The organism is Trueperella abortisuis, assembly GCF_030811095.1.
GTDB lineage: Bacteria > Actinomycetota > Actinomycetes > Actinomycetales > Actinomycetaceae > Trueperella > Trueperella abortisuis.
On sequence record NZ_JAUSQL010000001.1, the window covers coordinates 1,031,570 to 1,087,535 of the forward strand.

Below are 55,966 nucleotides of genomic sequence, written 5' to 3' on the forward strand. Positions count from 1 at the left end.
CCTCCTTCAACGTCCGCCCGCACGTGGGGCGCTGGCACTGCTTCGGCTGCGGCGAGGGAGGGGACGCGATCTCCTTCATCGAGAAGATCGAACATATCTCCTTCGTGGAGGCGGTCGAATACCTCGCGGAGAAGTTCGGCGTGAGCCTGCAATACGAGGAGGGCGCGCCAGCTCCGCGCGGTCCGCGTGACGTCACCCGTTCCCGGCTCATTGACGCACATCGGGTGGCCGAAGACTTCTACGTCAAGCAGCTCCATACGCCCGAGGGGGCCCAGGCTCGAGCCCTCCTCGAGGGGCGCGGCTTCGACGCCGAGGCCATCGCCTACTTCCGCGTCGGGTACTCGCCGAACTCCTGGGACGCCATACTCTCCGAGCTGCGACGCAAGGGCTTTACGGAGAAGGAGATCGCGGCGTCGGGGTTGGTCACAGCCGGAAGCCGCGGCCATTACGATCGTTTCCGCAACCGGGTGATGTGGCCGATCCACTCCATTACGGGTGAACCAATCGGGTTCGGTGCCCGCAAGCTCGGTGACGAGGAGGGGCCAAAGTACCTCAACACCCCCGAGACGATGATCTACAAGAAGTCCCAGGTGCTCTACGGCTTGGACCTGGCGAAGAAGGATATCGCCAAGGACCGGCGCATCGTGGTGGTCGAGGGCTACACCGACGTCATGGCGGCTCACCTCGCCGGGGTGCCCAACGCCGTCGCCACCTGCGGAACCGCCTTTGGCGAGGAACACGTCAAAATCGTGCGTCGGCTATTGGGGGACTCGGCCAACCCCGCCGCGGGCGTCATCCTTGCTTCGGGGCGGGCATTCGGCGGCGAGGTCATCTTCACCTTCGACGGTGACGAGGCGGGCCAAAAGGCGGCCCTGCGCGCCTTCCGCGAGGACCAGAGCTTCGGCGCGCAGACATTCGTGGCCGTCTCCCCGAACGGGCTCGACCCGTGCGACTACCGCCTCGCCTACGGGGACGAGGCGCTGAGAGCCATGATCGACGGGCGTGAGCCGCTGTTCGCGTTCGTATTGCGCTCCCTGCTTGCCGGCCTGCCGCTGAACACCGCCGAGGGCCGCACTGCCGGCCTGCGCGCAACGGCACCCGTGGTCGCCTCGATCCGGGACAGGGTGTTGCGCGGGGAGTACGTGCGCGAGCTGGCCGGCTACCTCGGGATGGACGAGCGGCAAGTCGCACACGGGGTGCGATATGCGGCGCGAGCACCGATCCCGGATCACGCGCAGGAGCCGGTCGCGCCGATGCCGAGTGCGCTACCCCCACGCAACCAGATCCGCGACCCGCTCGAGAGGATCGAGCGTCAGGCTCTCGAGGTGATGCTTCAGCTGCCCGGGCTGGCGCGGGTGGCCAACGCCCAGGACCTGCCGGCTCGCACCTTCACCGTTCCCACCCACCAGGCGGTTCACGACGCGATCAGGGCGGCGGGCGGCGTCGACATCTATCACAAGCACCTCGACCAGCTGCAGGCACAGGGCGACCCAATGCCCGAGGAGCGGGCCACGGCGTGGTACGTGGACCAGGTGATGGAGCACGCCGACGGAGTCGTAGCGCAAGCCGTCACCCAGTTGTCCGTGGAGCCGCTGCCCGAGATCGGCGATCAGTGGCCGTATGTGCGCGGCATCATGATGTCGCTCATCCGCCAGGGGATCACGCGGCAGATCGCGGAGATTCGCGGCCAGATGCGCAGAACCGCCCCTGACTCTCCCGACCAGGACGTGCTATTTGGCCGTTTGCTTGAGCTGGAGAATCAAAGGCGGGCCTTCGACGAAACCGACACCTAGTACCGTGGACGTAGGCGGGTGCCCTGTGCGCGCTGGCGTTAGCCCTTGTACCTGCCGGCGAGGGCCTCGACCTTGGCGACGAGCTCGCTCACGTCCTCGCCCTGGCCCGCGCGCATGCCGAGCAGGAACAGCGTCATGGGCGCGCCGGGGCGGGAGGGCCCATGCGCGATCGTGCTCACCAGGTCGAGCAGTTCGTCGCGGTGGGCGGTGACAGGCGCGGAGTCGGCGTCGATCTCTTCGGCGACGGCGTCGAGCCACTTCGCCATGATCGCCATCTTGGTTGCTTCGTCAGTCATGATTGGTCCTTTCTTTCTTTTGCCGTTTGTCGCGGTGCTTGTCATGGATGAGGGAAATAAGCACGGCGAGGAGGTAGAGCCCGATGAGGACAAACGCCTGGATCGTCATCGGCCAGGGCGATGGGAGCGGGTTGGCGATGGCGGCGAAGACGAAACAGAGCACGACTGCCCAGCGCCAGTGACGCAACATCGGCTTCCACCCCAGGATCCCGAGGAAGTTGAGCGCCACCAGCACCTCCGGCGCGAGAAACGACAGCCCGAAGGCCATGACCAGGCGCATGTAGAACGCCACGTAGGTGGTGGCACGCAAGAGGCTTGCCGAGTTTTCTGGGTTGAAACTGGTGAGGATGTCCACCGCCATGGGGGCCATCCGCATCCCGGAGAGCACGCCGGCGGCGAAGAGAACGACCCCCACAAACCCGAAGATGAGGACGTGGATCTTCTCTCGGCGCTTGAGGCCGGGGGCGATGAAGGCGAAGATCTGGTAAACCCACCACGGGCTCGTGACGATGGTTCCGATCCAGATCGACACCCTCAGCTTCAGATCGAATGCCGCGCCGATCGTGTCGAAGTTGAGCAACGCCTCCTGCTTGGTGATCGCGTTCAGAGGCGCGGTGATGTAGTCCATGACCGGCGCGTAGAGGTACCAGCCGGCGATGGACCCAAGCCCAATCCCGAGTAGTGACCATATGAGCCGCCGGCGTAGCTCCCGCAGGTGCTCACGAACCGGCATGATCCGTTCGGGATTGTTGCGCTTTCGGGCACTCACTGATGCTGCTGGTTATCCGCCTGGCCGTCACCGTTGGGGTTGGGCGGGGTCTGGGGGTAAGGCTGCTGGGGGTAAGGCTGCTGGGGGTAAGGCTGCTGGGGTAGTGCCTGGCCCGGAATCTGCTCACCCGGGACGTATCCACCCTGCTGAGGCGCCTGGCCGGGCTGCGCGTAGGGTGCCTGGCTGGGCTGCGGATAGGGTTGACCCTGGGGCGGGATCTGCTTGGGGTCGTCTTGCAGCTCGCGTAGCTCCTTCTTCATCACCTTCGCCGACTGGCCGAGCGAACGGGCGATGTCGGGCAACTTGGCGGTTCCGAAGATGATGAGCAGGACGATAACAAGGATGATGATGTGCGACGGCTTCATAAAGCTTCCTTTCCGGGAGTCGCCAGGGACACTAGTGTAACGAATTGGGCTCAGTTCTTTTTGTGATTCAGTGCGTTGGTCTGCTTCATCCAGGCTTCCATTTCCTCGTGGACGGCTTCGCGGATCATTTGGCGGGGGTCGAGGTCGCGCATGTCGAGTGCGGATAGGTCGAGGTCGGCAAGGCCCGCTCCTTGCAGGTCCGCCGTCGTCTCCTCGCGCACCCTGGCCGAAAAGCCCTTGGCCGCGTCGACGGCCTTGCGCAGTCCGCGCAGGGCACTGATGATCGCCTCGGGGCCGAGCACGATCACGGCCACGATCAGGATGATGAAGAACTCCCCTCCAGAAATCCCGAAAAACTCCATGGCTCGATCCTATCGCCTCACACCGTCTTTTCCGAGACCGCGAGCTCGAGCACGGCACTCGGTGTCCATGTAGAGTGAGCCCGTGAGCAAAGGGGAGGCAGGATGACGACGTCGTGGCAGGACTCGCTGCCAGAGCGCAAGGTTCGCTCGGTGCAGCTCGCAACAGCTCTGTATTCGCTTTCCCGTTTTTACGCGGAGGCCCCCAACCGCGAGGTGCTCGCGCGATTTGCGGATCCCGCGATGGCGCAGACCTGGCCGTTACGGGATCCGGTCTCGCTCGCCGCGATTGCCGAGATCGCGGACGGGCATGAGAGCGTCTACGCGCTCAACGCCGAGTTCGCCGCCCTCATCGGGCCGTCCGGCTCGCTACGCCTGACCGAGTCGGAGTTCACCGGCGAGGATCCGTTGCAGCTCGTGGAGGTGTTGGCCCAGCAGTACCGGGAGGCGGGTTACGCCTCCCAGAAAACGCAGAGCTACCCGCGCGACCACGTCGCCGTCGAGCTTGGTTTTCTCGCTCACCTCATTGTCGCGTCGGGCGAGGACGAACGTGTCCGCCGCTTCCTGCGCGAACACCTTGACCGGTACGTGGTGGAGCTTCTCGATGAGCTCGAAGCTCACGCAAGGACGGCAACGTACCGCGGCGTCGTCCACCTCACCCGCGCGGCGCTCACCAGGGTGAAGGAGCTGACGGGCGATTATGAGTGACGACGTCGGCGCGCTACTACGCTGGCTGCACGCCCATGATCTGCCCAAAGAGGTCGTGCTCGCGTGTGAGCATTCCCCGGCGGACAGGCCGGGGCGGGGACGCCAGCTCGTGGTGTGGAAGGGATGCCTGAGCGGAGCCCCGATCGGTGTGCCGGCCCAGCTGCTGGCGCTCGGGGTGGAACGCGTGAGCGTATTGCCCTGCCCGCTCAACTCCGAGGGCGTGCTGGCACAGATCCGCAGGTGGCAGTCGCTGACACCAGACCTCGTCGCCGTGGCGGAGACGAAACGGGCGATCTGGCGCGGGCCCGAACCCCTGCATCTGGGGCGGATTCCCCTGCCGCGACGCGCGCTTCTCGGCCTGGGGTTGCGCGATGCACAACCAATCCCCATCAAGGCTGACGACACCACGCGTACCCTCGCCGCCATCGAGCGTCTTTCCGAGCGCGGGCAGATCGGCAGGGGAGAGGGCCTTCACGCGCGGCTCGGGGGCGTTCGACTCGGCGCGACAGGATGTACGGCGTGCGGCGTGTGCGTGCAGGCATGCCCGACGGGCGCCCTCGACCTACGACCCGCCGCTGGTGCTTCGGAGCTCTGGCAACGCTCCGAGTTGTGTCGGGGCGAACAGCAGTGCGTGCACCTGTGCCCTGTCGGTGCCATGTGGGTCCAGGGCGATATGCGCCTTGGCGACCTGCTCGAGGAGCCCGAGCGTCGACTCGCCACGGTGGCGAGTGCGCGTTGCGCGAGGTGCGGTGGCGTTCATCCGGCAGAGGAAGGCGAGCTGTGCCAGGTGTGTGCCTATCGCGCCGCGAACCCGTTCGGTTCGATGATGCCGCCGGGGCAGGCGGTCTCACCTGGGCAGGCGGCGTCATCTCTGGCTGCGGATCAGAGCCGGCAGCCGGGACAGCCGCAGTAGCCCGGGCATGGACCCCGAGCACCGGACGAAGTGTCATTGAGGGGCCGGCCGCTGGTACACTATCGGGGCAAGCCCCCATAGCTCAGATGGTTAGAGCAGGGAACTCATAATTCTTTGGTCCCGGGTTCAAGTCCTGGTGGGGGCACGTGATGGGCGCCGGAAGGCGGACCCTGCCCCGGCGAAACGACCTCGGCCGTGTGGGCCGCGGATGCGACACATGCTGCCATGTATTCCCGGTAGCGGTGTCTGGCTGTGGATAATGCGTGCGTGGGCGTTGCGTGTGTGATTATGTTGGCTCTATGACTCAGCGAAATACCGCGCTTAGCGCGATTGTCGGAATTGTGGTGTGCGGGTTGGTGGGATGCGCCGCCGAGGGCGCGCCCGCCCAGCCGTCCACACAAGTCACCGAATCCGTCGCGGCCGAGCCCTCCAGCACGTACACGATCCCGCCACGCCCGGCGATGGAGCCACCGGCGGAGCCGGAGCTGACCGGTGTTGACATAGACAACGCCTACGTTCTTGCCAAGTATTACTTCGATCTATATAAGTACGTAGTAACCACGGGAGAAACAGCGAGCTGGGAGAAGTATGCCCATCCAGAGTGCGAATACTGCGCAAAAGTTCAGGCCAACGCCGAGAAAGATAGAGAAACGGGATCTTGGTCTGATGTCAAATTTGGAATTCTAAACTCTGAACGTTTCTACTCGACTGGCGACATCGATTTTAGGATCGATTTTCTGATCGAACGAGGTGAGATCACGTACTACACGCCTGACGAAGCGCATAAGGTGGATCCAGGACAAAACACTTTAGTTATTGGTCTTAAGGCTGAGGGAGATGAGCTGTTAGTACGCTCTTTTGACATTATAGGATCCTCATTCTTTGGCCAGGAGCAGTTGCCATGAAAGTGACCATCTTGGCCCTCGCGCTGATCCTGCCCTCCGTCGTCGTTGCTCCCGATGGCACCATTGTTGACTGGAATGTCGATGCAAGTGGCGGCGCAATTAACATCGATGCATCGAATAGTCGGTGGGAGGGCTATCCAGGTCCTCCAGGTAACCAGTCTGGTGACGCTCCGGCGTCGGGGGTGGGGTATTCTCCTGGGGGTAATGCGCGTCAGTTGGAGTCGTTGTCGTTGGACCAGCTGTGTGAGATGAATTATGGGTCGAATACGGGTGTGTCGTATTTTGAGTCGGGGCTGATGTCGGGGCCGCTTGCGGAGTACTGCTTGTACCGTAAGGATCAGGAGCCGACGGAGGGCGAGGCTCCCGCTGAGAAGCCCGCGGCGCGAATGACGGTGGCTGATCTTGGGTATTATGTTCAGGCTAATGCGCAAAGCATCATTGATGGTGGCGTGCTGTCTTTGCAACCGGCTTCCGGTGAAGTGGTGATTAACAAGGCGGTCTATTTCGCGTCGTCGGCAAGGCGATATACGGCGTCGGTGGCGGTGTTGGGTACGCCGGTGGAACTTGCCTTCACTCCTAAATCTTTCGAGTGGTTGCCGGGTGATGGCTCGAGCTTTGTGACGGGTGATCCGGGCGGGCCATATCCTGATGGTGGTGTGACGTATTCCTATGCTCGGCCGGGTTCATATGTGCCTGGGGTGCGCGTCGGCTGGGAGGTGTTGATCCGGGTCGCAGGTTCTGGTTGGTATCCGGTGCCGGGTGAGGCTTTCACGACCGTGCAGGCTCAACCGGTTACAGCCGTCGAAGCCGAGGCCGTACTGACAACGAATCGCTAGCCGCGGCGTCGTTCCAGTAGGCTGGGGATAGGCTCAAGCGGAAAGGAAGCCGGATGTCGAAGGACGAGCGAGCTGACGATGAAGAGGCGCCAACGAACAAATACGGGTTCAGCGAGGAGGACATGGCCACGCTCATGCGCGCCCGCAAACGCAACCTGGCCCTCGCGATCGTGGCAGGACTCGTCCTCGCGGTCCTTGGCTTCTTTGCCGCACAAAACATTAGCGGCGGCGATGCTGCGGCATGGGAGGCTATGAATGTTTGGTCGCTCTAAGCTACCCCGCTATCTCGCGGATGAAACAGGCATGCCGGCAGCGGCTAGTCCCATCGAACCGACAGGGGAGGGCACGTGGATCGGCGGCTGGGACGGCTACCTTGCGGTGATCCCCGCAGAGGGGGAGCGCAGCACCTACATGTGGTCGGACTTCGAGACCGGCACGTGGGACGATGACGCGAACACGCTCACCCTGACCTTCGTCGACCCTCGTACACCTTCCCTTAGCTTTGTCATTCCCCGTGAGGCCGACGGTCTCGCCATCATGATGATCCGTGAGAGGATTGAGCGATCGATCGTCTACACCCAGGTCTCGGAGCTCCCGAGCGGTGCGATAGCGCGCGGGCAGGTGCGCCGCAACCCGGACGATTCCCTCTTCACCCAAATCATCGTCGACTCCGACATCACCGAGGGGGACCGCTTCGCCCTCGACGCCCTTGATCACGAGCTACGTGAGGCGGTCGGCATCGATTAGGGCTCCCGCCAGCCAAGCGATTGGTCTTTCGGGGCGTGCCGACGCCTCCGGGCCCGGCCGGTTTTCGACGTGGCTGTGTAGAAACACACAATGCCCGAAATCGGCCCTCGTGGATTTCACTTTCGCAGGTGGTTGTGGTTAAAGTATTCACGTCGCTTTCCCGCGTAGCTCAATGGCAGAGCATTCGACTGTTAATCGAAGGGTTGTTGGTTCGAGTCCAACCGCGGGAGCCACCCAAAACCCCGGAATCTCAACGAAAAGCGAGAGACCGGGGTTCCCTTTTGCCCCGCCGGGGAATAAGCGGAGAATAAGAAACCCAACGGCTTATAGGTCAGGTGGGGGTCCGGACAGTTTCTTGGAGATTCTTAGGAGACTGTGATGAAGGTTGTTTACACTGATGAGCAGCGTCGCGAGGCGGTGGCGAAGTTTCGTAGGTGTCATTCGTATACCAAGACGTGTCGGGAGCTTGGCTATCCAAGTCTTCACGCGTTGCAGGTGTGGGTGGCTCTTCCCAAACCGGCGGGCGGGGCGATGGCGTCGAGCTATCCCATCCTGTCATGACCCACCAGAGGCCAGCGACGGCCGTATCCCTCAGACTCCCTTTTAGACCGTGAGCTCCCAGAGTTCCCGTCGCCAGGCGCTCGCATGTCGGAGGGAAAGTGAGACAATATCAGCATGACGTATCGAGATATCCGTGTAGTTGGTGACCCCGTCCTTCGAACCGTCTGCGACCCGATCCGGGACATCACCCCCGGCATTAAGCAGCTGGTGGAGGACCTCCTAGAGAACGTGGATGAGGAGGGCCGTGCGGGGCTCGCCGCTAACCAGATTGGCGTGTCCTACCGCGCTTTCTCGTGGAACATTGAAGGCGAGCTGGGCTACATCCTCAATCCCATCATCGTCGAACTATCCGAGGAGACGCAGGACGGCGACGAGGGGTGCCTTTCCGTGCCCGACCTGTGGTTTCCCGCAACGCGGGCCATGTACGCCCGGGCGGAGGGAACCGACCTCGACGGGAAGAAGGTCGTGGTGGAGGGCCGCGAGATATGGGGCCGTCTCATTCAGCACGAGGTGGATCACCTTGATGGCCACCTCTTCCTCGACCGGCTCGACCGGCACTTGCGTCGCGAGGCCTTCCACCAATTGCGGGAGAACCAAGTGCGGGAAAGGAAATGAGCAGGGTCATCGTTCTCGCGGGAGCGTCCGGATTCATCGGCTCTCGCCTGATCGAGGCTACCCTCAGTAGCGGTTATGAGGTGCGCCAGCTGGTGCGCTCGCCGAGGCACTCAGCTACAGCGGGCGTCACATACTACGCGTGGGACCCGGCGGCGGGCACGATCGACGAGTCCGCACTCGCCGGCGCCTACGGCGTCGTCTGCCTCAATGGTGCGGGCCTACTCTCGCGGCCGTGGACCGCGGCCTACAAACGGACCTTGTGGGACTCGCGGCTATCCTCGGTGGCGACGCTCGTGGGCGCGATGCGCTCGCATCGACCCGAGGTCTTCCTCTCCGGTTCTGCGGTTGGCTACTACGGCCCGGACCGAGGCGACGAGATTCTCACGGAGGGCTCCACGTCTGGGTCGGGTTTCCTTGCGCGATTGTGCGAGGCGTGGGAGGAAGGGGCGCTGACGGCCGAGCGCCTGGGTGTGCGAACGCTCCGGCTTCGCACGGGCCTGGTGATGGGCGGCGAGGGTGGCATGCTCGGCATCCTCCAGCATCCGTACCGGATGGGATTGGGTGCGAAGCTCGGCGACGGCTCGGCGTGGATGTCGACCATCGCCCGTGACGACTACGTCCGCGCGCTTCTCTTCCTGCTGGCACACGACGAGGTTTCCGGGCCGGTCAATATGGTCGGTCCAAACCCCGTCCGCAACGCCTTCTGGCATCGCGCCCTCGCACGCCACTTTCGGCGTCCGGCTTTCTTGACAGTCCCGACGCCGGTGGCGCGGCTTGCGGGGGAGATGGCGAGTGAGGCGGTGCTCGCATCCCAACGCGCCTATCCGCGGGCTCTTCTTGATCATGGCTTTACCTTCCTCGCCCCGGACGTTGAGGAAATTTTCGCCCATGAACTGCCGCTGGGGTGACTTTCGGTCGAGCGTGTGGCATCCTTGAAGTATCGAGCCTCGCTTGAGTGTTAAGGGGAATTTCACCCAAGCAGGAGGTTACGGTGAACAACAAAGCCACACGTGGCGTCATATTCATTCATTCTGTGACACCGGCCGTTCAACCTCATGTTGAGTGGGCGGTGGCAAGCGTACTTGGATACCCCGTTCATTTCGAATGGACTAAGCAGCCCGCGCTACCCAACATGAACCGTGGTGAGGTGTCGTGGACGGGGGAGTCGGGCACAGGCGCGCAGCTCGCCTCCGCCCTCGGCGGCTGGGAGCACCTACGTTTTGAGGTCACCGAAGAGCCGACGTCCGTCAGCGACGGCGGCCGGTGGTCGTGCACGCCCGGCCTCGGAATCTTCTACGCGCAGACCGACCTCCTCGGCAACGTCGTCGTGCCTGAGAACCGGATTCGGGCGGCGATCGAGGACTCCCACGGTGATCCCGACGAGCTGCGCCGGCTGCTCGACGTCGCTCTCGGGCAAGCTTGGGACGACGAGCTCGAGGTGTTCCGCTACGCGGGCGCGGGGGCGCCCGTACGCTGGCTTCACCGGGTCGGCTAGCCGCGGTCGTGCTCCGCGCTACCGGGCGGAGTGACCCGCATGTGCGGCGGACCTACTTGAAGAGATTGGCAAGATCTTCCATGGCAGCCGCCAGATCCTCGGCGTCGTCCTCGCCGCTCGCATCCTCCTGCGCGGGCTCGACGACGTCGTCCGCGCCAGTCTCGCAACCGGCATCGGGTTGCGCCGCCTCGCCTTCACTTTCGAGCTCGCCGACCTGCCCGGTGTAATCGGCCGGCACATCCGTCAGCGCGTGGGAGAGCAGGTCGCCGAGCGTCGTCGCGGCGCAGATGTCGGCGTCGTCGATTGGCACCTTTGCCAGCTTCTCCAGCCCGGTGGCTAGCGCCCAGGTGGAGACGAGGTCAAGCTCGAGGTCCTCACGGAGGCGAGCATCGGCGACGATCTCGGTTTGGGGAATCTCGGGGGCGATGTCGGCCAGCACGACGCGGGCGCGTGCGAGGGCGAGATCTTCGCGGGAAACCATGTTCACTCCTTGAACGAAGGCGGCATCCGATCCATGGCGGAATCGGCTAGGCTAAGAGTATGGCATTTCTAGATCTCATGCGTAAGTTCTTCCACGCCTCCCATCAGGACGAAGAACTTGGCATCGTTGCCGAGGCGCTCGAACTACGCGAGAAGCTGGCGAAGGATCCCAACGATGTTGCGGCTTTCGACGAGCTCGCCTCGCTTATCAAGGGCTTTGCGGTCTCGCGGGAGCCGGCCGACCCGCTGACGGGCGAGTCAGGCGAGGCCGACCCGAAGCTAGTGCTGTGGGCATTAAGCGAGGAGATCGGCTCGGACTCGCGGGCCTGGTACCCGCTCATCCAGCTCGCCTGGCTCTCCGGCCCCGAGGATTCGGAGGCCGCGCAGCGCTACCTCGAGACCGCGGCGGACCGGGAGGAGACCGGCATCGCGCTCGCCGAGGGTATCAAGCTTCTGCGTGAGACCGGGCAGAACGAGGCCGCCATCCAGCTTGGCCTTGGACGCTGGAGGCCCGCCGAGCAGATCGTGGGCGTGGCCGAGGAGCTTGTCACGGCGGCGCTGGCAGCGAACAAGGTCGACGAGGCCGCCAAATACCTGAAGATTCTCAAAGAATCGGGTGAGTCCGGCGAGCTCGTGGACGATCTGGAAATCGCGATAGCTACGAGGAAGGCAAATAATGGCTACGTACGTTGAACTTCATCCACAAGATCCGCAGCCGCGGATGGTCTCCAAGGTGGTCGATCGGCTCAAGCGCGGCGAGGTGATCGCCCTGCCCACCGATTCGGGCTACGCCATTGCCTGCACGCTGGCGAACAAGGAGGGACTGGACCGGATCCGCACGATCCGCCAAGTCGGCGCGAAGCACCACTTTACGCTTCTGTGTGCGAACTTTGCCCAGCTAGGACACTTCGTCATCGTCGATAACTCATTCTTCCGGCTCATCAAATCGCTCACGCCCGGTCCCTACACCTTCATCCTCAAGGGCACGAAGGACGTGCCACGCATGACGCTCAACCCCAAGAAGAACACGGTCGGCGTGCGCATCCCGGACCACCGGATCGTTCAGGCGATCCTGTCTGAGCTGGGGGAGCCGCTGCTGTCCTCCACTCTCATCATGCCGGGTGAGGAGGAGCCGCTCGAGGAAGGCTGGATTGTCGACGATCGCCTCGGCAACGCCCTCGACGTCGTCGTTGACGGCCCGGTGGGCAGCGGCCCGACCAGCGTCGTCGACCTCTCCAGCGGCGAGGCCGTCATCGTGCGCGAAGGAGCCGGGGACCTGACGATGTTTGACATCTCATGATCAAGGCCGTCCTTTTCGACCTCGACGGTACGCTCACCGACTCAGCGCCCGTCGTCACCGCTACCCTCGCCGCCACCATGAAGTCGCTCGCCGGCGTGGAATTGCCCTTGGCGGCCTTCCGCAAGTACCTCGGCCCGCCGCTCAAGGCCAGCTTCGCTGACCTGGGCGTCCCCGCCGACGAGGTGCAGGCTTACGTGGCGGAGTACCGTCGCCGTTACTCCGCCGTTGCCAACGACGTCGAGCTCTTCGCCGGCACGCGCCAGCTCCTTCAGGATCTGCACGACGACGGTTTCGCGCTCGGCCTCGCCACCTCCAAGTTCCAGCGCAGCGCGCGTGGCGTGTGCGAGCACCTGGGAATCGCCCACCTCTTCGACGCACTCTGCGGCGACACCACAGAGAAGAACCTCTTCGGCAAAGCCGAGGTTGTTCAAGCGGCGCTCAATGAGCTTCATGAGAAAGGCATCCTTGACGCCGGGGCCAACCGGCCCGCCAATTCGGGCACGACGGCGAGCCTAGCACTCGACCCCGCGCAATCCCGAGCCGCAGTGAACTGGCGCGACGACGTCGTTATGGTAGGTGACCGCATCTACGACGTCGAGGGCGCGGGCGTGCACGGCGTGCGCACAGTCCTCGTCGAATGGGCCGACTGCTGGCCCGACGAGCGCGATCGCGCATGGGCCACGGTGTCCTCCCCGCGCGAGCTACATCAGCTGGTGGGGGAGGTCCGCACGCGCGGCTTTTAGGCGTGCTCTGGTGGCTGGTGGGCGCAACTTGTGCCTGGCGTTGCGCCCGCCTAAACCTCCGGCCCGCTGAACTGCGACTGGTAGAGGTCGTAGTAGGCGCCGTGGTGTGCCAGTAGTTGTTCGTGCGTGCCCTGCTCGACGACGTCGCCGTCGGCCATGACGATGATGAGGTCGGCGTCGCGGATCGTGGACAGGCGGTGGGCGATGACGAACGACGTTCGGCCCTCGCGTAGCTCACCCATGGCACGCTGAACGAGCATTTCGGTGCGGGTGTCGACCGAGGACGTCGCCTCATCGAGAATGAGGACCGCCGGGTCGGCCAGGTAGGCGCGAGCAATCGTGATGAGCTGCTTTTCGCCGGCGGAGATGTTGCCGCCCTCATCGTCGATGACCGTGTCGTAGCCTTCGGGCAGTTGACGGACCAGCCGATCCACGCCGGTGGCCTTCGCCGCAGCGACGACCTCCTCGTGGGTGGCCCCCTCCTTGCCGAAGGCGATGTTGTCCTCGATCGTGCCCTCGAATAGCCACGTGTCCTGGAGCACCATCCCGATCTGGGAGCGCAATGAATCCTTCGAAAAATCTCGGGTGGAGAGGCCGTCAAGCGCGATCTTTCCTCCATCGATTTCGTAGAAGCGCATGAGCAGGTTGACCAGGGTGGTCTTGCCGGCGCCGGTCGGTCCCACGATCGCGACCTGGTCGCCGCGGTGGACATCGAGCGACAAGCCATTGATGACGGGGATTCCCTCTTCATAGGAAAACTCGACGTTCTCAAAGGTGATGTGGCCCTGGTACTGGTCAGCAGGGATGAGATCACGGAACCCGACCTCGACGTCGGGATCCATCTCCTCGCTGTCGAGAAAGTCGAAGATGCGCTCGCCGGAGGCGGCGCCCGACTGGAGCATCGCCGTCACGGAGGCAAGCGTGGCGACCGGCTGGTTGAGCTGGCGGCTGTACTGGATGAAGGCCTGCAGGCCGCCGATTGTCAACTGCCCGCTGATCACTTGGAATCCGCCCCACACCGCGATGATGACGAAGCCGAGGTTAGACACGAAACCCATCAAGGGCTGGGAGAGCTGGGAGAGGAACTGACCCTTGTAGCCGGCCTCGTACAGCCCCTGGTTCGCCTCGTCGAAAATGCGCTCGAAGTCCTCCTGGAGACCGTAGGCGCTGACGACGTCGAATCCCGTGAAGGACTCCTCCACGATCGCGGATACCTCACCCGTTTTCGCCCACTGCGCGCGAAACTGCGGCCGAGCCTTCTTCAGGATCACGAGGAGGGAAAGAATGCCGAGCGGTAAAACAAGGACAGTGGCCACCGTCAACGACGGCGAGACCCAGATCATCATGGCGACAATGCCGATGAGCAGGTAGATCGATTGGACCACCTGGTTCAGCGTCTGCATGAGGGTCTGGGTGATGTTGTCGATGTCGTTCGTCACGCGAGAGAGGAGATCGCCGCGTTGCTGCTTGTCCAGCCAGGACAGTGACAGGGTATCGATCTTGGCCTGCGCGTCGCGACGCAGCTTGTAGCCGAGATCCTGGATTGTTAAACGGATGATGTAGCCAGCGGCAAAGTTGGTGATACCAGAAATTGCGTACAGCGCGACGACGAAAAGCAGCACACGCGTGAGGGTGGAGAAGTCCACGCCGTCACCGGAGATGCCATCGACGACGACGTTCGTGGCGTCTCCCAGATACTTGGGCGCGAGCACGTTGCCGCCCGCCGAGAACAGCATGAGGACCGCGATGCCGAACAGCCGTAGCTTCTCGGTCTTGAGCATGCGAGCCAAGCGCTTGAGCGCGCCCTTCGTGTCGCGAGTCTCCGAATACGGGTTCGCTCCGTGAGGTCCGCCCCTCATCGTGCCTCCTCCGCGGTCAGTTGCGAGGCGACGATCTCCTGGTACGTCTCGCAGGAATCGAGTAGCTCCAGGTGCGTGCCGACGCCGACGATGCGGCCGTGGTCGAGCACGTGAATCTGGTTGGCCTGGCGGATGGTTGACACGCGCTGGGCGATGATGAAGACGGCGATGTCACCGATGAACGCTCTCAGGCCGCTCCGGAGCCGTGCGTCAGTCTGGTAGTCGAGCGCGGAGAACGAATCGTCGAAGACGAGCAGGTCCGCCTGGCGGCGGCCCTGGGCGTCGGGAAGGCAGCGGTAGATCGCGCGCGCGATCGTCAGGCGCTGGCGCTGGCCGCCGGAGAAGTTCTTCCCGCCCGACTCAACGGCGGATTCAATTCCGTCCTCGAGCTCGCTGACGAAATCCCAGGCCTGGGCTGCGCGTAGAGCGAGTATCACGCGGTCGGCGTCGTAGGGAACCCGCTTGTCGGGCGAACCGGCGACGTTCGTGGCGACCGTGCCGGAAAAGAGGAAGGCCTGCTGGGGGACGAGCGCGATGCGCGAGCGTAGCTCACCCGGGTCCATGTCCTTCACGGGCACGCCTCCGGCGCGGACTTCGCCGGATGTGGCGTCGATGAGCCGGGGGAGCAGCTTGATGATGGAGGACTTACCCGAACCGGTAGAGCCAATCAGCGCCACCTGGGTGGCCGGGGCGAAGGTCATCGTGATATCCGACAGCACTGGCTCCTCGGCGCCGGGGTAGCGCAGGCCCGCGTGGTCGAGTTCGAAGGTCAGCGGGCCGGCGGGAATCGGTACGGGATGCGCGGGTGCCTGAATGGAGGACTCGACGTCGAAGATCTGCTGGAGACGCTTGGCCGATACCTCACCACGCGGGAATAACATGACCATCATGCCCGACATCATCACCGACATCATGATCATCATCAGGTAGCTGATGTAGGCGGTCAGCGCGCCGACCTGCATCGAACCGGCGGAGATGAGATGGGCGGCAAACCACACCACGGCCGCCGATGACAGGCCGATGATGAGGGAGGCGGCCGGCATGAGGAACGCCCACAGGATGCCGATCTCCAGCCAGATCCTGCGTAGCTTGTGGTTGGCATCGTCGAACTTGGCGCGGATCGTACCCTGGCGGACGAAGGCGCGGATCACCCGCACGCCCGTGAGCTGCTCACGTAGCAGGGTGTTGATCAGGTCGATGCGCTCTTGCTGGATCGTGTAGCGAGGCGCGAGCGCCCGCATCACGACGTAAATGAGGAGGCCTAGGAGCGGGACGATGACGATCAGCAGAAGGGAGAGGCGTGCGTTTTGCTGGATCGCCATGAACACGCCGCCAAATCCCATGAGCGGGGCCATGACCATGACGGTGAACGTCAACAGCACGACGTTTTGGACCTGTGTCACGTCGTTACTCACGCGCGTGATGAGCGTGGGGGCGCCGAACTTGTGCTGGTCGGTGGCGGAAAAAGACTGCACGTGACGGAAAGAACGTCCGCGTAGCTCGCGGCCGAGCTCCATCGCCGTCCGCGCGCCCAAGTAGATCGCGCCGACCATGGCGCCGATCTGGACAAACGCGATGGCCAGCATGAGCCCACCCATGCGCCAGATGAGGGCCCTGTCGTTGCCCAGGATGCCGTCGTCGATAATCTGGGCGTTGAGGGCAGGAAGAACCAGACTGAGGAGGATTTGCACAACCTGCAGAAGGAAAATAAAGAAGAACGCCGTCTTCTTGCGCTGGAGAAACTCCCAGCTCATGCGTATTAAAGTCACTGCGCTCCTTGAAATCTTGGTGTCCTGATCAGACTACAACCGCGCTCCGACAATTATGCGTATGCCCAAGCCATCTGGTCCAGCCAAAAGCGGCGCCCCGCGGCCATTTCCGCGGGGCGCCGGCTAGATCTGCGCGAGCTTAGACAGCGGGCTCGTTCGCGACCGGCTGACCGTCGTCGCCGGCCTCCGGATCGAGCAGCTCATACTTGTCAATCGCTGCCTGGACGGTAGAGCGGTCGACCTCTCCGCGGTCGGCGAGCGCCTGGAGGGCACGCACCACCATGGAGGCGGAGTCGATGCGGAAGTGGCGACGCGCGGCGGCGCGGGTATCGGCGATACCGAAGCCGTTTGCGCCGAGCGTGTAGTAGGCCTCCGGAACCCACGGGCGAATCGAATCCTGAACCTGCTTCTCCCAATCGGAAGTGGCAATGATCGGGCCATACTCACCCTCGAGCTTGCGGGTGATGTAAGCCACCTTCGGCTCGGCCGTGGGGTGAAGATAGTTGTATTCGTCGACCGCGAGGCCGTCGCGGCGCAGCTCGTACCACGACGTAATCGACCACACCGAGGCAGCCACGCCCCAGTCGTCGCGGAGCATCTGGCGGGCCTCACGCGCCCACGGCACGCCCACGCCGGAGGCGAAGAGCTGGACCTTCGGACCCTCGCCCTCGGCTTCATCCAGCTTGTACATGCCCTTGAGAATGCCCTCCACGTCCACGTTCTCCGGCTCAGCCGGCTGGTGGATCGGCTCGTTGTAAATCGTGATGTAGTACATGACGTTCTGATCGCGCCCATCCGAGCCGTCGCCGTACATGCGCACCAGGCCGTCGTGGAAGATGTAGCTGATCTCGTAGGCGTAGGCCGGGTCGTACTGGACCACGGCCGGGTTCGTCGACGCGATCACCTGGCTGTGTCCGTCCATGTGCTGCAGGCCCTCACCCGTTAGCGTGGTGCGACCGGCGGTTGCACCCATGATGAAGCCGCGCGCCATCTGGTCGCCGGCGTGCCAGAACTGGTCACCCGTGCGCTGGAATCCGAACATCGAGTAGAAGATGTAGATCGGAACCATGGGCAGGCCGTGGGTGGCGTAGGAGGTTCCCACCGCTGTGAAGGCCGCGTTGGAGCCGGCCTCCGTGATGCCGGTGTGGAGGATCTGCCCCTGCTCGGACTCCTTGTAGTTAAGCAGCAGGTCCGAATCGACCGCCGTGTAATTCTGGCCGTGAACGTTGAAGATCTTTGCCGAGGGGAAGATCGCGTCCAGGCCGAAGGTGCGGGCTTCGTCGGGGATGATCGGCACAAAGCGGTAGCCGAAGTCCTTGTCGCGTAGCAGGTCCTTGAGCAGGCGGACGAAGGCCATCGTCGTGGCGACCTTTTGCTTGCCCGAACCGCCCTTGAGGATGTTCCAGTGCTTGTCGGCCGGCATGGTCACCCCCTGGGAGACCACACGACGCTCCGGCAGGTAGCCGCCAAGCTTGCGGCGTTGTTCGTGCATGTACTCCAAAGCCGTGTTCTTCGGTGAGGGCTTGAAGTACGGCGCGACGAACGGATCTTCGAGCTGTTCGTCGGCGATGTCCAGCTCGAGCGTGTCGCGCAGAAGCTTGAGATCGTCGGAGTTGAGCTTCTTCATCTGATGGGTGGAGTTGCGTCCGGCGAAGTTCGAGCCGAGTGCGTAGCCCTTGATCGTGTGGGCGAGGATGACGGTGGGCTGACCCTTGTGCTCCACGGCCGCCTTGTAGGCCGCGTACACCTTGCGATAGTCGTGACCGCCGCGCTTGAGCGCCCAAATCTTCTCGTCCGACCAGTCGGCCACCATAGCTTTGGTGCGTGGGTCGCGACCAAAGAAGTGCTCGCGCACGTAGGCGCCGTCGTTGGCCTTGAAAGTCTGGTAGTCGCCGTCGAGGGTCTCGTTCATGATGTTGACGAGCGCGCGATCCTTGTCCGCCGTGAGTAGCTCGTCCCATTCGCGGCCCCAGATGACCTTGATGACGTTCCAGCCCGCGCCCTTGAACTGGGCCTCGAGCTCCTGGATGATCTTGCCGTTGCCGCGTACCGGACCGTCGAGACGCTGCAGGTTGCAGTTGATGACGAACGTGAGGTTGTCCAGGTTTTGGCCAGCGGCTAGGTGGAGGACGCCGCGGGACTCGACCTCGTCCATCTCGCCGTCGCCCATGAACGCCCACACGTGCTGCTGGCTCGTGTCCTTCAGGCCGCGCTCGTGCAGGTAGCGGTTGTACCACGCCTGGTAGATCGCGGAGATTGGACCTAGGCCGAGGGAGACGGTGGGGAACTCCCAAAAGTCCGGCATCTGGCGTGGGTGCGGGTAGGAGGGAAGGCCGCGGCCGCCCGAGCGGCGCGAGGCCTGCTGGCGGAACGAGTCGAGATCCTTCTCGGACAGGCGCCCTTCGAGGAAAGCGCGTGCGTAGTTACCGGGGGAGGAGTGGCCCTGGAAGAGCACCTGGTCGCCGCCGCCCGGGGCGTTCTTTCCGTGAAAGAAGTGATTGAAGCCGACTTCGTAGAGGGTGGCCTGGGCGGCGTACGAGGAAATGTGACCGCCGACCGCAATGTCCGGATCCTGCTGGCGCGTTACCATGACGGCTGCGTTCCAGCGCGTCCACCGGCGGATTTCCTTTTCGAGAGTCTCGTCACCGGGGTAGTACGGCTCGTCGTCGATGCCGATGGTGTTGACGTATGGGGTTACGATGTTCGGTGGCAGAGTGATGCCCTTGCGGCGGGCATGGTTCTGCATCGCGGTCAGAAGGTAGCGGGTTCGAGGCGCGCCCTGGGAGTCGATCAGTCCGTCGATCGAGTCGATCCATTCTTGGGTTTCCTCAGGGTTGATGTCCGGGACCTGGCTGAGCAAGCCATTGATGAGCGGCCTAATGGGCTGTTGACTCACGATTACTCCTCTGTACTATCGGTTGCATGTGTCATGCGATACCTCAAGGGTACCGGTTTAGGCCTAAAGACCCCACCAGTTTGCGGAAGGCGGAACTGGGTGACTGCTCACATGGTTTCGGCCGCGTAACTCGGTCACGATTGAATGATGTACTTTCGGGCGCGACCCCTTAGAATGTGACTAATGTTTCAGGAAAGGCGGTAACAGTGCCCGGTTTATCCGGTAAAGAGATGGGATTCCGATCGGGGCATTTGGTCCAGGAGTTCGGCTACGACGACGACGTCGACATGTCCCTACGCGACACCATCGAACGCCTCACGGGTGAACAGCTTGAAGATGAGGGCTACCGCGGGGGCGCTGACGGCGTGATCCTGTGGTGGCGAGCCGACGACGGCGACGTCGACGACCTGACTGATCTTTTCGTGGATTGCACCGGCGGGCTCACGGAGGACACGGCGCCCATTTGGCTTTTTGTGCCTGACCAGAATGCCGATCTGAGTGTTCCGATGGAGGACGTCAACGACGCCGCGGGCACGGCCGGCCTGTCGGTGACGACGACGTTCCATCTTGATTCTGGCTGGAATGCGTTCCAGGTGGTCAGCCACAGTCGCCCCCGATAGGGGATTTCCGAATGGGGCTTCGGCCGGTTACACTAGCGAGCGGACCCTTAGCTCAGTTGGTAGAGCAACGCGTTTACACCGCGTGTGTCATCGGTTCGAGCCCGGTAGGGTCCACTTTTACAAGAAGCGCTCTCCTTGCACGCGGCGGGAGAGCGTTTTCGCTGGTCGCAGCGTTGCGTTGCAGTTGTTTGCAGTTTCTTGCTTGCATCTTGCAATTGCCTGGCTTTTTTGTCGGAGCTAACCTTTACAGTTATTTCCAACTGTTCGCGCACGTAGAAGTGTATGAAGAGACAAGGAAGTCTGCAGGTGAAACGCACACGGGATTCGAGCTTTGTTCGCGCTCTCGGTCTATTCCTCGCGATGGTGGTGGGGTTGCCGGTATTCGTCGGCCTTGCCGCCCCCGCGATGGCGGCGACGTCGAGCGTGACAGTTGCCGGTACGTTCCAGGAGGCTCTGGGCTGCCAGAAGAACTGGGATGAGGCCTGCGGTGCCAGCTCGCTTAACGACGCTGACGGGGACCGGATCTGGACGGCCGATCTCACCATTCCTGCTGGCGAACATGCCTTCAAGGTCACCGTCAACAACTCCTGGGACGGCGCCTTCGGGATGGAGGGCTTCAAGGACGGCAACTATCCGCTGGTGTTGGACAAACCGCGAACCCTGACCTTCTCCTTTGACGACGTCAACAAGAAGGTTTTCGTCAGCGACGCCGGGCTGCCCGGTGGTTACGCCGCGTCCGACGATGCGCTGATCGCCGAGCCCTACCGGGATCCGGCGGCCGACCGCAACATGTACTTCGTGCTCACCGACCGCTTTAGCAATGGCAATCCGGACAATGACACGTGCATCGCCACCGGGCACGCTGAGGAAGGAGGGTCCCTGCCGGTCGACTGCACGAAGACCGACAGGATGGAGACCGGCTTCGATCCGACAGACCGGGGATTCTTCCACGGCGGCGACCTCAAGGGCCTGCGCGACAAGCTAGGTTACATCAAGGCCCTGGGGCAGAATGCAATTTGGCTGACCCCGTCGTTCGTCAACCGCCCCGTGCAGGGCACAGGCGGGGATGCCTCCGCCGGCTACCACGGCTACTGGGTCACCGACTTCACCCAGATCGACCCGCACTTTGGAACGAACCAGGAGCTGAAGGAACTCATCGACGCGGCTCACGCAATGGACATGAAGGTTTACTTCGACATCATCGCCAATCACACCGCGGACGTCATCTACTACAAGGGCCACGAGGGAACGAACCCGCCATACATCTATAAGGCGGACAATCCCTACAAGGACTCTACCGGCACGCCGTTCGACCCCGCTGATTACGCAACGGCCGATTCCTTCCCGTCCATGAACGCGGACGACACGTCGTTCCCCTACGCACCGCTCATCCCTGATGGGATGGAGGGCGCGAAGTACCCGCTGTGGCTCAACAACCCGACCCTCTACCACAACCGTGGGCACGATTCGTCCTGGCCGGCGGGAGAGCCCGCCACCTACATGGACTTCGGCGATCTTGACGACCTCATGACTGAAAACAAGGCCGTGCGCGAGGGGATGATCGACATCTACAAGGCGTGGGTGGACTTTGGCGTGGACGGCTACCGCATCGACACCGTCAAGCACGTCAATTTCGAGTTCTGGAAGGAATTCGCCGACGTCATCCGCGACTACGCGGCGGATAAGGGCAAGTCCGATTTCTTCATGTTTGGCGAAGTCTATGACGCCCAAACTACCCTGCTCGCCCCATACCTGCGCGATACCCGCATGAATGCGGTCCTCGACTTCGCGTTCCAGTCCTGGGCGGAGGGCTATGCGGGCGGCGGCTCGGCCAAGGCGCTCGCGTCCTCGTTCGCGGCGGATTCCTACTACACGACCCCGCATTCGTCGGCGGCCGCGTTGCCGACCTTCCTCGGTAACCATGACAAGGGTCGCATCGGGTGGCTTCTGCGCGACAGTTCCGATCCCATGGGGCGCACAAAGCTCGCTCACACGCTCATGTACCTCACGCGCGGCCAGCCGGTGCTCTACTACGGCGATGAGCAGGGCCTCGTCGGTGACGGCGCGGACAAGGGTGCGCGCGAGTCCATGTTCGCTACTCAGACCGCCGATTACCAAAACTACACGTTGCTCGATGGATCGAGAGCGGGTTCCGCGGATCGCTTCGGCGAGACGGAGATGAGCACGCATATCGCCGCGCTCGCAAAGCTGCGCGCCGCTCATAAGGCGCTGGCCACCGGATCGCAGACCACCCTCCACTACGACGACGGTCAAGGCGTCTTCGCCTTCGCTCGCGTGGATCGGGCTGAGAAGGTCGAATACCTGATCGCGATCAACAATTCGGATTCCGAGAAGGCCGCCACCTTCGCCACGCTCACCCCTGGCGCGACGTACTCGCCGCTGTATGGGACGCAGGACTCGGTGACCGCCTCTGACACCGTGAGTGTTAAGGTGCCTGCGTTGTCCGCTGTGGTGTTTAAGGCGGACCGCCAGGTTGCCGCAGCGGGGGCCGAGCAGGCGATCAGTGTCTCCTCCGGGGCGCCGGAGAACGGACTCACGCCCGTCCTCGCGGACGTGGCTGATGATCGCTGGGCGGAGACCTCCTTCTCTTATCGGCCGGTCGGCACCGAGGAGTATGTGCCGCTCGGCGTGGCGGAGGGAGACCAGCCGCGCGTCTTCGCTGACCTTAAGCTGCCGGCGGGAACCCTAGTCGAGGTGCGTGCTGTCTCAGTCGATGCGCATGGCAACAAGGTTGCCGGATCTGGCCTTCTCGTCGCCGGTACAGATCTCGGCTCTGTCGCGCCCGCACCGTCAGGTATCGAGGCGAACGACGTCGTCGTCCCTGGCACGCACCAACAGGCCATGGGATGTTCACAGAACTGGGACCCGGCATGCGTGGATACGCGGCTCACTCTTGACGAGGCGTCCGGCCTATACACGGGTACGTGGAAGCTCCCCAAGGGCTCCTACTCCTACAAAGTGGCACTTGGCGGATCGTGGGACGTGAACTACGGCGCCGGGGGTGCGCCTAACGGCGAAAACGTCAACTACACCCTCGATGAGGACAGGGATGTCACCTTCTTCTACAACCCGGCCACGCACAGGTTCTTCAACACCGCGAGCGACCCGATCATTACGCTCCCGGGTAGCTTCAACTCGACACTCGGTTGCCAGGCATCCGACGGTTTTGGCGCGGACTGGAACCCTGCGTGCCTTTCCACGCTCATGTTCCCGAACGGGGATGGAACTTACACCTTCTCTACCTCAAAGCTCGCGAAGGGCCACTACGAGGTCAAGGTCGCCCATGGGCGGACCTGGGAGGAAAACTACGGGCCCGGAGGCACTTTCAATAGTGGGGACAACTATTCTTTCGACGTTGGGGGGAACAAGCTCGTGACCTTTACTTACACCATCTCCGATCACGTCTTGGCGATCTCGGAGGACGACCTCCCGGTTGCGGGGCAGGGCGAACGTGCCGCCTACTGGGTCGATCAGGCGACCTTCGCCTGGCCCGCCACGCTCACCAATTCTCGCAGCGACCTCACGTTCGAACTGTGGGGCGGTACGGGCGATCTGAGGATCTCCGGTGGCACGGTCGTCGGCGAGGATGCCGTCAAGCTTGCTGACATGACGCACTCCAGCTCGGGACTGTCATCCGAACAGCTTGTCAATCGCGGCCACTTGCGCGGGTACGAAAAGCTGACGGTCGATATGGAGCGCGCCGTCGTGGAAGACGCTCTGCGCGGCAACCTCGCGATCCTCGCTAAGGACGCGAGCGGGACGCCCGTGGCGTTCACGGGGCTACAGATTTCGGGTGTGCTCGATGATCTCTATGCCGCCTCTGCCCGCAAGGCCGGCGGGCTTGGTGTTCATTTCAACGACGGCGTTCCTACCCTCAAGCTTTGGGCGCCCACGGCAAAGTCCGTCTCGCTACAACTCTTTGACGCGGACGCCACAGGCGAGCCGACGTCGTTGCCGATGGCGCGGCAGGCCGACGGCACCTGGACAATCACGGGGGAGGCGAGCTGGCAGAACCACGCCTACCGGTATGACGTGGAGGTCTTCGTCCCATCAACCAACGCGATTGAACACAACGTGGTGACCGACCCGTACTCGGTCGGCCTGACCGTGAACTCGACGCACTCGGTCCTCGTTGATTTGACGGATCCGCACTACATGCCGCCGATCTGGAAGGAGAGCAAGGCCCCAACTATTACGAACGATTCGGCGCGGAGCATCTACGAGTTGCACGTGCGTGACTTCTCGATTGGGGACGCCACCGTTCCCGAGGAGCTACGCGGCACCTATGAGGCCTTCGCGCTTGAGGACACCGCGGGCGTCAAGCACCTGCGCGAGTTAGCGGACGCGGGCATGAACATGATTCACATCCTGCCCACCTTCGACATCGCAACGATTCCTGAGAAACGTGCCGACCAGAAGGTGGCGTCGGTGCCATCAGCTGCAGCGGCGTCGCCCGAACAACAGGCGGCTGTCATGGCCGTGGCTGATGAGGACGGGTTCAACTGGGGCTACGACCCCTACCACTACATGACCCCGGAAGGCTCCTACGCGGCGAAGGATCATCAGTCGGGTGCGAACCGTACGGTGGCCTATCGTCAGATGGTCGGGGCACTGCATTCGATGGGCTACCAGGTGATTCTTGACCAAGTCTTCAACCACACCGCTCAGTCCGGTCAGGCTCAGAAGTCAGTGTTGGACAAGGTAGTGCCGGGTTACTACCACCGTCTGGACGCGACGGGGAAGGTTGCGCACTCCACGTGCTGTGAGAACGTCGCCACTGAGAACGCCATGGCGGAGCAGCTCATGATTGATTCGGTTCTCACGCTTGCGCGCGACTACGGTATCGACGCTTTCCGCTTCGATCTCATGGGGCACCACTCGCGAGCCAACATGGAGGCCATCCAAGCCGAGCTTGCCAAGCTGACGGTGGAGAAGGATGGCGTCGACGGGAAGAACGTCTACATCTACGGCGAAGGGTGGAACTTCGGCGACGACGTGCAAAACAACAAACGCTTCTACCAGGCCACGCAAGGGCAACTGGACGGAACCGGGATTGGATCGTTTAACGATCGTCTCCGCGACGCCGTACACGGTGGGAGTGCCTTCGATTCCAATAAGTCACAGGGCCAAGGCTTCGGAAATGGCCAATACACCGATCCGAACGCGCTGAACTCGGCTAGCACCGATCAGCTGGCGAGCCTGCGCCATAACCAAGACCTCATCAGGCTTGGGATGGCAGGCAACCTGAAGGATTTCACCTTCGTGACAAGCTCGGGACAGAGGCAGCGCGGCGATCAGCTCGACTACAACGGTCAGAAGGCGGGCTATGCAGCCTCGCCGGAGGAGAACATCAACTACGTCGACGCCCACGACAACGAGACGCTTTTCGACACGAACATGTGGAAGTTGCCGGCCGATTCGACCATGGACACTCGAGTGCGAATGAACACGGTCTCACTTGCCACGGTCACGCTCGGACAGTCTCCGTCATTCTGGCACGCAGGCACGGACCTGCTTCGTTCGAAATCGATGGATCGTAACTCCTACAACTCGGGCGATTACTTCAACGCGATCGACTGGACCGGAAAGACGCACAACTTCGGTGTGGGACTCCCGCCGGCTCGGGACAACGAGGCTCAGTGGAATGCGATGAAACCATTCCTAGACAATCCGGCGAATGTTGCCTCCGCGGATGATCTTGCCAAGGCCCATGCGCAGGCGCTCGAGCTACTACGTTTGCGCCAGGCCCACCCGTTGTTGACGCTGGGCAACGCCCAGCTCATCAAGGAGAAGGTGACCTTCCCAGGCTCGGGCAAGGACCAGCAGGCCGGCCTTATCCTCATGCGTGTCGATGACACGGTCGGCGAGGATGTCGACCCGAACTCGGACGGTCTGCTTGTGGCCATCAACGCCAGTCCTGAGGCATTGAGCCAGGACATCGACGAGATGAAGGGGCTCGAGCTCTCCCTCTCACCCGTGCTCACCGACGGCCAGGACGACGATCCTGTCCTCAAAGAGACGACGTGGGATTCGGAGACCGGAACGGTGACGGTTCCTGCGCGCTCGGCGGTGGTCCTTGTACAGGGGCAGGCTGAGCCGGAGCCTGAGCCGGGGCAGTGTCAGGTGATGGATCGTCCGGTGTCGCCGGCGCGCGGGAGTGGCGTGTTGGGTGATGCTACGGGTGATCGTTTTGCTGACTTGTGGTCGGTGGATGAGTCTGGGGCTATCCATTTCTACGTCAACGATGGCACGGGTGGGTTCTACCATAAGGGCATCGTGATGTGTGCTCTAAGCCAGGTTGTTGATCTTGCGGTGATGGGTGATGTCAATGGTGATGGCCGTTCGGATGTGCTGGTTCAGCAGGCGGATGGCAAGCTGTTCTACTACTACTCGCAAGGTGATGGGTTCTTGACTAAGGGTGTTCAGGCGGGCCATGGCTGGAATGGTATGGACAATATTGTCTATGCCGGCAAGCTTGGTGCCTCGAGCGCGGAGTATGTGGTGGCCCGTGAGGTGGCTAGTGGTGACTTGTACCGTTACCAGGTCGGTGATGGTGGCCTGTTTGGGGGGAAGAAGATTGGTCACGGCTGGTCGAACATGACCACGATTTTGGCCCCGGGCCAGTTCGTGGGCAGCTCTTACAGTGACCTGGTGGCGATCAGTGCCGATGGGGTGATGTATGCCTATGCGGGTAGTGCTGATGGTGGGGTCTATGGTGTGGGCCGGATTGGTCATGGCTGGGATTCCTTCGTCCAGGCCACCATCCCCGGTGATGTCGATGGTGATGGGCGCCTTGATCTGATCGGTATCCGCGAGGATGGGAAGATGTTTGCCTACAAGAACCAGGCCAATGGCTGGTGGGGTTGGGCTCGCCAGGTTGGCCATGGGTGGTCTGCGATGGTTGCTATTAGTTAGCGGACCGGCGGGTAGGGCCCACGGGATGGGCCCTGCCCACCATGCGGCTGCGTAGCCCTGGCCCACATCGACAGTCTTAGATCACAGAGCCGGCGAGCATGCCGAGCGCTGCGAGTGCCACCGACCCAACCAGCATCCCAAACACGAAGACGCCGGCCTTGGGGACACCGTGCTCGTCGGTGACCTGCAGGGAGTTGATGGAAGCGGTAGAGAACGTGGTGAGGCCACCGCAGAAGCCGGCACCGAGCATCGCGTACAAGGTGGCAGAAGAGCCGGCGGGGATCCCCTCTCGGACGAAGAACGCCGCGAATAATCCCAACAGGAAGGATCCGACAAAGTTGACCGTCACGGTTCCCCACGGTTGGGGCAACGCCTCATCGGTGAGATAGCGGATTCCAGCGCCCACCCCAGCACCGAGAGCGACAGCAAAGACAATCATGACTCACCTTCCCGCGAAGAATGGCGTCCCTCAGCTGGCCAGCGCCCTTCAGCTGGTTGGCTCGCAACAGCTGGTCGCTTAGCGGGCGATCCTTGGCCGGCGGGGGATCGCCGGCGAGCAGCGAGCGGCCCCACCTTAAGCCCGAGCCAGGCGGCGCCGACTCCGAGCACGACGGATCCCACGGCATAGGACAGTCCCCACGCAACGTTGTCCTGCAGGAGCTCGACGGTATCGACGGCCAGCGCGCTGTAGGTGGTGAACCCGCCGAGCATCCCCGTGCCAAGGAAACGCCGAACGTGCCCGCTCGTCAGGGCCGAGGCGACCCCGAGCGCGAACGCACCGGCGACGTTGATAGCGAAGATGATGAGGACGGGATAACCGGCGTCGTTGGACAGGAGGAAACGCAAGGCCGCGCCGATTGCGCCGCCGAGTCCCACGAGAATCACATTCACGCCTCCACCCTAAACCCTGCTCCGGTAGGGTTGAACTCATGAGCACTGTGATGGACGTCGTTTCTGTGATGAACAAGCATTTTCCGCCTACCCTCGCTGAGGATTGGGACCGTGTGGGCCTCGTCGTGGGGGACCCGGCTGATGAAGTGCGGCGGATCGGCTTCGCGGTAGACCCGTGTGGTGCGGTGGTTGACGAGGCGATCGAGCGCGGCGCCCAGATGCTTATTACTCACCACCCGCTGTACCTGCGCGGAACGTCGTCGGTGGCGGCGGATAGCGCCAAGGGGGCCTGGGTACACAGACTCATCCGCAACGGTGTGGCCCTTTTTGCCGCACATACGAATGCCGACTCGGCCGCGAGCGGCTCGGCCGTGGCGCTGGCTCAGCTCCTTGGGCTACGCAACACTCGTCCCATCGAGGCGAACCCCGAGCACCCCGAGCTGGGGCTGGGCCGGGTGGGTGAACTTGAGTTGACGATGAGCGTGCGTGAACTCGCCCTACGGCTCAAGGCCCTCATCCCCGACACGCCGGCCGGTATCACGATCGGGGGAGACCCGGATCGAATCGTCACGACGGTGGCGGTTTCCCCGGGCTCGGGGGATTCCTTCCTCATGGCGGCCAATCGCGCGGGAGCAGACGTCTACATCACCGCCGACCTTCGCCACCATCCGGCGACCGACCATCTGTGGGCGGGCGGTTGCGCCCTGATCGGCACCACGCATTTCGCCTCCGAGTGGCCGGTTTTGCCGAAGATGCGCGACGCCGTTGCCACACTCGGCGTTGAGACCTACATTTCAACTATTATCACCGACCCCTGGATTGAGAGGCTCTGATGGCACACGCACCCCGCTCCGACCAGCTCCGCCTGCTCGAGGTTGCCGAGTTGGACGCTCAGCTCGCCTCCCTCAAGACGGAGGCAGAGCGCCACCCGCTACGTGCCGAGGTCGGCGCGCAGATGAACCTCGTGGCGGCTAAGGCGAGGGAACTCATGGAGGCGAAGGAAACACTCCGCGCAACCCAGGCCGAGCTCGAGGAGGCCGGACAACGTACGAGCAAACTTGCCGACATCGTCAAGGATAAGCAGGCGCGTCTGAATGCCGGTACGGGCATGGATTCGCGACAGCTGCTGACGCTCCTGAGTGAGATCGATGCCAACAAGGAGGCCCTCGAGGAGGCGAGTGACGCAGAATACCATCTGCTCGAACGAGTGGAGGTGGCCGAAACGGAGATCGCCAACATCGAAGCGCAGCAGGCCGTGCTCAACGAGAAGATCGTTACGGGGCGGGCCGAGCTGGAGGAGGCAATCGAGGCAATCGAGCGGGATGCGGCGGACGTGCGCCGGCAGCGCGAGGCGCTCTACGAGCCGCTGGCCGACGAGCTCAAAGCAGCTTACGAGCGCGCCCAACGCAGCGGAGGCCTGACGGTGATCGCCCTGCACCGCAACGGCGAGACGTCGGCCGGGGTGCAGATTTCCCCGATTGAAGCCAATCAGATCAAGAACGCCGACCCCGAGGAGATCCACATCTCCGAGGACTACCAGTGCATCGTCGTGCTACTTGACGCCTAATCGGGCGAGAGGCCTAGCCGCACGCGTGACCGTAGCCCGTCCGTGGTGCCACCCGGGGGTTGCCGCTAGCCGCTCAGGGCGCGCCCGGCTACGCGACGTCTAACCGCTAGGTTACGCGCATAGTCGCGTGCGACGGGTCTACTCCTCGTCGACGAGGGTGAGCTTGGCCGGACCTCGCCCGGCGGGGGTGAGCTCGACGCCGGAGACGTGCCCGTCCTCGACGAGCAGGCGGGCGAACTCGGCGAGTTCCTCGGGTGTGCGCGGCGGGTTGGGCTCGCGGATGAGGTAGCCGGTGAGTAGGCCGCGGTAGTGCTTGGCCCAGTGCGAGACGACGGAGCGTTTGCCCGCCTTCACACGCACGGCTCCGACGGCGACGTGATTGGTCGCCGGCGACCACACCATGTACTCGCCCGAGCGGGCATCGACTACCAGGTCGTCCTTCGCCAGCACGTCCGTCTTCTCGCGGAGCGTCGTCTTCCACAGCGCCTGCACGTCAAGGTCGGGAAGTTTTGTATTCATGGAGAGTCGGTAGGCGGGGATAAGATCCTCGGGGCTGAGCACCCCGAACGCGCCGGAGAAAATGCGCACGGTCTGCTTGCAACGCCGCCGCTCGGCGTCGGTGAGGGTATCGAAACCCGCCGCCGCGTAGAGCACGCCGGTGTAGACCTGCCACGCTGGCGCGCACGGGCGCCCATAGAAGTCGATCTGATCCCGGATCTGCGGCTCGAGGGATGGGCCAACTTTCAGCACGCTCAGGGCTTTGGGCGACGCCGATACCCGCTGTAACGCGTCGATCACCCTTTCGCGTACGGGGTTGAGCTCGGGCGCGATGAGCGAGGCGAGGTCGAGACAGGGGCCGGAGACGGGCGTCGTCTTCCCGGCGGACGGCGGCAGAGCAATGATCATGTTTCATGTATAACCTGCCCGGCTGTACAATTGAAAGCGCAGTTGGCCGGGCGGTCGCGTGGGCGTATGCCCCCGAGGAACGTCCGGGCTCCACAGGGAAACGGTGGTGGATAACGTCCACTCGGAGCGATCCGCAGGAAAGTGCCACAGAAAGTAAACCGCCGCCCCGCCACGGGACGGTAAGGGTGAAAGGGTGAGGTAAGAGCTCACCGCGTTCCAGGCGACTGGGATGGCAGGGTAAACCCCACCGGGAGCAAGACCGAGCAGCGCGCTATGAGATCCCGCTCGCGCGCGGGTTGGTTGCTTGAGCCCACCGGCAACGATGGGCCTAGATAGATGGCCGCCGCCTTTTGGCACAGAACCCGGCGTATAGGCTGACTGCACGTGTGGCCCGCCTGCGCGGGCCACACGTTTATGCCTAGCTACCTCACGATGCGCGGCTACCTCACGACGTCGTAACCTGGCGTGGAACTGAACGCGTCAGTCCTCGCCGAGGGTTTGCTTGGCGAAAAGCGCCGCGCCGACGATGCCGGCCGTGTTCAGCAGGTCGGCGGGCACGATGGGCGCCTTCGTCGTGATGTGGTGGAGGAACTTGGCGTGCTTCTTGGAGATGCCCCCGCCGATAATAAACAGGTCGGGGGATAGAAGCATCTCATAGTGGCTGAAGACCATCTGGAGGCGCGCGCCCCACTCCTCAAAGCTGAGTCCCTCGCGTTCGTAGACGGCGGACGAGGCGAAGTGCTCGGCCTCCATCCCGTTAGGCAGGAGGACGTGGCCAAACTCGGTATTGGCCACGAGCGTGCCCTGGGACACGAGCGCCGAACCGATGCCGGTGCCGAGGGTGAGCATCAGGACGGTACCCTGGTTGCCGCGGGCGGCGCCATAGTAGACCTCGGCGTAACCGGCGGCGTCGGCGTCGTTCATCACGGCCACCGGACGCTGGATGTTCTCCGCGATGAGGCGGGCGGGGAAGGTGCCCTCCCACATCTGGGAAAGGTTGGCGATAAAGGGGATCTGCCCGCGTACGATCGGCGCTGGGAAAGATATACCAACGGGAACCTCGCGCGGCAGGTCAAATGTGGCGACGATCTTGCCGATGATCTGTGCGATCTCGGCCGGGTCAGCGTCGGGAGGGGTGGGCATGCGAACGCGCTTGTCGACGAACTGGCCGGTCTTGAGGTTGACCGGTGCGCCCTTGATGCCCGATCCGCCGACGTCGACTCCGATGGCGACCTTGCGAAACTTCTTCTTCATCGTTGTCCTCCGAGGTATCTGCGGCGCGTCGCGCCGGATATGGGAGGTGTGGCTCATCCGCGGTGATGAACCACACCGGTGGGTGTGTTAGGCGGGAATCGCCGGGGTGGTCTGCCCCATGGAGGGCAGGGTGAGGATCTCAGCGCCGGTCTCGGTGACCACGATCGTGTGCTCGAACTGGGCGCTGCGCCCGCGATCCTTGGTCAGGACTGTCCAGTCGTCGTCCCACTGGAACCAGTCGATCTGCCCGAGAGTGAGCATCGGCTCGATGGTGAAGACCATGCCCGGCTCGATCACCTCGTTGTGGAGCGGAGCGGCGTCATAGTGCGGAACGATGAGGCCAGAGTGGAAGGCCTCCCCGACACCGTGCCCGGTGAAGTCCTCCACCACGCCGTAGTCGAAGCGCTTGGCGTAGGATTCGATGACACGGCCGATGACGTTGATCTCGCGTCCTGGCTTGACGGCCTTGATGCCGCGCATCATGGAGGTGTAGGTCCGCTCGCACAGGAGCCGCGATTCCTCGTCGACCTCACCCACGTAGAACATGGCGTTGGTATCCCCGTGGACGCCATCCTTGTAGGCGGTGACGTCGAGGTTAATGATGTCCCCCTCCTCGAGGGGGCGAGAGTCGGGGATTCCGTGGCAGATGACCTCGTTGATGGAGGTACAGATGGACTTGGGATAACCCATGTAGCCGAGACAGGATGGGTAGGCGCCCTGGGAAACGATGTAGTCGTGGGCGATGGCGTCGAGTTCGTCGGTGGTGACGCCGGGTTTGATGGCGGCGCCGGCGAGGTAGAGGGCGTCAGCCGCGATCGTGCCGGCGGCACGGATCTTCTCAATGGTCTGCGCCGACTTGACCTCGGGCGCGGTGACGATCTCCGGGCCGTCGTGGAACATGTATTCGGGCCTCTCGATGTACTCGGGCACGTGTCGCATGGGCGAAATTGTGCCGGGTGTGAGGTGACCTAGGGGAGCGCGATCTGCTTGCATAATATTAAGCTTAGTCCTATGTGGGGCGGGCTCAAACCCCGCCCAAGGGGGATGGAGCACTCATGGCGTTTTGGTTTAGCGTGGTAACCGGCGAGGTGGTCGAGTCGGACTCGCCGGCGTTTCCCGCGGCGGAACGGATGGGGCCGTACGCCACGCGGCTCGAAGCGGAGAATGCGTTCTTGGTATCCGAGGCGCGTAATGCGCTCGCGGACGTCCCCGACGTCGACGACGACTACGACGCCGCTGAGCGCGAGTGGAAGGAGAACTGGTGAATCCTCAATCGGAATATGTCCTGCGCGAGGTCGATGACCACGACGTGCGCTTCATCCGCCTGTGGTTTACCGACATCACGGGCACGCTCAAGTCCGTGGCAATCGCACCTGCTGAGCTGGAGGCCGCGTTTGAGGGTGGCATCTCCTTCGACGGCTCCGCGGTTGAAGGACTGACCCGCGGCCACGAATCGGACATGGTGATGCGCCCGGACCCCTCCACTTTCCAGCTCCTGTCCTGGGGTGAGGATGGTTCGCCCTCTGCGCGCATGTTCTGCTCGATCTACACCCCCGACGGCGAGCCGGCACGCTCCGACCCGCGCGCGGTCCTCGAACGCGCCCTCGACCGCGCCGCCAGCATGGGCTTTTCTTTCTACGCCCAGCCCGAGTGCGAGTTCTACCTATTCCACCCGACGACGGACGAGCACGCGGTGCCCATCCCCATCGACAACGGCTCCTACTTCGATCACGTCACGCGTTCGATCGCCCAATCCTTCCGCTCGCGGGCGGTCAAGAGGCTCGAGGACATGGGGATCACGGTGGAGTTCTCCCACCATGAGATCGGGCCGGGCCAAAACGAGATCGACCTGCGGCGCAGTGATGCACTGACGATGGCAGACCAGATCATGACGCTACGCGTTGTGGTCGAGCAAGTGGCGATCTCGCAGGGGGTGATGGCCTCCTTCATGCCCAAGCCGATCATCGACGCCGCCGGTTCGGCCATGCACACGCACTTCTCCCTCTTCGAGGGCAACAAGAACGCCTTCTACGACCCGCTGGCCTCCTTCCACCTGTCGGCCACCGGGCGCAAGTTCGTGGCGGGCCTGCTGCACCACGCGCCGCAGATTACCGCGATCACCAACCAGCACGTGAACTCCTATAAGCGCCTGTGGGCCGGATACGAGGCGCCCAATTACGTATCCTGGGGCAACTCCCACACGTCGCTGGTGCGCATTCCGGCCCTCATCCAGGGTGACCCGGAATCCGCCCGCGTCGAATACCGCGCCCTCGACTCGGCCGCCAACCCCTACCTCGCCTTCGCCGTCATCCTCAACGCCGGGCTCGCCGGCATCGAGGAAGGCTACGACCTTCCCGAGGACCTCGACGTCGACGTCTCAGAATTGACCGACCTTGAGTGCCGTGCCATCGGGCTACGCGCGTTGCCGGCGTCGTTGTCCGATGCGTTGAAAGAGATGCGCCAGTCCGAACTTGTGGCCGACACTCTCGGCGAGGACGCCTTCGCCTACTTCCTACGCAACAAGCGCCACGAGTGGGAAGCCTACCGCCACCAGGTCACGCCCTTCGAACGGCGTGCCTTCATGACGTCAAACTGATGTGGGAGACGGGCAGGCTTCGTCGGGCGGGCTTCTCCCCGCCCGACCGCGCCGTGCGTTTCGCCCAGAGCCCGGCGCTCGCGGGCACGGATATCGACTGGTTGCTTTCCCATGCGGCTGACACAGCCGACCCGAACCAGGCCCTCCTTGGCTTCCTGCGCCTGACGGAGGCCGCTACGGCTGCGGGACCCGAGGCCCGCCGTCTTCTCGCGGAGGCGTGCACGACGGCGCCCGCGCGCCTGTTCGCCATCCTTGGCATGTCGACCACCCTCAGCGAGCACCTCATCTCCCGTCCCGCCAACGTTCACATCCTCTCCGAGGCGAAGATCGCCGAGGCCGGGCTCGACACCACCCCGGAGGGGGAGCGCGCCGCTGCGCTCGCGGCGGTGCATGCCCGCGCCCGCGAGCCAGGTTCGCTCCCGCGGGCGGACCTATCGGGGCTTGGGGAGGCCGGTGCGATCGAGGCGCTGCGCTTGCACTACTGGTACCGCCTCACCCAGATCGCGGCCCTCGATCTCACGGCGGGCCCGGCACCGGATCATGTCGAGGAGGTGGCACGTGCGCTGTCGGACGTGGTCGGCGGGGCGCTGGAGGCCGCGCTGGCGGTCGGCCGGGCGGTTTATGGGGCCGACGCGGACGACGTCAACCTGGCCGTCATCGCCATGGGCAAGACGGGCGGGCGGGAGGTTAACTACATCTCCGACGTCGACCTCATCTACGTGGCCTCCTCCCGCTCCGGAGATGACGAGGCCGCCCTGCCGGTTGCCACCAAGCTGGCAGAGTACATCTCCCACGCCGTCGGTTCGCCGGGCCGCACGCCCGCGATCCTCCAGATCGACACGGCGCTGCGCCCGGAGGGCAAGGCAGGTCCGCTCGTGCGCACCCTCGAGTCCCACGTGGCCTACTACGAGAAGTGGGCGGATAACTGGGAGTTTCAGGCATTGCTCAAGGCGCGGCCAGTGGCGGGGGACCGTTCGCTGGGGGAGAGGTACGTGGCGGCGCTCGCCCCGCTGGTATGGAACGCGGCGGGGCGGGATGGCTTTGTGGAGGAAACGCGCGCGATGCGTCGGCGCGTCGAAAGCCTCGTGCCGGTGAGGGAGGCCGAGAGGCAGATCAAGCTTGGGCGTGGAGGCCTGCGTGACATCGAGTTTACGGTCCAACTCCTCCAGCTCGTCCACGGCCGCACCGACACCAGCGTCCACCAGCGCTCCACCCTCGAGGCCCTGGCTGCGCTACGCGACGCCGGCTACATCGGTCGCACGGCCGCCGCCACCATGGACGCCGACTACCGCTTCCTGCGTGCGCTCGAACATCGGGTCCAGCTTTACCGGATCCACCGCTCCCACGTGCTGCCCACTGCCGATGCCGACCTGCGCCGGATCGCGCGCTCCCTGCGCATCCCCGGACTGGACACCGCCGAGGAGCTGGCCGAGTCGTGGGCGCGGGTGCGAAAAGAGGTGCGTGCCCTGCACCTGGAGATCTACTACCGGCCCATGTTGCCCGCCACCGCCAAACTTTCCGCCGACAACGCCGCGCTCGAGCCGGAGGCCGCCCAGGCGAGGCTCGCAGCCATCGGCTACGGCGATCCGCGCTCGGCCTATGCCAATGCCCTCGCCCTCACTTCCGGCTACAACCGTACGGCCGCGATTGCCCGGCACATCATGCCCGTCATGCTCGAGTGGTTCGCCGAGGGTCCGGAACCCGACCGCGGCCTGGCTGCCTTCCGTGACGTGTCGGAGAAGCTGGGGACGACGTCGTGGTACATGCGTCTGCTGCGCGATTCCAGGCTGGTCGGTGAGCGGTTGGCGCGCCTGCTGTCGACCTCGCGCTACGTCGCCAATGAGCTTCCTTCGCAGGCCGAGGCGATTGCTTGGCTTGATTCGGACGAGCTCACCGCGCTCGGGCCTGCCGAGCTTACCTCCCAGCTTGACGCTCTGCTTGCCCGGCGCACCGACCCGCGCGAGATCGCGATCGCCGGCCGGGCGCTACGGCGTCGAGAGCTTCTGCGCACGGCGATGGCCGACACCCTCCAGATGGGGGGAAACTCGCGCCAGGCGATCACAGCTGCGGGCCAGGTTGCTGTCGAAGCCGCGCTACGCGGCGCGCGACGGGCGGCGGACGCACCTGCGTCGTTGCAGTTCGCCGTCATCGCCATGGGCCGGTTCGGCGGTGGGGAGCTGGGCTACATCTCCGACGCGGACCTGATGTTCGTCTTCGACCACGGTGCCGACCTCACCGAGCAGGAGGCGAGTGCCGCGGCCAACGATGTGGCCCGCCACGTCATAGCGCTTCTGTCCGCACCCGCGCCGGAACCCGCCTTTCCCGCGGACGCCGACCTGCGCCCCGAGGGCAAAAACGGCCCGCTCGCCCGCTCGTTGGCCTCCTATCGCGCCTACTACGATCAGTGGGTGCAAACCTGGGAACGCCAAGCCTTGCTGCGGGCGCGGTTCGTGGCGGGCGACGACGTCGGGGCGCGTTTTATCACGCTCATTGACCCGTTGCGCTACCCCTCGACGGGCATAACCGAGGCCGACCTGCGCGAGATTCGCCGCATAAAGGCGCGTGTGGAATCCGAGCGCATTCCGCGGGGGGTGGATAAGACCCGTCACCTTAAGCTCGGCCCCGGCGGACTCGCTGACGTGGAGTGGGCCGCTCAGATCCTGCAGCTGCGCCACGCGGGTCACATTGCGGCGCTGCGCACCACCTCCACCCTTGACGCCCTTGGCGCGGCTAGCGAAAGGGGCCTGATCAGCCCCGACGACGCTGATAGGCTCGAAGTGGCGTGGTCGTTTGCCTCCGCCCTGCGCGACGCGAACGTCCTCGCCTCCGGGCGAACGCGCGGGGCGAAGCTCGACCTTCTCCCGCACGGCTCACGCGAACTCGGCCTCGTCGCCGCCCTCCTGGGGCGTGACGACGGGCGGCGCCACGCGATCGAGGAAGATTACCTGCGCGCCGCGCGTCGGGCACGCGCGGTCGCCGAACGCATCGTCTACGAGGAGTAACTTTGGAACTCATTCTTGTCCGTCACGGGCAGACCTACATGAACGCCAAGCACACGATCGACACGGTGGTGCCGGGCGCTGTGCTCACGGAGGAGGGCTGGACGCAGGCCAACGACGTCGTCCCCGCTCTCGCAGCACTCGAACCGGGCGGCATTTGGGCCTCGAACCTTACCCGCACGCAACAGACGGCGACGCCGCTGGCCACCCGCCTCGGCCTCGACATCCACATCCACGAGGGTCTGCGTGAGATCGGCGCCGGCTGGTATGAGGGAGGGGACACCCCCGAGGTTTACGAGGGCTACACGGGCACGATCTTCCGCTGGATCGGCGGCGAACGTGACCTGCCGATGGGCGGGGATGAGGCCGTGACCGGGCGAACGGTGCTGGCGCGCGTCGACGCCGCGGTGCGGGACATCGAAGCCGCCGGCCACGAACGCGCGGTCGCCTTCGCCCACGGCGGGGTCATCGCCTACTGGGTGGGCTCGCGCGCTCTTAACGCTCAACGCGAGCGCGAGACCTTCGTGCCGCTAGGCAACGCTGGCATCGTCCGCCTCGAGGGGACCCTGGAGACGGGCTACACCCTGAGGTCGTGGATGCACCTGACGTTCTAGCGGGCAACCTGGCGACGGGCGCGGGTGACGACGGTTGCGGGCGCAGGCCCGGAGGCCTCGCCCGCAACCGGGCCAGCGATCCTAGAAGTCGTAGTAGAGGGCGAACTCGTAGGGGTGTGGGCGCTGACGCAGAGGCTCGATTTCCTTCTCTCGCTTGTAGCTGATCCAGGTCTCGATGATGTCCTCGTCGAACACGCCACCCTCGGTGAGGTAGTCGTGGTCATCCTCGAGGGCGCGGAGGGCGTCCTCCAGGGACTTCGGCAGCTGCTCGATCTCGGCGTGTTCCTCGGGAGGCAGCTCGTAGAGGTCCTTGTCGATGGGTGCCGGGGGTTCGATCCGGTTGCGAATCCCGTCGAGGCCCGCCATGAGCTGGGCCGAGAAGGCCAGGTACGGGTTCGAGGAACCGTCCGGCGTGCGGTACTCGATGCGCTTGGACTTGGCCGAGGAACCGGTGACCGGGATTCGCGTACACGCCGAGCGATTACGCGCAGAATACACGAGGTTGACTGGCGCTTCGAAGCCGGGCACAAGCCGATGGAAAGAATTGATCGAGGGGTTCGTGAAGGCCAGCAACGACGGCGCGTGCTCGAGCAGACCCCCGATGTACCAACGTGCCACGTCCGACAGGCCGCCGTAGCCGCGCTCGTCGTGGAAGAGGGGGACGCCGTCCTTCCACAGAGACTGGTGGCAGTGCATGCCCGAGCCTGCGTCGCCGAAGATCGGTTTGGGCATGAAGGTTGCCGTCTTGCCCGCGGCAAACGCCGCGTTCTTGATGACGTACTTGAACTTCATGAGGTCGTCCGCAGCAGCCAAGAGCGTGCTAAACGTGTAGTTGATCTCCTGCTGGCCGGCGCCCACCTCGTGGTGTTCGCGTTCGATATTGAGGCCGACTTGCTGGCACAGGCGACTCATTTCATCGCGCAGGTCGGCGAGCTGGTCATTGGGGGAGACGGGGAAGTAGCCGCCCTTGATCCTGGTCTTGTAACCGAGATTTGGCTCCTCATCGCGGCCCGTGTTCCACCATGCTTCACGGGCGTCTAGGCGGTAGCCCGCCTTGTTGGGCGAATCGTCGAAACGCACGTCGTCGAAGATGTAAAACTCGGGCTCGGCGCCGAAGTAAACCGTGTCCGCGATCCCGCTGGCACGCAGGTAGTCTTCAGCGCGCCGGGCGATCGCGCGCGGGTCACGCGAGTACGGCTCACCCGTGAACGGGTCAACGACGAAGAAGTTCATCACCAGGGTTTTCCGGGCACGGAACGGGTCGATGTAGGCAGTACCGAGATCCGGCATGAGCCTCATATCCGACTCGTGAATCTTGGTGAAACCGCGAATCGAAGAGCCATCAAACATGAGCCCCTCGTGGAGCGTGTCCTCGTCAAACGCACTGATCGGGATGGCAAAGTGCTGCATGACACCGGGCAGGTCGCAGAAACGGATGTCGACGAACTCGACATCCTCCTCGGCAAGGTAGGCCTTGGCCTCATCGACGCTTGAAAACACGGGGATACTCCTAACGGCTGAACTTCGTCTGGCAAGTATTGTACGGCGGGTGGGCAAGAGAAATGGGGCGGGGCCACGATATGGCCACGCCCCTTCGCGTCTTTAGCGTCCGCGCATCGCCCGCCGATCGGGCCGTGCGTTGAACGGGTCAATTCCCTTCGGGATGGGAAGCGCGTTCGTCTGGATCGCCTTCATGCGGGCGGTCACCGCCGCGACCTCCTGGTGGGAGATCCTCTTTGGCAACTTCTTCAAGCGGCGCTCCAGCTTCGAAATCGGCACCTGACCTTCACCGTTGCCGACCTTAATGACGTCGACAGGGACGGACGGGGCGACCCGCTTGATCGCTTTCCTCTCATCTTGAATAAGCCGGTCGACGCGATCCGCGGGGCCTTCCGAAATCAGGACAATGCCGGGGCGGCCGATGGCTCGGAAAAGCATGTCCTGGGTGCGGGCATTAAAACGGACGGGCTCCTGTTCGATGACCCAGCCGCGCTTGATCTGGCCCAGCACCGCCGCGGAGGCGCCAGGCATCCCGTCGATCTGCGCGTAGGAGGCGCGGCGTACCAGCTGGGTGAGGACGAGAAGCGCGAACACGACACCCATGAAGATCGCAAGCGGAATCCACACCCACCACAGCTTCGTGCCGATGGCCCCGAGGAGGCCGAGAACGAGACCGATAGCGAACCCGGCCAGTAGCGCCCACGCTGTCCACGGATAGGTCTTCTTCGAGACCCGGTAGGCATCGGCGAGGTAACTCCACCAGCGCTTCTTCTTCGGCTTGTTCTTTTTGCTCATCGCACTTCCTTGCTCGGCTTTATCACGAGTCTAGTAGATTGCACGGCCGTGCTCAAAGATGGCTAGCCCAGTTTCGCCTCGTCCCGGCGACCAAGGGTTGAGGCGACGAGGGTTATGGCTGCCGCGCAAAGCGCTCCAGCCAGGAACCCGTAGAAGACGTGGGTATCAACGAACTGCCCGACGATCGCAGAGGCGCTGGCGACGCCGAGCACGTTGGCGGAGACGATGGCGGTGTTGGCCACGCCGTCACCGCCGCGCGGAGCCCATCTGCCGGCGAGGGTGAAAATGGAGACGCCGAGCGGGCCAATGAAGATTCCGGCCACGAGCAAGAGGAGAGCGAGGATGGGGCCGTTGGCGGCGATCGCGCAGGTAGCCGCCCCGACGACGAGGCCGCAGCCTCCGAGGAGAATGCGCCGGTTGTAACCGAGACGTTCGGGAAGAGCGACAGCCATCAGGGCGGTCAGCGCCGCCGAAAGCCCCAAGGCCGCATAGATGAGGCCACCAAGGCCCGCCAGGTCGTGGCTCTCCGCGAACGCCGTGACGGTGGTCTGCATCGCGCCGAAGAACATTCCCATGAAGAACATGGCGGCAAGTGGCGTGCGCACCCGGACCACAACGCTGAAGAACGACGGGCGCGGTTCGTCGTCGTCGAGAATCGCCGGCCCGCGGGCATGGCGAGACAGCGCGAATGGGAAGACGCAGGTGAGGACCATGCCGGCGGCGACGAGGAGCGGGAGACTGGGGGAGACGGCCGCCGCGAGGATGCCCACGGCGGCGGGGCCGAGGACGAAGATGAGCTCGTCGTTAACGGTCTCCCACGACATCGCGGCAGGAAGCTGAGCCCGGCTAGCGATCGGGTACCAGCGCACGCGCGAGAGCGGCCCGATGGGGGACGTGGTGACCCCGATGAAGGCGGACATCGCCATGAGGGCAACCGTGGAAGGCTCGCGTGGTGCGAACCAGACCAGTAGCAAGAGGGCGAGGATATTGAGCGGCGCGAAGACGAGAAGCGGTGCGCGCTGCCCGAAGCGGTCCGTCAGGCGGCCGATGATGATGTTGCCGAACCCGTTCGCGATCGCGAGGCAGGCGGAACAGTAGGCGGCGGTCTCGACTGAGCCGGTTTCGGCGACGATGAGCGTCAGCACGCCGATGATGATCATGGATGTGGGCAGGCGCCCGAAGAATGACACCACCATGTGGGTGTATCCCACGAGCCCGGGAAGATCTCTGTAACCGCCAAATGATTTCGTACTCACCAAGATATTGTAGACGCGCCCGTGCAATGGTTCTCCTTCCGCCCCTGTGGAAAAGGCCATCATGGTGCGCCCCACGTGTGATGTCCTTAAACCATGAGGGACGTACCGTGGTGGGGTGTGTGGGTGATCGTGCTCGCCGTCGTGGCCGGATTCAGCGTCGGAATGGCACCCGATCGGACCGACTGGAAGGCCTTCGCCCAGTCCATGGTCGACGCCCGCAACGCCGCGATCGTCGATCAGGACTGGGAGGCACTGTGGGCACTCACGGTTGAAGGCTCGCCGGCGCGGGCCGAGGACGAAGAGCTTAGGGCATGGATGGAGGGCAACGACGTGCGGGTGGAGGCCGTCGTCACGGAGGTGATCTCGGCAAACGTGAGCGAATCTTCCGGGCCGATACTCGAGGTGGTCTCCTACCAGAGCGGCGCACACATTCAAGGATCGGACTCAGCCAACGAGAGCCCCCGGATATGCAGGCGCTGGACGATCCAAGGTGAGAAGATCTTCCGCGTCCGCCCATGCCTGGGGCAGAACGCGGTCACGGGCTAAGCACGCCCACCCGGCGGTGATCCTGTCCGGCGGTGACCTTGTCCGGCCACGACGTGTTTGGGGAGGGCTGACGACGCCGGGCTAGCGGGGTGGTAAAGCAAGGGGCCCGGCAAATGCCGGGCCCCTTGACGGTGTCCTTTAGAGGACCTCGGGGAAGTCACCCTCCTCGAGACGGAACTTCACGTCGCGCAGGAAGCGCGAGGCGGCGGCGCCGTCAATGATGCGGTGATCGTAGGAGATGGACAGGAAGCACTTGGAACGGATGGCGATGACCTCGTTGCCGTCCTGATCCTTGACCACGCCCGGCGCCTTGAAGATCGCGCCCGTTCCCATGATGGCCACGTTGGGCTGGTTGATGATCGGCGTGTCGAACGCGGCACCTGCAGAGCCGGTGTTCGTGATCGTGAAGGTCGAGCCGGACAGTTCGTCGGCCTTGATCTTGCCATCGCGGGTGCGAGCGGCCAGGTCGGCGATCTGCTTGGCAATGCCGGCGATGTTGAGGTCGCCAGCGTTCTTGATCACGGGCACGAACAGGCCGCGCTCGGTGTCGACCGCGATGCCCACGTGCTCCACGTCGTGGTAGACGATCTCATTGCCTTCCACCGAGGAGTTGATGATCGGGTGGGCCTTCAGCGCCTCCGTGGCCGCCTGCACAAAGAACGGCAGGTAGGTGAGGTTGACGCCTTCGCGAGCCTGGAAGGTGGCCTTCGCCTGGGCGCGCAGCTTGACGATGCGGGTGACGTCGACCTCCATAACCGTGGTCAGCTGAGCCGAGGTGGCCAGCGAGTCGATCATGTGCTTGGCGATTGCCTTGCGCACGCCCGTCATCTTCTGGCGGGTGCCGCGCAGGGACGAGGCTTCCTTCGCCTTCTGAGCGATCTGCGTCTTGACGCCGTTCGCGGGGGCGGCCGGGGCAGGAGCGGCGGCGGGCGCCGGAGCCGGGGCGGCGGCTGCCGCCTTGGCGGCCTCGGCAGCGGCCTCGACGTCCTGGCGACGGATGCGTCCGCCAACGCCCGTGCCGGAGATGGCCTCCAGATCGACGCCAAGGTCCTTGGCGAGCTTACGCACGATCGGGGTCACGTAGGCCGACTTTCCATCGGCCGGAGCCGCGGGCACCGCAGCGGCAGGAGCTGGAGCGGGAGCCGGAGCAGGAGCCGGAGCGGCGGGAGCCGGAGCGGCAGGAGCCGGCGCGGCAGGAGCCGGCGCGGGCTCGGCCTTGGGCTCTTCCTTCGGGGCGGCCGGAGCGGGGGCCGCCGGGGCTTCGCCGCCGATGATGGCGAGCACGGTGCCAACCGAGACCGTCTCGTCTTCGCCGACCTTGATCTCGGTGAGGATGCCCGCTGCCGGAGCCGGGACCTCGGTGTCGACCTTGTCGGTGGAGACCTCAACGATCGGCTCGTCCTCCTCGACCTCGTCGCCGACCTGCTTGAGCCAAGTGGTCACGGTTCCCTCATCGACCGATTCGCCGAGAGCAGGCATCGTGACTTCGACGCCCGGGCCGGAGGCGGCCGGGGCCGCAGGGGCCGCAGGAGCCGCAGGCGCGGGAGCCTCAGCAGGAGCCGGAGCGGCCGGTGCGGGAGCCTCAGCCGGGGCGGACTGCGCGGGAGCGCCGGCGCCGGAGCCGTCCCCGATGTAGCCGAGGACGGTGCCAACCGAGACAGTCTCGTCTTCGCCGACCTCAATCGACTCCAAGACGCCGGCAGCTGGGGCCGGGACCTCGGTGTCGACCTTGTCGGTGGAGACCTCGACGATGGGTTCATCGGCTTCGACGGTGTCGCCGACGTTCTTCAGCCACGTCGTGACCGTTCCCTCATCGATGGATTCGCCCAGAGCGGGCATCTTAATGGGTTCAGACATGTGTCTCTCCTAGGTCAGTTGTGGGTGTGAAGCGGCTTGCCGGCGAGCGCGAGGACGGCCTCGCCAACCGACTCGTTCTGGGTGGGGTGGGCGTGGATGAGGCCGTCGAAGTCCTCCGGGTAGGATTCCCAAGCGACCATCAGCATGCCTTCGCCAACCTGCTCGCCCATGCGAGCGCCGATGGAATGGAAGCCCACGATCGGGCCGTCCTTCTCGCGGACCAGCTTAACGAAACCGGTGGTGCCAAGCATCTGAGACTTGCCGTTACCGGCGAGGTTGAAGGTGGAGGTTTCGACGTTGTCCTTGCCGAACTTCTCCTCGGCCTTCTTCTGAGACAGGCCCACGGACGCGATCTCCGGGTTGGAGAAGGTGACCTTCGGGATGTTGTCTTCGTTGACGGGGGCAGGGTTGTTGCCCGCGATCTCGTCCGCGACGAACAGGCCCTGGAGGAATCCACGGTGGGCGAGCTGGACGCCGGGTACGATGTCGCCCACGGCGTAGATGTTGCCCACGCCGGTGTGCAGGCGCTCGTTGGTGATGACGAAGCCCCGATCCAGCGTGATGCCCTGCTCCTCGTAACCGAGGTTGGCCGTGGACGGGCCGCGGCCAATCGCGATGAGCAGGTATTCGGCGTCGTACTGCTTGCCGTCCTGGGTGAAGACGTGAACGCCGTTGGCATCCTCCTCGACCCGGTCGAACATCGTCTTGGTCTTGAAGGTGATCTTGCGCTTGCGGAAGGAGCGCTCGAGCATCTTCGACACGTCCTCGTCCTCATTCGGGACCAGGTGGTCGAGGCCCTCGATGATGGTGACATCGGCGCCGTAGGAGTTCCACACCGAGGCGAACTCACAACCGATGACACCTCCACCGAGCACGATCACCGACGACGGCACGACGTCCATCGTCAGTGCCTTATCCGAGGTGATGACGCGGTCGGTGATGGTCTGGCCGATCGTCTTCGAGTACGAGCCCGTGGCGAGGACAATGTTCTTGCCCTTGATGCGCTCGCCGCCGACTTCCACCGTGTCCTGAGCCACCAAACGACCCCAGCCGGAGATCGTGTCGATGCCCGCAGCGTTGACCAGGCCGGTCAGACCCTTGAACATCTTCTCAACGACGCCGTTCTTGTAGGTGTTGAGCGCCCCCATGTCGATGCCCTCGAAGGTGCCCTTGACACCAATGGACGGGCCCTCGCGCATTTCATCGGCAACTTCGGCAGCGTGTAGAAGGGCCTTGGTGGGGATACACCCGCGATGAAGGCAGGTTCCACCAACCTTGTCGCCCTCAATGAGGGCCACCTTCATACCGAGCTGGGCGGATCGAAGGGCACAAGCGTAGCCTCCCGAACCCGCACCAAGAATCACTACATCGTATTCCTTTTCAGTCACTTACCTCTCCCTCGAGATCGCAGCGGCCCGGTTGGTCCAGACCCGTTCCCTATAATTATTCCACTTTGGCGCCAACATTTCTTGCTCCGCAGGCAGAATTGCGCCGATAGCGCCAGGCTGGCCTGAGATATGCTGAAGCGGTGTTGTTCTCAAAGAAGGGGCCGCGCTCGCAACGGCGCGCAAAAAAGGAAACGGTTGAGCACCTGGCGCAGTTCGTGGCGACCCGAGCCGGCGTCGCGGCATACTTTGAAGCGGCAACGGGCCGCGACCCGAGTTCGATCGTGCTCGTGGCTGGTGACGGGGAATGGACGCGACGCAAAATCCCCAGCATCGCAGACGCCGCTGACGTCGCCCGCGATCTGGGGATTGAGCTGTATGAGGTTGCCCGCACCGGCTACCCGCGTCAGATGCGCGAGTGGTCGGCCAGGCACCGCGGCCGCTAGTTCTCCACGGCTGCCAGAAGAGTGCGCAACATGACACCGGTGGCGCCCTTAGGCATAACCCCGTAGGGCTTGCCGCGATTAAAGGACGGGCCGGCGATGTCGACGTGGGCCCAGTTCGGCGCGTCCACAAACTCCTTGAGGAAGAGTCCGGCCACGAGCATGCCGCCGTAGCGGGTGCCGGAGTTCTTCATATCCGCCACGTCGGAGTCGAGACTCTCGCGCAGGTGCTTCGGCAACGGCATGTGCCAGGCATCCTCGCCCACCTCGCCGGCAAGCTCGGTCAGCGTCTTGGCGTAGTCGCTACCCATGATGCCGGTGGTGCGCTCGCCGAGAGCGACCATCTGCGCGCCGGTGAGGGTGGCGATGTCGATGATGGTCTCGCTCCCCTCGGCGCTCGCCATGAGCAGACCGTCTGCCAGGACGAGGCGACCCTCGGCGTCGGTGTTGTTGATCTCCACCGAGGTGCCGTTGCGGTAGGTGATGACGTCGTCGGGGTGGCCGGCGATGCCGGAGACCATGTTCTCCGCGATGCACATCCAGCCCACGACGTGGCGCTTGACGCCCAGGCGTGCCGCAGCCACCAGTACCTGCAGGACTGTGGCGGCCCCGCCCATGTCCGTCTTCATCTCGGTCATCGAGGAGTGCTGCTTGAGGGAATAGCCGCCGGTGTCGAATGTGATGCCCTTACCGACGAGCGCGACCGTTCCTTCCGCGGCGCCCTCGGGTGCCCACTCGATGCGCACCAGGCGAGGGTGGCGCTTCGAGCCGCGACCGACGTGGATGATGCCCGCGGCGTTGATCTCCTCCAGCTCCTTGCCGCGATAGACGGTCACCGAGCAGCCTGCCGCCGTGGCCTCTTCCTCGGCGATCTGCGCGAGGACTTCGGGGTAGAGATCGTTGGGGGCAAGGTTGACAAGGTCACGGACCCGGTTGGCGGCCTCGGCGAGGATCTCGCCGCGCACCACCGCGTCGTCGTCGGAAACGGGGAGCACGAGCGCGCCGAGGGGCGCCTTCTTCGGCTCCTTGTATTCGTCGAAGACGTAGGCGCCAAGCAGGGCGCCCTCCACGGCCTCGGCCACCTCGGTGACGGGGGAGGCAAGGTAGAGTTCGTCGACCCCGGCGGCCGCTCGGGCCAGTTCGCCGAAGGCGTCACGGGTGGTGGCGGCGTCGACGACGACGAACACCAGCCTGCTCGAGTCGGTCGGGCTTACCAGGCGGGTGACGCCGGCACCGGGCTGTAGCGTGGTTAGTGCCGCCAGGACGCCGTCTTTGAACGCGGCGTCCTCGATCAGTGTGTCGAGGGTGTAGCTCTCGCCATCCTTGGACGCGAAGAGCGCGAGGTTGCGGGCGAGGTCCTGGGTGAACTCATGGCAAATAATATTGGTCATTGCCCCAGTATAGGTCCGTGCGGGCACTCATTGCTTCCCCAGTATCCCTAAGGTTGGGTGACGGCGCGGTAATATGAGGCGAACCTAGTTGAGGAGAGGCCGTGAGTCAAGAACTGACAGACACCCGCACCCGCGCACATGGATGGCCGTCCGTGCTAATTTACGCCCTTGGGGTGGGTGCGGCAGTTTTCCTGTGGCGGGCCGTGGTTGCGGCTACGAACTCGGTGGGGAGCGGGCATTTTGGTCTCGCGGCGAGCTCGATCTTCGCGGCGCTGTGCTGGGTTTTAGGGTTCGCGGGTATCAAGCACAACGGCCGGCGCATGCGTTACCTTGCCTTCGTGGCGTGGGGGATCAATATCCTCGGCCCGTTCGCCGGGCTGATCGTCGACTTCCATTACACCAACCCGTGGTTTGAGGCGGGACGAACCTACTACTACCTGCCCACGCTGGGCGCGGTAGCTGCCTTCGCCTGGCTCATGTGGTCGCGGCCCGCGGCGATGGCCGCGCGCCAGCTCGACAAGTAGCCTCCGCCAACCGGTGAGCTGAAACCTACTTGGCCTTCTTTGCCGCGCGGGCTTCCTTCAGATCCTCGCGCGTGCCGCCCGCGGGGAATTCGCCCCGAGCCACCTGGGGGGAGGGCAGGCGCCAGCGGCGCAGGTAGAAGCATCGGCCGAGCATCTGGAAGAAGAAGCCCGAGGGGACCTCGCCGAACTTGTGCACGGCAAGCTTCTTCGCGCGGCGGCTCACCAAGATGGCGTGGGCGGTCATGATGAGGAAGACGGCGTACATGCCCCACACCATGGGGATCACGATCTGCGGGAACCTGCCCTGGAAGAGCATGATTGGCAGCAGGAGGAGGGCCACCGGCATGAAAAAGGCCGAAATGGGCGCGGCGGCGTCGACGTAGTTGCGCCCGAAAGCCCGGATGGGCCCGCGGTGCTGGGCTGGCATGTTGCGCTCGTCTCCCGTGCGCATTGCCCGCTGCTGCTTTTCGTACAGTTCGTTGGAGCGGGCGCGCTCCTCAGCCTTGCGCTGGCGCTTTTCGGCCTTCGATAGGGACTTGGTGTCCGCGACGAGGGGGCGGCGGTTGCGCGCCTCGACGTCCTTTCGCCGCGGCGTGGGCGCGCCTTTGGCGGCGGTATACCCCTTGCGCCGCGTCTCCACGGGCGCAGCGAGCGAGGAGTCTTCCAAATCCGACGTCTTCTTTGATCCGAACACGGCCATCCTTATCTCGAGCTGTTAGTGCTCAGTCTAACGGCACCCTCCGACATTTCAGGAACCCGCGGCGGTTACACCCGCCACGGTCTGCGCTAGAGTGGAGGCCATGTATCAAGACGTGCTTTCTTCCGTTGACCATTCGTTGAACGATTCCCTGGCGGCGCTCACCGAGCTGGTGGCCATCCCCTCGATCTCCGCCGATTCCTTCGACCAATCCACCCTCGATCAGTCCGCCGCGTGGATCGCCGATAAGGCGCGCGCCCTCGGCCTCGACGCCCGCGTCATCCAGGTCGAGGCGGCCTCCGGAAAGAAGGGCCGCCCGGCGGTTCTCGCCACGCGCGCGCCCGAGCCAGGCAAGCCCACCGTCGTCCTCTACGCCCACCATGACGTTCAGCCGGTGGGCGACCTCTCGCTGTGGGAGACCGAGCCGTTCATCGCCACTGAACGCGACGGGCGCCTCTTCGGCCGCGGTACGGCTGACGACAAGGCGGGCGTCGTTGCCCACCTGGCCGCGATCGCTGCGGCACGCCCCGGGGTTGGCATCACCCTCTTTATCGAGGGTGAGGAAGAGGTGGGCTCGCCCACGTTCGTCGATTTCCTGCACGAATACAAGGACGAGCTCAACGCCGACGTTATCGTCGTGGCCGACTCGAACAACTGGAAGGTAGGTACGCCGTCGCTGACTACATCTCTGCGCGGCGTCACCCAGGTCGCCGTCACTGTCACCGCGCTCGACCACGCGGTGCACTCGGGCATGTATGGAGGCCCGGTCCTCGATTCGGTCACGCTCGCCGCCCGCCTCATCGCCACGCTTCACGACGACGAGGGCAATGTCGCGGTGGAGGGCTTGCTCGCCGCCGACGACACCGCCGTGGACTACCCCGAGGAGGAGTTCCGCGCGGACGTGGGCGTGCTGGAGGGCGTGCGCCTGGCCGGGTCGGGATCCATCACGTCGCGGCTATGGACCAAGCCGGCCGTCTCGGTCACGGCCATGGACGCCACCCCCGTCAAGCTCACCTCAAACACCATCTCCCCGTCCACCACTTTCGTGCTTTCCATGCGCGTGAGCCCCGGGCAGGATTCGGGCGAGGCGGCGGACAAGCTCGTCGCTCACCTCGAGTCACACGCCCCCTTCGGCGCGCGCGTCGAGTGCGTTGTCAACGAACGCGGCCCGGCCTTCTCGGCGTCCGAGGCCACCGAGACCTCGCGGCTCATGGAGTGGGCGCTGGCGGAGGCCTGGGGCACGAAGCCGGTCAACATCGGCGTTGGCGGGTCAATCCCGTTCATCGCTGACCTCGCCCGCGAGTTCCCCAGCGCCCAGATCCTTGTCACCGGGATCGAGGATCCGGACACGCGCGCCCATTCGGCCAACGAATCGCTCCACATCGGTGACTGGCGCAACGCGATTGCCGCTGAGGCGCTGCTACTGACCCGGCTCGGCGAGTAAATGCACGTCACCCTCGTGTGCTCCGCCCTTCCGGGGATGGGACCCCAGGCGGTGCTCGAGCGAGCCGGTGAGGCGTGGCGCGCGGCCCGCCCGCACGACGACGTCCTTGCCATCCCCACCTCCGAGGGCACCGTCGTTGCCCACGCGGGCACGGGGCTTGACGACGTCGTGCGCTCTTTGCACCCCGACTCGCGTGCGGTGGATGTAGGCGTGGGTGCACAGCGTCGCATTCACTGGGTCTGGGATGGCGGCGCGCTCGTCGACTTGGCCGAATCGTTTTCCTGGAACGGCCATCCGGAGGGCTCGACGGCCTTCCTCGGGAAGGACCTCCGGGCGTTGCGCGATGCCGGGGCGCGGCGAATCCACCTGCACCTGCCCCAGCTTATGAGTCCCACGGATCTTGGGCGGGGCATGCTGGGGGAGCTGGCCGGCGGGTCGGCGGCGCCCGTCGAGCTCAGTCATTCGCTCGAGGCGGCGCGCGCGGCGCTGCGGGACGTGGCCCTGACCGTGACCTACCCCGCCGACCTGCCGCTACGCGGGGTCAACGGGATGGCGCGGGCGTGGGCGTCGCGCGGCTACGACGGCTACCGCGCCCAGGAGTTCGAGCGCGAGGTCGGCGCATGGGTCCACGATCTGGAGCGGGCGGCGCGGGCCTCCACCCGACGCTCACTTCTTGGCGCCGACGTCGACGCGCGGGCCGGATTCGCCGGGCCGGGCGGGGGGCTGGGCCTGGTGCTTTCGCTCCTTGGCGCGTCCATGCTACCGATCGGCGACGCGCTCGTGGCCGGGCGTATCCCGCACACCGACCTCATCATCTACGTGCTCGGCTCCATCGGCGTAGACCTGCCTAGCGGGCTTCATGCCGCTGCTCGCGCCGGCGAGGAGCAGGGCGTGCCCGTGGTGATCCTCACCGACGCGGCCGGCATGCGCAGGGGAGAACTGCCACGTTTGGGCCTGCACGGCGCCTATGAGTTGCGACCGGAACGGGCCTTCTTCGACGACGCCGATACCCTCGCCGACCTCTCCCGCCTGCCCGAACTCGTCACTCGTTCCATGCACGCCATTGCCGCAACCTGGGGATGGGACTGATTGTGCCTGGTCGATCACGCTGAGCTGAATGGGGCGTGGCCAACATAGAGACTGCACGTGCGAAAAGGTAATGTGTTTCCAGAACGCTATTTTATGGAGGTATTCATGAGCGAAACCGTCGCAACTCACGGGGTCACCCTCACCGAGGTGGCCGCCGCCAAGGTCAAGTCCTTGCTTGAGCAGGAGGGCCGTGATGACCTTCGCCTGCGTATCGCCGTGCAGCCGGGCGGCTGCTCCGGCCTCATGTACCAGCTCTACTTCGACGAGCGTCTGTTCGACGACGACGCGATCGCCGAGTTTGATGGCGTCGAGGTTCTCGTGGACTCCAAGTCCGCCCCCTACCTCGACGGTGCGACGATCGACTTTGCCGATTCGATCGAGCGTCAGGGCTTCACGATCGACAACCCTCAGGCGCACGGCACCTGCGCGTGCGGTGAGTCTTTCCACTGAGTCCACGGTTCCCCGCCATGTGGCGGGGAACAATTGTGTGAGGAGAATAATGCGCGTACTTGCCAGTGTGATCGCTCTCGCGCTTGCTTTCGGCGTCACGGCCTGTGGCTCGGACGATCCGAAGCAGCCGGCGTCGTCGCAGGAGACCACCAGCGCCAGCGGAACCCCCGGCACGCAGATGCCGACCCTTGACAGCTCGGGGGACAACCCAATCCTTGCCTTCCCCGATTCGAACGCTCCCGAAGGGCTGCAGGTCGAGGTCCTCGAGAAGGGTGAGGGTCGGCAGATCGCGGCCACTGACACGGTGGTGGCCAACTATGTCGGTCAGGTGTGGGGCTCATCGCGGCCCTTCGATTCCTCATTCAACCGCGGCGCCCCGACAGCCTTCTCGCTGTCGATGGTGATTAAGGGCTGGACGCAGGGGCTGACGGGGCAGACGGCCGGATCGAAGCTGATAGTCTCCGTCCCCTCCGATCTCGGCTACGGCCCGAACGGCGGCAACGAGTCGGCGGGCATCGGGGAGTCGGACACGATCGCCTTCTACATCGAGCTGATCGACGCCTACGGTGTGGACCAAGCGGGCGACGCCAATGCCACGATGCAGGCGGACCTGGCAGACCTTCCGATCGAGATTAAGGGCGCGCTTGGCGAACCCGTCACCGTCACGGTTAAGGACGGCGCGAAGAAGCCCACGGGCGAACCTGTCGTCACCGTCATCGCCCGCGGAAGCGGAGCACCCGTCGGTGGCAAGGGAACCACGATCTACGATCAGTACGCCATGTCCTTCTGGGATAACTCCACCTCCGAGAACACCTATGGTAGCTACGGGCCGCAGTCGCAGACGCTTGGCGCGGGTAGCTTCTTCGATTCCCTCACGGGGATCCCCGTCGGCTCCCGCGTGCTTGTCGAGGTTCCGGCCTCGGAGGGTGGCGAGGGCGTGACGGCGCCGGCCTACGCCGTCGTGATCGATATCCTCGGCCAGATCGAGGGATCGCCGAACGCCACGGTGAAGCCTAACTAAGCGAATACGCGAAGCATAAAAAGTGGGGCCCCGCGGGGCCCCACTTTTTGATGCCGACTTAGCGGACGATGAGGGAGGCGTTCTTCGCGTCGGCGAAGCGGGCTGCGACGTCCTCCCAGTTGAAGATGTTCCACACGGCCTTGACGTAGTCGGCCTTGACGTTGAGGTAATCGAGGTAGAAGGCGTGCTCCCACATGTCGAGCATGAGGATCGGGTAGGTGCCTACCGGGACGTTGGCCTGCTGGTCGAAGAGCTGGAAGGTGGTCAGGCGCTGGCCAATCGTGTCGTAGGCCAGCACGGCCCAGCCGGAGCCCTGGATGCCGGTCGCGACAGCGGTGAACTGCTTCTTGAACCCATCGAACGAGCCGAAGGCATCCTTGATCGCCTCGGCCAGTTCGCCCTCGGGCTCGCCGCCACCATTCGGGGAGAGGTTCTTCCAGAACACGGAGTGGTTCGAGTGGCCTCCGAGGTTAAAAGCCAGGTCCTTCTCGAACTGGTTAATCTTCGAAAAATCTCCCGCCTCGCGCGCTGCGGCCAGGTTCTCGAGGGCCTTGTTGGCGCCGTCGACATAGGTCTTGTGGTGCTTGCTGTGGTGAAGCTCCATGATCTTGGCCGAGATGTGCGGCTCGAGAGCTGCGTAGTCGTAATCAAGTTCGGGCAGTGTGTAAACCATGTTTCCTCCAAGTTGACGCCGCTGGCCGGGCTGGTCGCGGCTGCGGTCGCCACCCAGTATCCTCCTTTCGGAGGCGAATGTGGGTACAAAGTCCGTATATGCGCGGACAGCGAAACTGACCGATTCAAAATTATGGGCCCGAGTTCTACCAATGCCGCCAGAATCGGTAGTATTGGCGGAGAGCCAACTTACGTGGAGGTAAAGATGACACAGGACGATGGCAAGACCTCGGTCGAGGTGCTCGTGTATTCAGATAACCGCGACACCCGCAATGACGTCATGCACGCCGTGGGGCGGCGCGTAGGCAAGGGGCTTCCTGCCATCAACTGGACTGAAGCAGCCACCTGGCAAGGCGCATACATGAAGGTGGAGGAGAACCACTTCGACCTGCTTATCCTTGACGGCGAGGCCGCCAAGCTCGGCGGAATCGGTCTCGGAAAGCTCGTGCGTGACGAGCTGGTGGAGGACATGCCCTACATCGTGTTGATTGGCCGCCCGCAGGATGAGTGGCTCGCGCGTGTGTCCAAGCCGAACGCGATCCTGCCCCTCCCTGTCGACGCCCGCGCGCTGTCGCAGGCCGTAGCCGACGTTCTCGGGAAGACTGGCGCCTGATGCTGACCTGGCCGGAAATCACTGCGAAGGTTGTCAGCCGCCAGGACCTGTCCGCTCAGGAGACGGCGTGGGCGATGGATCAGGTGATGACTGGGGAGACCTCGCCGGTCTCGCTGGCCGGCTTCCTGACGGCGCTCGCAACGAAGGGCGAGACGATCGATGAGATCCTTGGCCTGGCCGACTCCATGCAGGCGCACGCCACGCCCGTCAACCTTCCCTCGGACTCGCTCGACATTGTTGGCACTGGCGGCGACAGGCTCCGCACGGTCAACATTTCGACCACCGCCTCGCTCGTGATCGCCGCGGCCGGCGTGAAGGTAGTCAAGCATGGCAACCGCGCATCGTCCTCGAAGTCGGGCGCGGCCGATTGCCTCGAGGCGCTCGGCGTCAACCTTGACCTTCCCGTCGATGCGGTGGAGCGGATCTTCGGCGAAATCGGTATCACCTTCCTTTTTGCCAACAAGTTCCACCCGTCGATGAAGTACGCGGCCACAGCGCGCCGCGAGCTCGGAATCCCCACAGCCTTCAACGTTCTTGGTCCGCTGACGAATCCAGCCCGACCCGAGGTGGGAGCCATCGGTGTGTCCAATGCCCGCCAGGCGCCGCTCGTGGCGGGCGTGCTCGCCCGCCGCGGCACGCGCGCCCTCGTCTTCCGCGGCACGAATGGGCTCGACGAGCTGTCCACCGCTGCGCCGAACGAGGTGTGGGAGGTTCGCGACGGCGAGGTGACCTACCGCGACCTGGACGCCACGACGGATCTTGGTTTGCCGAAGGCCACCGTCGATGATCTGCGCGGCGAGGACGCCGCCTACAACGCGGCCGCCGCGCGCAAGGTACTCGACGGTCAGAAGGGCGCGGTGCGAGATGCCGTGGTCCTCAACGCTGCCGGAGCGATCGTCGCCGACGGGCGGCTGGAGGGCGTGCGTCCCGACGACGGTGACCTCGTGGCCCGCATGCGTGCCGGCCTGGAGCTGGCTGAGGACGCCCTGGATACAGGGAAGGCCTCCGGCCTGCTCACGCGCTGGGCTGAGCTTGCTCGCGCCGAAAGTGCGAAGGGCTGAACGCGCCTCGAGGCTTCAGACCCATGTGTGAGGGGGTGACGGGCGAACGCCCGTCACCCCCTCACACATGGCGGCTAGTCGAGGCCGATGTCGAAGGCGGCTTCGAGGTCGGCTTTCGAGAACTCCTGGAAGGCGAGGTAGGTCTTGACGTTCTTGACGCCTGGAACCTTGGCGATCTTGCCGGGAATGACCTGCGCCAGATCCTCGTGCTGGGGGACGGTGACGAGCGCGATGAGGTCCACATCGCCCGTGACGGAGTAGACCTGGCGCACTGACGACACCCCAGCCACGGCGTCGGCAACCTCGGGGATCTGATCAACTTCGGCGTCGATCATGACAATGGCAGTGATCATGGGGGCTCCTTTACATTGGACGGATAGTCATAGTTTAGCGGCCGCGGGAACAGGATTAGTCCTGCGGGTGCGAATCAGGCAATTGGGGGAGCTGGACTGCGCACCCTCCCGCCAGGGAGCGGGTAAGCAAATCGGGCCGGGATACCTTGATAAGCCGGACGTCCTCGTGCATGAGCCAAGCTGACAGGAGCCGCACCTCGTCGTGGGAGACGTGGAGGGCAAACTCCGGCTCGTGAAGCTGCTCGGTCGCGGCGTCCAGCCAGGCGCCCAGATCCTCCGGGTCCTCGCCGGGGCGCGTGGCGGCGCTGGCGCGCAGCATACCGTAGTCCATGACGACGACGTCCCAGCCGCGCCCAGACCTGCGCGCGGCCACGATTCGGCGGTTGCCCACGAGGCTTCGCAGCTCTTCTAGATTCTTCGCACCGGCGACGAGCGCGTAGAGACGGTCCCGCTCGCCGGCCGCCTGCTCATAGCGTTCCTCACCCGCCAACGCCTTGATCCTGCCCAGAGTGTGGCTTGCCACACCCGCCACGTCGCCGGCGAGCGCGGCCTGTACCGCGGCGACCTGCTCCGACTGTGGCCTGCCTGTGAGGCATGGCGCGTCGCACTTGCCCAGCTCGTAGAGGTGGCAGGGGGAGCGGCCGTCCGGCGTAGCGGGAAGCCGCGCGGTGCATGCGCGAAGGCCCGTGGCTGCCTGCAAAAGCTCGACGGCCCGGGTCGCCTGCTTGCCACTGGTCAACGGCCCCAACGCCTCACCCATCTGGGCAAGCCGAACCTTGCGCGTGACCTTGAGACGGGGAAAGGGCTCATTGGTGAGGACGAGCCACGGGCGCTGCGCGGTGCGCCGCGAGCGGCGGTTATACGGGGGATCCAGTTCATCGATGAGGCGCACTTCCAAGACGTTGGCCTCGAGCTGGGTGGCGGTGGCGGTGGCCTCCACCGCCACCGCCAGGTCGACCATCTCCGCCATCCTTGCCCGCCGCTCGGCGGCAGTGAAGTATTGGCGCACCCGCTTGTAGACGTTGACCGACGTGCCGACGTACAAAACCTCGCCGCCCGGGCCGATGAATCGGTACA

General features: G+C 64.3%; 53 protein-coding genes, 3 tRNA genes and 1 other RNA gene (2 of these 57 cut by a window edge). 34 read left to right on the forward strand and 23 right to left on the reverse strand.

What is annotated here, in order from left to right:
- On the forward strand, positions 1-1,793 hold the 3' portion of the coding sequence (dnaG, locus tag J2S45_RS04540) for a DNA primase (RefSeq protein WP_307634673.1). It extends 145 nt beyond the left edge of the window; the window shows 1,793 of its 1,938 coding nt (coding positions 146-1,938); its start codon lies beyond the left edge, outside the window; it ends in the stop codon at positions 1,791-1,793.
- A 38-nt stretch (positions 1,794-1,831) separates the two neighbouring features.
- Here the strand turns inward: dnaG and J2S45_RS04545 are convergent, their stop codons facing one another.
- The 4 genes from J2S45_RS04545 to J2S45_RS04560 are packed head-to-tail and all read right to left on the reverse strand — an operon-like array spanning position 1,832 to position 3,585.
- Entirely contained in the window at positions 1,832-2,089 is a 258-nt protein-coding gene (locus J2S45_RS04545) for a DUF6457 domain-containing protein (RefSeq protein ID WP_307634674.1), read from the reverse strand.
- Positions 2,082-2,858, reverse strand: a complete 777-nt coding sequence (tatC, locus tag J2S45_RS04550; protein ID WP_307634675.1) for a twin-arginine translocase subunit TatC — start codon at positions 2,856-2,858, stop codon at positions 2,082-2,084. The genes J2S45_RS04545 and tatC overlap by 8 nt, the downstream gene beginning before the upstream one ends.
- Positions 2,855-3,223, reverse strand: a complete 369-nt coding sequence (locus J2S45_RS04555; RefSeq protein WP_307634676.1) for a twin-arginine translocase TatA/TatE family subunit — start codon at positions 3,221-3,223, stop codon at positions 2,855-2,857. The genes tatC and J2S45_RS04555 overlap by 4 nt, the downstream gene beginning before the upstream one ends.
- A 50-nt stretch (positions 3,224-3,273) precedes the next feature.
- A complete protein-coding gene (locus tag J2S45_RS04560; RefSeq protein ID WP_307634677.1) occupies positions 3,274-3,585 on the reverse strand; it encodes a Sec-independent protein translocase family protein in 312 nt (103 codons plus the stop codon).
- Positions 3,586-3,687: 102 nt separating this feature from the next.
- On the opposite strand from J2S45_RS04560, the gene J2S45_RS04565 reads away from it, so the two are divergent.
- The 11 genes from J2S45_RS04565 to J2S45_RS04615 all read left to right on the forward strand — a co-directional run bounded on the left by J2S45_RS04565 (position 3,688) and on the right by J2S45_RS04615 (position 10,362).
- Positions 3,688-4,290, forward strand: coding sequence for a TorD/DmsD family molecular chaperone (locus tag J2S45_RS04565; protein WP_300047406.1), 603 nt, complete (start codon positions 3,688-3,690; stop codon positions 4,288-4,290).
- The gene (locus J2S45_RS04570; protein ID WP_307634678.1) at positions 4,283-5,203 is read left to right on the forward strand and encodes a 4Fe-4S dicluster domain-containing protein; all 921 of its coding nucleotides are present in this window, start codon (positions 4,283-4,285) and stop codon (positions 5,201-5,203) included. Before J2S45_RS04565 ends, J2S45_RS04570 begins: the two co-directional genes overlap by 8 nt.
- 71 nt (positions 5,204-5,274) lie before the next feature.
- A tRNA-Ile gene (locus J2S45_RS04575) sits at positions 5,275-5,348 on the forward strand.
- 154 nt (positions 5,349-5,502) lie between these two features.
- On the forward strand, positions 5,503-6,108 hold the full coding sequence (locus tag J2S45_RS04580; protein ID WP_307634679.1) for a DUF6318 family protein: 606 nt from the start codon (positions 5,503-5,505) through the stop codon (positions 6,106-6,108).
- Positions 6,105-6,944, forward strand: a complete 840-nt coding sequence (locus tag J2S45_RS04585; protein ID WP_307634680.1) for a hypothetical protein — start codon at positions 6,105-6,107, stop codon at positions 6,942-6,944. The genes J2S45_RS04580 and J2S45_RS04585 overlap by 4 nt, the downstream gene beginning before the upstream one ends.
- Positions 6,945-6,997: 53 nt before the next feature.
- Positions 6,998-7,216 (forward strand): hypothetical protein, encoded by a 219-nt coding sequence (locus J2S45_RS04590; RefSeq protein WP_296931381.1) that lies wholly within the window; start codon positions 6,998-7,000, stop codon positions 7,214-7,216.
- Positions 7,200-7,691 (forward strand): hypothetical protein, encoded by a 492-nt coding sequence (locus J2S45_RS04595; RefSeq protein ID WP_307634681.1) that lies wholly within the window; start codon positions 7,200-7,202, stop codon positions 7,689-7,691. Before J2S45_RS04590 ends, J2S45_RS04595 begins: the two co-directional genes overlap by 17 nt.
- 158 nt (positions 7,692-7,849) lie before the next feature.
- Positions 7,850-7,924: transfer RNA gene (locus tag J2S45_RS04600), tRNA-Asn, on the forward strand.
- A gap of 442 nt (positions 7,925-8,366) precedes the next feature.
- Entirely contained in the window at positions 8,367-8,867 is a 501-nt protein-coding gene (gene def / locus J2S45_RS04605) for a peptide deformylase (protein WP_296931385.1), read from the forward strand.
- Positions 8,864-9,775 carry a TIGR01777 family oxidoreductase gene (locus tag J2S45_RS04610; protein ID WP_307634682.1) on the forward strand — a complete coding sequence of 304 codons (912 nt, stop codon included), beginning with the start codon at positions 8,864-8,866 and terminating at the stop codon, positions 9,773-9,775. The genes def and J2S45_RS04610 overlap by 4 nt, the downstream gene beginning before the upstream one ends.
- 83 nt (positions 9,776-9,858) lie before the next feature.
- Entirely contained in the window at positions 9,859-10,362 is a 504-nt protein-coding gene (locus J2S45_RS04615; protein ID WP_270974357.1) for a DUF3145 domain-containing protein, read from the forward strand.
- Positions 10,363-10,414: 52 nt separating this feature from the next.
- Here the strand turns inward: J2S45_RS04615 and J2S45_RS04620 are convergent, their stop codons facing one another.
- Positions 10,415-10,843, reverse strand: coding sequence for a hypothetical protein (locus J2S45_RS04620; RefSeq protein WP_307634683.1), 429 nt, complete (start codon positions 10,841-10,843; stop codon positions 10,415-10,417).
- 59 nt (positions 10,844-10,902) lie between these two features.
- On the opposite strand from J2S45_RS04620, the gene J2S45_RS04625 reads away from it, so the two are divergent.
- From J2S45_RS04625 to J2S45_RS04635, 3 genes are read left to right on the forward strand one after another with little or no spacing between them, the layout of a single operon-like run.
- Positions 10,903-11,535, forward strand: a complete 633-nt coding sequence (locus tag J2S45_RS04625) for a hypothetical protein (RefSeq protein ID WP_296931392.1) — start codon at positions 10,903-10,905, stop codon at positions 11,533-11,535.
- Positions 11,519-12,142, forward strand: a complete 624-nt coding sequence (locus tag J2S45_RS04630) for an L-threonylcarbamoyladenylate synthase (RefSeq protein ID WP_270974365.1) — start codon at positions 11,519-11,521, stop codon at positions 12,140-12,142. The genes J2S45_RS04625 and J2S45_RS04630 overlap by 17 nt, the downstream gene beginning before the upstream one ends.
- Entirely contained in the window at positions 12,139-12,885 is a 747-nt protein-coding gene (locus tag J2S45_RS04635; RefSeq protein ID WP_307634684.1) for an HAD hydrolase-like protein, read from the forward strand. The genes J2S45_RS04630 and J2S45_RS04635 overlap by 4 nt, the downstream gene beginning before the upstream one ends.
- Before the next feature lie 50 nt (positions 12,886-12,935).
- Here the strand turns inward: J2S45_RS04635 and J2S45_RS04640 are convergent, their stop codons facing one another.
- The 3 genes from J2S45_RS04640 to aceE form a co-directional block, all read right to left on the reverse strand.
- A complete protein-coding gene (locus J2S45_RS04640) occupies positions 12,936-14,744 on the reverse strand; it encodes an ABC transporter ATP-binding protein (RefSeq protein ID WP_307634685.1) in 1,809 nt (602 codons plus the stop codon).
- The gene (locus J2S45_RS04645; protein ID WP_307634686.1) at positions 14,741-16,513 is read right to left on the reverse strand and encodes an ABC transporter ATP-binding protein; all 1,773 of its coding nucleotides are present in this window, start codon (positions 16,511-16,513) and stop codon (positions 14,741-14,743) included. The genes J2S45_RS04640 and J2S45_RS04645 overlap by 4 nt, the downstream gene beginning before the upstream one ends.
- Before the next feature lie 139 nt (positions 16,514-16,652).
- Positions 16,653-19,409, reverse strand: a complete 2,757-nt coding sequence (gene aceE, locus J2S45_RS04650) for a pyruvate dehydrogenase (acetyl-transferring), homodimeric type (RefSeq protein WP_307634687.1) — start codon at positions 19,407-19,409, stop codon at positions 16,653-16,655.
- A gap of 206 nt (positions 19,410-19,615) precedes the next feature.
- Between aceE and J2S45_RS04655 the strand changes: the two genes are divergently transcribed.
- The 3 genes from J2S45_RS04655 (at position 19,616) to pulA (ending at position 26,965) form a co-directional block, all read left to right on the forward strand.
- Complete coding sequence (locus tag J2S45_RS04655; protein WP_307634688.1) at positions 19,616-20,029, forward strand: DUF3052 family protein; 414 nt, start codon at positions 19,616-19,618, stop codon at positions 20,027-20,029.
- Positions 20,030-20,070: 41 nt separating this feature from the next.
- Positions 20,071-20,143: transfer RNA gene (locus J2S45_RS04660), tRNA-Val, on the forward strand.
- A 192-nt stretch (positions 20,144-20,335) separates the two neighbouring features.
- A complete protein-coding gene (gene pulA / locus J2S45_RS04665; protein WP_307634689.1) occupies positions 20,336-26,965 on the forward strand; it encodes a pullulanase-type alpha-1,6-glucosidase in 6,630 nt (2,209 codons plus the stop codon).
- A gap of 76 nt (positions 26,966-27,041) precedes the next feature.
- Here pulA and J2S45_RS04670 read toward each other — a convergent pair whose 3' ends face one another.
- Together J2S45_RS04670 and J2S45_RS04675 are read right to left on the reverse strand one after the other, a co-directional pair.
- Positions 27,042-27,404, reverse strand: a complete 363-nt coding sequence (locus J2S45_RS04670; RefSeq protein WP_307634690.1) for a fluoride efflux transporter FluC — start codon at positions 27,402-27,404, stop codon at positions 27,042-27,044.
- A complete protein-coding gene (locus J2S45_RS04675) occupies positions 27,401-27,856 on the reverse strand; it encodes a fluoride efflux transporter FluC (protein ID WP_307634691.1) in 456 nt (151 codons plus the stop codon). The genes J2S45_RS04670 and J2S45_RS04675 overlap by 4 nt, the downstream gene beginning before the upstream one ends.
- Positions 27,857-27,894: 38 nt before the next feature.
- Between J2S45_RS04675 and J2S45_RS04680 the strand changes: the two genes are divergently transcribed.
- Together J2S45_RS04680 and J2S45_RS04685 are read left to right on the forward strand one after the other, a co-directional pair.
- The gene (locus J2S45_RS04680) at positions 27,895-28,689 is read left to right on the forward strand and encodes a Nif3-like dinuclear metal center hexameric protein (RefSeq protein ID WP_270974383.1); all 795 of its coding nucleotides are present in this window, start codon (positions 27,895-27,897) and stop codon (positions 28,687-28,689) included.
- Positions 28,689-29,423 carry a zinc ribbon domain-containing protein gene (locus J2S45_RS04685; protein WP_307634692.1) on the forward strand — a complete coding sequence of 245 codons (735 nt, stop codon included), beginning with the start codon at positions 28,689-28,691 and terminating at the stop codon, positions 29,421-29,423. The genes J2S45_RS04680 and J2S45_RS04685 overlap by 1 nt, the downstream gene beginning before the upstream one ends.
- Positions 29,424-29,561: 138 nt before the next feature.
- On the opposite strand, the gene J2S45_RS04690 is transcribed toward J2S45_RS04685, so the two are convergent.
- On the reverse strand, positions 29,562-30,329 hold the full coding sequence (locus J2S45_RS04690; RefSeq protein WP_296929098.1) for a YaaA family protein: 768 nt from the start codon (positions 30,327-30,329) through the stop codon (positions 29,562-29,564).
- A 38-nt stretch (positions 30,330-30,367) separates the two neighbouring features.
- Between J2S45_RS04690 and rnpB the strand changes: the two genes are divergently transcribed.
- An RNA gene (rnpB, locus tag J2S45_RS04695) (RNase P RNA component class A) lies at positions 30,368-30,715 on the forward strand.
- A 94-nt stretch (positions 30,716-30,809) separates the two neighbouring features.
- Here rnpB and ppgK read toward each other — a convergent pair.
- Both ppgK and map read right to left on the reverse strand, forming a co-directional pair.
- Positions 30,810-31,583 (reverse strand): polyphosphate--glucose phosphotransferase, encoded by a 774-nt coding sequence (gene ppgK / locus J2S45_RS04700; protein WP_270974386.1) that lies wholly within the window; start codon positions 31,581-31,583, stop codon positions 30,810-30,812.
- A gap of 87 nt (positions 31,584-31,670) precedes the next feature.
- Positions 31,671-32,576 (reverse strand): type I methionyl aminopeptidase, encoded by a 906-nt coding sequence (map, locus tag J2S45_RS04705; RefSeq protein WP_296929095.1) that lies wholly within the window; start codon positions 32,574-32,576, stop codon positions 31,671-31,673.
- 62 nt (positions 32,577-32,638) lie between these two features.
- Here map and J2S45_RS04710 point away from each other — a divergent pair, with 62 nt between their 5' ends.
- From J2S45_RS04710 to J2S45_RS04725, 4 genes are read left to right on the forward strand one after another with little or no spacing between them, the layout of a single operon-like run.
- Positions 32,639-32,848, forward strand: a complete 210-nt coding sequence (locus tag J2S45_RS04710; RefSeq protein ID WP_296929093.1) for a hypothetical protein — start codon at positions 32,639-32,641, stop codon at positions 32,846-32,848.
- Positions 32,845-34,179: a glutamine synthetase family protein gene (locus J2S45_RS04715; protein ID WP_270974389.1), complete on the forward strand. Its 1,335-nt coding sequence runs from the start codon at positions 32,845-32,847 to the stop codon at positions 34,177-34,179. The genes J2S45_RS04710 and J2S45_RS04715 overlap by 4 nt, the downstream gene beginning before the upstream one ends.
- Positions 34,179-37,181: a bifunctional [glutamine synthetase] adenylyltransferase/[glutamine synthetase]-adenylyl-L-tyrosine phosphorylase gene (locus tag J2S45_RS04720; protein ID WP_307634693.1), complete on the forward strand. Its 3,003-nt coding sequence runs from the start codon at positions 34,179-34,181 to the stop codon at positions 37,179-37,181. The genes J2S45_RS04715 and J2S45_RS04720 overlap by 1 nt, the downstream gene beginning before the upstream one ends.
- 2 nt (positions 37,182-37,183) lie before the next feature.
- Positions 37,184-37,792, forward strand: a complete 609-nt coding sequence (locus J2S45_RS04725; protein WP_307634694.1) for a histidine phosphatase family protein — start codon at positions 37,184-37,186, stop codon at positions 37,790-37,792.
- Between the two features lie 81 nt (positions 37,793-37,873).
- Here the strand turns inward: J2S45_RS04725 and glnA are convergent, their stop codons facing one another.
- The 3 genes from glnA to J2S45_RS04740 form a co-directional block, all read right to left on the reverse strand.
- Entirely contained in the window at positions 37,874-39,292 is a 1,419-nt protein-coding gene (gene glnA, locus J2S45_RS04730; RefSeq protein ID WP_296929087.1) for a type I glutamate--ammonia ligase, read from the reverse strand.
- Between the two features lie 102 nt (positions 39,293-39,394).
- Positions 39,395-40,087, reverse strand: a complete 693-nt coding sequence (locus J2S45_RS04735) for a DUF4191 domain-containing protein (RefSeq protein ID WP_270974393.1) — start codon at positions 40,085-40,087, stop codon at positions 39,395-39,397.
- A 62-nt stretch (positions 40,088-40,149) separates the two neighbouring features.
- On the reverse strand, positions 40,150-41,343 hold the full coding sequence (locus J2S45_RS04740; RefSeq protein ID WP_307634695.1) for an MFS transporter: 1,194 nt from the start codon (positions 41,341-41,343) through the stop codon (positions 40,150-40,152).
- A gap of 93 nt (positions 41,344-41,436) precedes the next feature.
- Between J2S45_RS04740 and J2S45_RS04745 the strand changes: the two genes are divergently transcribed.
- Complete coding sequence (locus J2S45_RS04745) at positions 41,437-41,889, forward strand: hypothetical protein (RefSeq protein WP_296929083.1); 453 nt, start codon at positions 41,437-41,439, stop codon at positions 41,887-41,889.
- Between the two features lie 138 nt (positions 41,890-42,027).
- Here J2S45_RS04745 and sucB read toward each other — a convergent pair whose 3' ends face one another.
- Complete coding sequence (gene sucB, locus J2S45_RS04750; RefSeq protein WP_307634696.1) at positions 42,028-43,746, reverse strand: 2-oxoglutarate dehydrogenase, E2 component, dihydrolipoamide succinyltransferase; 1,719 nt, start codon at positions 43,744-43,746, stop codon at positions 42,028-42,030.
- A 14-nt stretch (positions 43,747-43,760) separates the two neighbouring features.
- Positions 43,761-45,134, reverse strand: a complete 1,374-nt coding sequence (lpdA, locus tag J2S45_RS04755; RefSeq protein ID WP_270974399.1) for a dihydrolipoyl dehydrogenase — start codon at positions 45,132-45,134, stop codon at positions 43,761-43,763.
- Between the two features lie 140 nt (positions 45,135-45,274).
- On the opposite strand from lpdA, the gene J2S45_RS04760 reads away from it, so the two are divergent.
- Positions 45,275-45,577 carry an oxidoreductase gene (locus tag J2S45_RS04760; RefSeq protein ID WP_307634697.1) on the forward strand — a complete coding sequence of 101 codons (303 nt, stop codon included), beginning with the start codon at positions 45,275-45,277 and terminating at the stop codon, positions 45,575-45,577.
- On the opposite strand, the gene J2S45_RS04765 is transcribed toward J2S45_RS04760, so the two are convergent.
- Positions 45,574-46,965 carry a leucyl aminopeptidase gene (locus J2S45_RS04765; protein ID WP_296929077.1) on the reverse strand — a complete coding sequence of 464 codons (1,392 nt, stop codon included), beginning with the start codon at positions 46,963-46,965 and terminating at the stop codon, positions 45,574-45,576. The genes J2S45_RS04760 and J2S45_RS04765 overlap by 4 nt on opposite strands.
- 152 nt (positions 46,966-47,117) lie before the next feature.
- On the opposite strand from J2S45_RS04765, the gene J2S45_RS04770 reads away from it, so the two are divergent.
- Complete coding sequence (locus J2S45_RS04770) at positions 47,118-47,489, forward strand: hypothetical protein (RefSeq protein ID WP_307634698.1); 372 nt, start codon at positions 47,118-47,120, stop codon at positions 47,487-47,489.
- A 25-nt stretch (positions 47,490-47,514) separates the two neighbouring features.
- Here J2S45_RS04770 and J2S45_RS04775 read toward each other — a convergent pair whose 3' ends face one another.
- The gene (locus J2S45_RS04775; protein ID WP_307634699.1) at positions 47,515-48,189 is read right to left on the reverse strand and encodes a DUF3043 domain-containing protein; all 675 of its coding nucleotides are present in this window, start codon (positions 48,187-48,189) and stop codon (positions 47,515-47,517) included.
- 100 nt (positions 48,190-48,289) lie between these two features.
- On the opposite strand from J2S45_RS04775, the gene J2S45_RS04780 reads away from it, so the two are divergent.
- The 4 genes from J2S45_RS04780 to J2S45_RS04795 all read left to right on the forward strand — a co-directional run bounded on the left by J2S45_RS04780 (position 48,290) and on the right by J2S45_RS04795 (position 52,190).
- The gene (locus tag J2S45_RS04780; RefSeq protein ID WP_270974406.1) at positions 48,290-49,630 is read left to right on the forward strand and encodes a dipeptidase; all 1,341 of its coding nucleotides are present in this window, start codon (positions 48,290-48,292) and stop codon (positions 49,628-49,630) included.
- The gene (locus J2S45_RS04785; RefSeq protein WP_307634700.1) at positions 49,631-50,719 is read left to right on the forward strand and encodes a hypothetical protein; all 1,089 of its coding nucleotides are present in this window, start codon (positions 49,631-49,633) and stop codon (positions 50,717-50,719) included. It begins immediately after the preceding gene.
- Between the two features lie 105 nt (positions 50,720-50,824).
- On the forward strand, positions 50,825-51,169 hold the full coding sequence (locus J2S45_RS04790; RefSeq protein WP_270974408.1) for a HesB/IscA family protein: 345 nt from the start codon (positions 50,825-50,827) through the stop codon (positions 51,167-51,169).
- Between the two features lie 49 nt (positions 51,170-51,218).
- Positions 51,219-52,190, forward strand: coding sequence for an FKBP-type peptidyl-prolyl cis-trans isomerase (locus J2S45_RS04795; RefSeq protein ID WP_307634701.1), 972 nt, complete (start codon positions 51,219-51,221; stop codon positions 52,188-52,190).
- 58 nt (positions 52,191-52,248) lie between these two features.
- On the opposite strand, the gene J2S45_RS04800 is transcribed toward J2S45_RS04795, so the two are convergent.
- Entirely contained in the window at positions 52,249-52,863 is a 615-nt protein-coding gene (locus J2S45_RS04800; protein WP_270974410.1) for a superoxide dismutase, read from the reverse strand.
- Between the two features lie 204 nt (positions 52,864-53,067).
- Between J2S45_RS04800 and J2S45_RS04805 the strand changes: the two genes are divergently transcribed.
- A complete protein-coding gene (locus J2S45_RS04805) occupies positions 53,068-53,475 on the forward strand; it encodes a DNA-binding transcriptional response regulator (protein WP_296929065.1) in 408 nt (135 codons plus the stop codon).
- Positions 53,475-54,536, forward strand: a complete 1,062-nt coding sequence (gene trpD, locus J2S45_RS04810; RefSeq protein WP_307634702.1) for an anthranilate phosphoribosyltransferase — start codon at positions 53,475-53,477, stop codon at positions 54,534-54,536. Before J2S45_RS04805 ends, trpD begins: the two co-directional genes overlap by 1 nt.
- A 74-nt stretch (positions 54,537-54,610) precedes the next feature.
- On the opposite strand, the gene J2S45_RS04815 is transcribed toward trpD, so the two are convergent.
- Together J2S45_RS04815 and J2S45_RS04820 are read right to left on the reverse strand one after the other, a co-directional pair.
- Positions 54,611-54,889: an Lrp/AsnC family transcriptional regulator gene (locus tag J2S45_RS04815; RefSeq protein ID WP_270974413.1), complete on the reverse strand. Its 279-nt coding sequence runs from the start codon at positions 54,887-54,889 to the stop codon at positions 54,611-54,613.
- Between the two features lie 55 nt (positions 54,890-54,944).
- On the reverse strand, positions 54,945-55,966 hold the 3' portion of the coding sequence (locus tag J2S45_RS04820; RefSeq protein WP_307634703.1) for a DEDD exonuclease domain-containing protein. It continues 745 nt past the right edge of the window; only the last 1,022 of its 1,767 coding nucleotides appear in the window; its start codon lies off the right edge, out of view — the gene reads right to left on this strand; it ends in the stop codon at positions 54,945-54,947.

Coding starts and splice junctions, on each gene's coding strand:
- J2S45_RS04780 (WP_270974406.1), top strand. CDS start 48,290: ATGTATCAAGACGTGCTTTCTTCCGTTGACCATTCGTTGAACGATTCC.
- trpD (WP_307634702.1), top strand. CDS start 53,475: ATGCTGACCTGGCCGGAAATCACTGCGAAGGTTGTCAGCCGCCAGGAC.
- J2S45_RS04670 (WP_307634690.1), bottom strand. CDS start 27,404: ATGATTGTCTTTGCTGTCGCTCTCGGTGCTGGGGTGGGCGCTGGAATC.
- J2S45_RS04720 (WP_307634693.1), top strand. CDS start 34,179: ATGTGGGAGACGGGCAGGCTTCGTCGGGCGGGCTTCTCCCCGCCCGAC.
- J2S45_RS04745 (WP_296929083.1), top strand. CDS start 41,437: ATGAGGGACGTACCGTGGTGGGGTGTGTGGGTGATCGTGCTCGCCGTC.
- J2S45_RS04680 (WP_270974383.1), top strand. CDS start 27,895: ATGAGCACTGTGATGGACGTCGTTTCTGTGATGAACAAGCATTTTCCG.
- J2S45_RS04625 (WP_296931392.1), top strand. CDS start 10,903: ATGGCATTTCTAGATCTCATGCGTAAGTTCTTCCACGCCTCCCATCAG.
- J2S45_RS04570 (WP_307634678.1), top strand. CDS start 4,283: ATGAGTGACGACGTCGGCGCGCTACTACGCTGGCTGCACGCCCATGAT.
- J2S45_RS04565 (WP_300047406.1), top strand. CDS start 3,688: ATGACGACGTCGTGGCAGGACTCGCTGCCAGAGCGCAAGGTTCGCTCG.
- J2S45_RS04560 (WP_307634677.1), bottom strand. CDS start 3,585: ATGGAGTTTTTCGGGATTTCTGGAGGGGAGTTCTTCATCATCCTGATC.
- J2S45_RS04785 (WP_307634700.1), top strand. CDS start 49,631: ATGCACGTCACCCTCGTGTGCTCCGCCCTTCCGGGGATGGGACCCCAG.
- J2S45_RS04690 (WP_296929098.1), bottom strand. CDS start 30,329: ATGATCATTGCTCTGCCGCCGTCCGCCGGGAAGACGACGCCCGTCTCC.
- J2S45_RS04765 (WP_296929077.1), bottom strand. CDS start 46,965: ATGACCAATATTATTTGCCATGAGTTCACCCAGGACCTCGCCCGCAAC.
- J2S45_RS04735 (WP_270974393.1), bottom strand. CDS start 40,087: ATGAGCAAAAAGAACAAGCCGAAGAAGAAGCGCTGGTGGAGTTACCTC.
- J2S45_RS04610 (WP_307634682.1), top strand. CDS start 8,864: ATGAGCAGGGTCATCGTTCTCGCGGGAGCGTCCGGATTCATCGGCTCT.
- J2S45_RS04710 (WP_296929093.1), top strand. CDS start 32,639: ATGGCGTTTTGGTTTAGCGTGGTAACCGGCGAGGTGGTCGAGTCGGAC.
- J2S45_RS04790 (WP_270974408.1), top strand. CDS start 50,825: ATGAGCGAAACCGTCGCAACTCACGGGGTCACCCTCACCGAGGTGGCC.
- J2S45_RS04805 (WP_296929065.1), top strand. CDS start 53,068: ATGACACAGGACGATGGCAAGACCTCGGTCGAGGTGCTCGTGTATTCA.
- J2S45_RS04795 (WP_307634701.1), top strand. CDS start 51,219: ATGCGCGTACTTGCCAGTGTGATCGCTCTCGCGCTTGCTTTCGGCGTC.
- J2S45_RS04800 (WP_270974410.1), bottom strand. CDS start 52,863: ATGGTTTACACACTGCCCGAACTTGATTACGACTACGCAGCTCTCGAG.
- sucB (WP_307634696.1), bottom strand. CDS start 43,746: ATGTCTGAACCCATTAAGATGCCCGCTCTGGGCGAATCCATCGATGAG.
- def (WP_296931385.1), top strand. CDS start 8,367: ATGACGTATCGAGATATCCGTGTAGTTGGTGACCCCGTCCTTCGAACC.
- map (WP_296929095.1), bottom strand. CDS start 32,576: ATGCAAGCAGATCGCGCTCCCCTAGGTCACCTCACACCCGGCACAATT.
- J2S45_RS04775 (WP_307634699.1), bottom strand. CDS start 48,189: ATGGCCGTGTTCGGATCAAAGAAGACGTCGGATTTGGAAGACTCCTCG.
- J2S45_RS04545 (WP_307634674.1), bottom strand. CDS start 2,089: ATGACTGACGAAGCAACCAAGATGGCGATCATGGCGAAGTGGCTCGAC.
- J2S45_RS04595 (WP_307634681.1), top strand. CDS start 7,200: ATGTTTGGTCGCTCTAAGCTACCCCGCTATCTCGCGGATGAAACAGGC.
- J2S45_RS04685 (WP_307634692.1), top strand. CDS start 28,689: ATGGCACACGCACCCCGCTCCGACCAGCTCCGCCTGCTCGAGGTTGCC.
- J2S45_RS04620 (WP_307634683.1), bottom strand. CDS start 10,843: ATGGTTTCCCGCGAAGATCTCGCCCTCGCACGCGCCCGCGTCGTGCTG.
- J2S45_RS04640 (WP_307634685.1), bottom strand. CDS start 14,744: ATGAGGGGCGGACCTCACGGAGCGAACCCGTATTCGGAGACTCGCGAC.
- J2S45_RS04580 (WP_307634679.1), top strand. CDS start 5,503: ATGACTCAGCGAAATACCGCGCTTAGCGCGATTGTCGGAATTGTGGTG.
- J2S45_RS04815 (WP_270974413.1), bottom strand. CDS start 54,889: ATGATCACTGCCATTGTCATGATCGACGCCGAAGTTGATCAGATCCCC.
- J2S45_RS04555 (WP_307634676.1), bottom strand. CDS start 3,223: ATGAAGCCGTCGCACATCATCATCCTTGTTATCGTCCTGCTCATCATC.
- J2S45_RS04585 (WP_307634680.1), top strand. CDS start 6,105: ATGAAAGTGACCATCTTGGCCCTCGCGCTGATCCTGCCCTCCGTCGTC.
- J2S45_RS04630 (WP_270974365.1), top strand. CDS start 11,519: ATGGCTACGTACGTTGAACTTCATCCACAAGATCCGCAGCCGCGGATG.
- ppgK (WP_270974386.1), bottom strand. CDS start 31,583: ATGAAGAAGAAGTTTCGCAAGGTCGCCATCGGAGTCGACGTCGGCGGA.
- J2S45_RS04590 (WP_296931381.1), top strand. CDS start 6,998: ATGTCGAAGGACGAGCGAGCTGACGATGAAGAGGCGCCAACGAACAAA.
- J2S45_RS04635 (WP_307634684.1), top strand. CDS start 12,139: ATGATCAAGGCCGTCCTTTTCGACCTCGACGGTACGCTCACCGACTCA.